This is a genomic window from Pseudomonas sp. GW456-L12, from assembly GCF_059424045.1.
In genome coordinates, this window is record NZ_JBWKZA010000031.1 from 1 (window position 1) to 55,292 (window position 55,292).

A 55,292-nucleotide genomic window follows, 5' to 3' on the forward strand; every position below is an offset into this window, starting at 1 on the left:
GGATTGGTATTAAGCCGCCGACATTGCCGGGGTTGGTGGACAAGGACAAGGCGGGGAGTTTGATGGATGAGGCGTTGGCCAACCCGGCGAAAGAAACCGTACCGGGTCAGCTGTGCATTCGTATTTCCCCGTTGCCCAACATGCCGGGGTATCCGGATGAGCCCTATCAGCTCTACGCCGATGGCGCACTTATCGACAAAGGCTTCAGCGACGAGAAGGGCAATGTGCTTTTCCAGCATATTCCCGGTACCCGCAACTATTCGGTGGAAACGGTGAACGGACACCGTTTCAACCTGGACATGAGCGAAACCTCGACCGAACAGACGCGCCAACGCAGTGAGCGCCTGGGGCGTGAGGGATATCGCGACTTCCCGGGTGCGGCTGCCTCTCTGGAGGCGTTGAGCAGCAGTGAGGCGTTCCGCCAATTGTGGGCGGATCAAAGCGAGCAGAAAGAGTAAAGGAAGCACTCCATGACATACCTCGATCAGAAACTGTCGATCTCGCTTGAAGAAAGCGCCGCAACCCTGACTTCGGATTGGTTCGCCCACAAGAACAATCCGCTAAGCCCGCCACGTCCGGCAGGCAACGTGGTGACGCCGCTGGTGTGTGGCGAGGAAGCCTTCAAGAAGGTCTATGAATGCATCCAGGCAGCTACGAAAAGCATTGACCTTATCAGTTGGGGCTTCGACCCGGGATTGCGTCTCGACCGGGCCTCGACCGACAGCCCCAGTCTGGGAAAACTGCTCAGGCAGAAGGCCGAAAGTGGTGTCGAGGTACGGGTACTGATCTGGAACAACCGACTGGCCCAGCTCGGTGAAAACTCGGTGATCGGCGAGGGCTGGAGCGGCGCCGGCGGAACATCGATGGGTTCCGGAATGACCGCGGGCAAGCCGGCTGACACCAGCGCCCTGGGTGAAAAACGGAAAAAGCTCCTGGAAAAACAGCAGCAGGAGCAGGCACGCCTGGAAAAACTTCCGGCAAACGACGAGGCCGGCCGACGAGCCACGCGCGACCGTCTGATCGACATCCAGCAAAGCCTGGATGCCCTGGACAGCGGCTACACCAAGGGCCGTGATTCGGGAGGGACGGTTCAAGCCCCGAACGAACAGGTCGAGACCCGAGATTGGTATCGCTGGGTACACAGCCGCGAAGCCCGCAATATCGAGTTTCGTACGCGGGACTTCAAACTCGTAGGAGAGTTGACCTACGACGATCAAAATGGCCTGCGCATGCATTGGGGGCGCCTTGCCATCCTGTGGCGACTGCTCAAGGACGAGTCTCACGATGTGCCCTTCATGCAGATGCTGGCCCTGAGCCTATTTCCCAGCCATCACCAGAAAACCCTGGTGGTCGACTACATGGACCCGCAAAAAGCGAAAGGTCTTGTGATGGGCCACAACCTGCAGCGCAACTACTGGGACACCATCGCCCACGCCTACGACGATGCAGCCGGCAAGCGCGATCTGGGCTTCGGCCCCTGGCAGGACCTTTCCCTATTTGTACGCGGCCCGGTGCTGTTCGATCTCAATCACAATTTCTGCAATGCCTGGGACAAGAGCAGCAGTTGGATACGCCGTGTCTTCAAGGGGACCCTGAATCACGAGCGGTCGTCGGTCAAACCACTGAGCCTGATTTGTGACGGTGGAGAGCCCGCGCAGATTTGCCGGACCCAACCGGAGGAAGGCCCGGAAAAAACCATTCTCGAGGTATATGAAAAGGCCCTGGGTAATGTGCATCAGTACGCCTATATCGAGAACCAGTACTTCCGCTACAAGCCGCTGGCCGAACGCCTGAAGAAAGTTGCCGCCGACTATGTTGCCGCCGGCAAACAACAGGACCTGCACCTGTTCGTGGTCACCAACAACCCGGAGAGTGGGCACTTCTCCAGTTCCACCTACGAGATGCTCGACACCCTTGGCCAGGGTGAGCTGATGCCTTTGGCCCACCGTGACCTGCTCTACGATCAACGCCAGCTTGCCTACCGCCAGCGCGAACTGAAGGCCCGTGACGAATCGCCGACACGCGATCAGGAGCTGGCCAAGGTACAGACGCAAATGCATGAGCAGGGTATCGATCCGAGTCGCGCCGATGAACTCCTGGCCATGGACCCCAACAAACACTACAACCAGGCCGCGGCTCGCGAACTGGAGCCGGAGATGCTGCCGCCCAAGGGGTTGAAAATCATTGTCGCGACTCTGGTCAGTTGCAAGGACGGCGGCGAAACCGCTACTCCCAAGACGCGCGAGCAGCGCCAGACCGAACGCGATATCACCGAACATCTCGGCCCGGAACAAGGAATGGCGCAGTACAAGTCCATCTATGTACACAGCAAGCTGCTGCTGGTGGACGACCTCTTCTTCACCCTGGGCTCCGCCAACATCAACGAACGCAGCCTGAACTCCGACTCCGAACTGAATATCGCCATGCCAAGCCCGCAAACCACCCGGACCTGGCGGGAGCGGTTGTGGGGGATGCATTCGGGGAATGAAGTAAGCTCAGAAAAGCCTACGCTAATTAAAAACATTGAAAAAGATTATAGAAACTGGGAACAGGTGATAGATGACAACTGGAAAAACCAGAAAGGAAATCTACCACTAAATGGAAATCTAGTTCGATTCTGGGATTTGGTGACGCCTTATGCAACGGCCGTTGATTAATTTAATATTTTTATTACTCGCCCTACTCTTCGGAAACACTGCCATGGCTTACGAATTTAAGTGCGCACATGAAAAAGATACTGCCCCGCCTCTGGATCAGCAAGCAGATCAATGGTTCAAGCAAGCTCGTTCTATAAGTAAAGAGCGCTTACCTGACTGGGCGAAAATAGCACAACTCTACCAGCAGGCTGTAGAGAGAAACCACTGGAAGGCGATGCACAATCTTGCAGAGCTGTATTTGCGTGGTGACGGGGTAAAAAAAGACACCAACAAGGCCATCGACCTATATATGCAGATGGTTAAACTGGAAGTGCCGCTGGGATACTACGACATGAGTGTGATGACACAGCGGGGCATAGGCGTAGTTCAATCTGACAAAGATGCCATGATGTTCCTGCTTAGGTCAGGAGATTTAGGTAGCCCTCTTGCTCAGACTAGGCTAGGAAACATATATATATATGAGATCAAGAAAACCAAGCTTGGAGTAGATTATTTGCGCTGCGCCGCCCACCAAGATGATGCAAAAGCAAACTACGAACTAGCTGCTTATTACAAAATAGTAGACAAGAACTTCCCTGTCGCCATGCACTACTACCAGCGATCGGCAGCCCTTGGCGATATCAAAGGAGCATTGTTTGTCGAAAACACTTTCACAAAAGGTGATCTTGGCTACCCTAAAAACATGAAGATCGCAGCTGACTATAGCCATATATATGATCAGCTTTCTGAAAATCCAGAACTCCGCTTTCCAAAAATAGTTAAAGACTACCCGCTTCCACCCCACCCCATTCAGGGTTATCACGCCGACAAAGACATTAATTGGAAACCTACCGGACGTGATGATGACTATTAAAGCACTGCTGGCTGTTGTGCTATTGGGCAGCAGTGGTTTTTCCATGGCATATGATTTCAAGTGTGTTCATGAAAAAGACACTGCTCCGCCCTTGGACCAGCAAGCAGATGAATGGTTTAAACAAGCTCGGGTGCTTAGTAAAGAACGTCCGGCCGACTGGAGCAAAGTGGCCAGCCTGTATCAGCAGGCTGTAGAAAAGAACCATTGGAAAGCGATGCACAATTTTGCAGAGCTATATTTACGTGGTGATGGGGTTGCTAAGGATACGAACAAGGCGATTGATTTATACCTAAAAATGATACAGCTGCAAGCTCCTCTGGGTTACTACGATATGAGTGTAATGACACAAAGAGGGGTTGGTATTGTGCAATCAGACAGGAGCGCTGTGCAGTTCTTGATTAGGGCTGCAGATTTGGGAAGTCCTCAAGCTCAAACCAGAATCGGATATATCTATATATACGATAGAAGGAAGGATGCTGTAGGGCTTGGGTACTTGAAGTGCGCGGAGAGACAGGGTTATGCGGACGCAGCTTATAAGTTGGGGTCTTATTATGAGGTTGTGGATGAGAACTATCCTGTCTCCATGCATTATTATCAGAGAACTGCAGCTCTAGGTGAGCGGAAAGGTGCCATGGAAATAGAAGATGTATTTCAAAATGGTAAGTTTTCTTATAATAAAGACAAGAAGACTGAAGATGCATACTACAAAGTGTCCAGGGAGCTAGCCAACAATCCAGACTTGCGCTTCCCCAATCTGGCCAAAGACCACCCACTGCCACCGAACCCTGTGCAGGGCTATCACGCCGATAAAGACATCAACTGGAGACCAACCGGACGCGATGACGATTATTAAGAGAAACCCACAACGAGCCTATGCGAAGCATCAAAACGCGACTTATGGGCTGTCCCGATAAAGGAGCCGCACAATGCATAGGATATTCACGGTACTGGCGATTTTGCTGCTTGCCATCTCGATACTCAGCGCGTTGCTCGGCCTGGGTGGTATTGCTGGTGGGGCAAGTGGTAGTGGGAGCATTTCCGACTCCGTTGACGTTGCGTTCCTGATTGCCAAAGTGCTGCTCGCCTTGAGCCTGTTGTCTGGAGTGCTGGCTATTGCCTGGCCGAGGAGTGGATGAGGATCAGGTCTCAGGATTCACAGGGCTATAAGCGGACCGCTTCTCGCCCGATTTGTAAGGTTGCTGGTAAATGAGTGTGACTTGGTAGTCATAATCACCAATAACGCACTCATCTTCCCTTAACGTTGCATAACGGTGGCGTTCCCCCCTGAAGCCGCTACACTGCGCCAGCCGTTCATTTTTCCTTTGGGGCTTTGCGCATGAAATTTCGTTTTCTTCTGTGGATGCTGGGGCTGTTGATGGGCAAGGCCAGTCGGACCAATCCGGCGTTCCAGCAGCAGTTGGGTGACAAGGAACTGGTGTTCCAGCTGCAGACGCTGGATGGCAAGGTGGCGCGGCATTTCCGGGTGAAGGATCAGCGGATTACCAGCAAGGCGGGTGTGTATCCCGAGCCAGCATTCGCCATTGCCTTCAAGGATGCGGCCTATGGTTTTGCCACGATGCAGGCGAAGAACAAGCAATTGGCCTTTATGACCGGGATTCAGGACAAGTCGATCCAGATCAAGGGCAACCCGGCGCTGGTGATCTGGTTCCAGGGGCTGACCAAGTACCTGAAGCCGAAGAAGGCCAAGCCGAAGGCTTGAGGGCGGGCTGTATACCAGCCGGAAGATGATCGCGGGCAAGCCTCGCTCCTACGGGAGCGGGGCTTTTTTCTGGGCTCAGTGCTGGCTGAACTGCGAGGCCAGTTCGCGCAGCAGCACTTCGGCTTCCAGGACTTTGCTGACCACGTCTTCGGCTTTGTCGCGGGACAGGCCGAGGCGTTCGAGCAGGGCGTCAGGGATGTCTTCGACGGGGCCGGAGCCGATGCCGCGGCTGCGCAGCAGGCGCACGGCCAGGCACACCAGGTTCGGGTATTCGGCGTAGGCGCCGTCGTAGCTCGGGTCGTGCTGGAAGCGCAGGGCGGTGGACAACTCGTCCGGCATGTCCCAGTAGCGCATCAGCCAGGCGCCGATCTGCTCGCGGCTGATGCCCAGCAGGTGCTGTTCGACGTAGCTGTGGCACAGGTGCGGGTTGACCTCCAGGTGGCGGCAGATCAGCGAGAAGTGCGGCGGGAAGACGTGGGCCAGCAGCAGGTAGCCGAAGTTGTGCAGCAGGCCGGCGAGGTAGGTCAGGCCGGCTTCCGGGCGCTGGGCGCGTGGCATGGCGCGGGTCAGGCCTTCGATGACGGCGGCGGTATAGATCGACTGCTGCCAGTACGGTGTGCTGTGTTGCGGGTGGTCCTTGGGCAGGCTCAGGGTCTTGCCCAGGGCCAGGCCCAGCGCCAGGTTGATCACCAGGTCGAAGCCCAGCACGCGGACGATGGCGTCTTCCACCGAGCGGATCTTGCCCGGCGAGGCGTAGTAGGGCGAAGCGGCCCAGCTCACCACTTGCGCGGCCAGGGCCGGGTCGGTTTCCACCACGCCGGTGATGTCGTCGATGGTGGCGTTGGGGTCGACCCGCAGCTTGATGATCTTCTGCGCGGTTTCGGCCAGCGGCGGAATCTCGATGGTCGCTTCCAGGCGTTGCTGGATGCGCCGGGCGGTGAAGGCCTGCATCGCCTGGGTGATTTCCTCGCGGTCGTCGTCCGGGCGGTCGAGGTTCGGGCGGATGCTGCTCAGGGCCTCGCCGAAGTTGCCGGCGCTGGCCTTGCTCAGCATGCTCTTGAAGGCGTCGCTGGTGATTTCCAGCAGCAGGCCAGGCTCACCAGAGTTGATCAGCAGGGTCGGCTCGCGCAGCAGGCTTTCGTCATACAGGCAGGGCGAGCTGGTGAGCGCCGGCAGGCCGGGCAGCAGGCTCAGGTTGTGTTTGCCGAGCATGCGCTCCAGGCGTTCCGTGGAGACGGCGGTCAGGCGGCGGCCGGTCAGTTCGGCGAGGCGATTGAGGTCCAGCAACTGGCTCTGGGGGAACAGCACCATCAGCGCGCCGACGGCGTCGTCCAGCAGGACCGCCTGTACCTTGCGCGCGGCCGGCAGGCCAGGATGGTCGAGGACTTCCGTGAAACCGATGTCCAGCTTGCCGAGCAGCAGCCGGATTACAGACGGAGCGTGCGGGGCTGCGGTGGCGAGGGCAACTTCTGTCATGGTCTGTATCCGTTTTCAAACAATTTCAGGAGTATAACCAGCTTGATCGGGGCATTCGCCCCTTAACTGAGACGCTGCTCACACTTGGCCGTATTGCTGCCCGTGGCGCAGCCAGCGTTCCAGCAGCGGGCTGACGTGGTGCGGCCAGCGCTCGAGCAAGGCCTGGGCGGCATCGCGCACGGCCGGCAGCAGGTCGGCATCGCGCATCAGGTCGGCGACCTTGAATTGCAGCAGGCCGGTCTGGCGGGTGCCGAGCATCTCGCCGGGGCCGCGCAGTTCCAGATCCTTTTCGGCGATGACAAAACCGTCGTTGGTTTCGCGCATGATGCCCAGGCGCTGGCGGCCGATCTGCGACAAGGGAGGATGGTAGAGCATGACGCAATGGCTGGCGGCGCTGCCCCGACCAACGCGACCGCGCAACTGGTGCAGCTGGGCCAGGCCCAGGCGCTCGGGGTTCTCGATGATCATCAGGCTGGCGTTGGGCACATCGACGCCGACTTCGATCACGGTGGTGGCCACCAGCAGCTGCAATTCACCGGCTTTGAACTGGCCCATGACCTCGGCCTTTTCCGTCGGCTTCATGCGCCCGTGGATCAGGCCGACCCGCAGTTCGCCCAGGGCGCTGCTCAGGTCTTCGTAAGTGGTTTGCGCGGCCTGGCAGGTCAGCTCTTCGGATTCCTCGATCAGCGTGCACACCCAATAGGCCTGGCGCCCTTCGGCGCAGGCGGCGCGCACCCGCTCGATGACTTCGACCCGCCGCGAGTCGGTGACCAGCACGGTGTTTACCGGCGTACGGCCAGGGGGCAGCTCGTCGAGGATCGAGGTGTCCAGGTCGGCGTAGGCACTCATCGCCAGGGTCCGTGGGATCGGCGTGGCGGTCATGATCAGTTGGTGCGGGCACAGGCGTCCGCCCACGCCTTTCTGGCGCAGGGCCAGGCGCTGCTGCACGCCGAAGCGGTGTTGTTCGTCGATGATCACCAGCGCCAGGTTCTTGAACTGCACTTCGTCCTGGAACAGCGCGTGGGTGCCGACCACCATCGGCGCGCCGGCGGCGATCTGTTCCAGGGCGGCTGTGCGGTTCTTGCCCTTGAGCTTGCCGGCCAGCCAGGCGACTTCCAGCCCCAGCGGCTCGAGCCAGCGCTTGAAGGTGATGAAGTGCTGCTCGGCGAGGATCTCGGTCGGTGCCATCAGCGCCACCTGATAGCCAGCTTCCAACGCCTGGAGGGCGGCGAGGGCGGCGACCACGGTCTTGCCGGCCCCCACGTCGCCCTGGATCAGCCGCAGCATCGGCTCGGGCTGGCTGAGGTCGTAGGCGATCTCGTTGCCGACCCGTTGCTGCGCGCCGGTGGGTGGAAAGCCTAGGTTCTTCAGGTACAGCGCTGGCAGCCGGGTGGCCTTGGGCAGCGCCGGGGCGAGTTGCGAGCGCAGGCTTTCGCGCAGGCGCTGCTGGGACAGCTGATGGGTCAGCAGCTCTTCGAACGCCAGGCGATGCTGGGCCCAATGGTGACCCAGGGCCAGTTCGTCGACATCGGCATCGGCCGGCGGGTGGTGCAGGTAACGAATCGCATCGTCCAGCGGCGCCAGCTGGTAATCCCGCGCCAGCTCTTGCGGCAGCCAGTCCGGCAGGCTGCGCGGGCCGAGCAGGGCCAGGCTCTGCTGGCACAGCATGCGCAGGCGCTGCTGGGTCAGGCCTTCGGTGAGCGGGTAGATGGGGGTCAGGGTCTGGTCCACGGGCGGCGGTTCATCGCCGCTGATGGCGCGGTATTCCGGGTGGTAGATTTCCAGCCCCGACGCGCCTGGGCGGGCTTCGCCATAACAGCGCACGCGGGTGCCGCGCTTGAGGCCTTCTTTCTGCGCGTTGCTGAAATGGTAGAAGCGCAGGCTGAGCCCGCCGGTGCCGTCCTGCAGGCGCACCAGCAGGCTGCGGCGCTTGCCCATCACCACGTCGGCGCCGCTGACGGTGCCTTCGATCACCGCGTCCTGCCCGGGGCGCAGCGCGCCGATCGGTACTACGCGGGTGCGGTCCTGATAGCGCAGGGGCAGGTGGAACAATACGTCCTGCAGGTTCTCCAGGCCGACCTTGGCCAGCTTCTCGGCCATGGCTTCGCCGACGCCCTTGAGTGCCGTGACCGGCACATTCGACAGCTCAGTCATCGCGACGGCTTAGCTCGCGGCAGGCGGCTTGGCCACCGAACACAGGCGGATCGAGTCGGCGAGAATCTCGATGGCTTTCGGCCGCGGGAAGCTGGCGCGCCAGGCGATCGCCACGGTGCGGAACGGCACGGGCGCGGTCAGCGGCCGCACTTCGATCACGCCCGGAGCGTAGTGATGGCTGTCCACCGCCGAGAGCGGCAGGATCGAGACGCCAAGGCCGGAAGCGACCATATGGCGGATGGTTTCCAGGGAGCTGGATTCCACCGTGGTGTGCTTGGCGCCGTCGTTGCCCTTGGTCAGGGTCGGGCAGGCTTCCAGGACCTGATCGCGGAAGCAGTGGCCTTCGCCCAGCAGCAACAGGCTCTTGTCGTTGAGCAGGTTGGCGTCGATGCTCTCTTTCTGGGTCCAGGGGTGGGTGCTGGGCATCAGCACGTAGAAGGGTTCGTCGTACAGCGGCAGGGTCAGCACGTCGGCTTCGTTGAACGGCAGGGCGATGATGATCGCATCCAGTTCGCCGTTGCGCAGCTTGTCGCGCAGCACGTGGGTGAAGTTCTCTTCGATATACAACGGCATCTGCGGGGCGACCCGGTGCAGTTGCGGGATCAGGTGCGGGAACAGGTACGGGCCGACGGTGTAGATCGCGCCGACCTTCAGCGGGGCGGTCAGCTGGTTCTTGCCGGCCTGGGCCAGTTCGCGAATGCCCTGGGCCTGTTCGAGGACCTTTTGCGCCTGGGCGACAATGCCTTCGCCGACCGGCGTCAGACGTACCGCACTCTTGCTGCGCTCGAAAATCAGCACACCGAGTTCGTCTTCAAGCTTCTTCACGCCCACCGACAGGGTCGGCTGGCTGACATGGCAACGCTCGGCCGCGTGGCCGAAGTGCTGCTCTTGGGCGAGGGTAACGATGTAGCGTAATTCAGTAAGAGTCATAGCGGACGTCCATGAGGTTGCGGGCCAAGCATACCGGCTGCAATCGATAGACGCACGTTATCAGACTCAATGCTCGCTGTGACACCGGGCAATGCATGCCGGTCATGCCTGGAAAAGCAAAAAGGCACCTTTGGGTGCCTTTTTGCTGGGGATTGCCTGGGCATCATGCTTAGCGGCGACGTTTCTCCAGGGAGTAAACGAAGGGCGCGACAATCTCGATCGAGCCGTTGTTGAGCATGTCCGCCGGTGGCTTGGGCAGCGGCTGGGCGCGGCGGATCATTTCCAGGGTGGCCCGGTCCAGATCGGCGTTGCCCGAACGTCCTACCAGTTCATAGGACAGCACGTTGCCTTGGGCGTCGACCACGAAGCGCAGCCGGTTCAGGCCTTCCTTGCCGCGTGCCTGGGCACCCGGCGGGTACTTCTTGTACTTGGCCAGGTGCGCCAGCAGCGTGCCTTGCCAGCTTTCCTTGGCGGCGATCTGCGCCGGCGACGGGCCCGGAGCAGGTGCCGAGGACGGTGCCGCGGTGGGCGTCGGCGGAGCGTCGCTAGGCTTCTCTTCGCTCGGCTTTTCCTTCGGCGGTTCCGGCTTTTTCTCCACCGGCTTGGGCGGTTGCGGCTTGGGCTTGGGTTTGACCGGCTTGGGCACGGAAATCGTCGGCTTCGGCGCTTCCGCGAGTTTGGGCAGCGGCAGCTCTTCGACCGGAGCCGGCGGCTGCGGTGGCGTCACGACCTTGGGCGGCGCGGGAGGAGGCGGTGCCGGAAGCGGCGCCAGCTCGACCATCATCGCCTGGGGTGGCAGCTCGACCGGCATGGGGGAGCTCCAGTTGAGCGCGAGCAGGATCGCGACCGCATGGACCCCCAGTACGATGGCCAGGCTACCGCTGTAACGCGTCAGTTTTTGGCGCGTCGTGATCATTTCTTGGTAGCCGTCTCAAGTCCGACCAGGCCGACCTTCAGGTATCCGGCGGCCCGCAGGGCATCCATTACGCTCATCAGGTCGCCGTAATCCACGCCTTTGTCGGCCTGGAAGAAGATCGTCGTGTCTTTCTTGCCCTGGGTCTTGGCGTCGAGGGTGGCGCCGAGGGCTTCGGCCTTCACTTCGTCGTCGCCGAGGTACAGGCGTTGGTCGGCCTTGACGCTGAGAAACACCGGTTTCTCGGGGCGTGGTGCCGGTTTGGCCGTTGAGGCCGGGAGGTCGACCTTGATGTCCACGGTAGCCAGCGGCGCCGCGACCATGAAGATGATCAACAGCACCAGCATCACGTCGATGAACGGCGTGACGTTGATTTCGTGGTTTTCGGCGAGATCGTCTTCTGCGCCTTCTTTCAAATGCAGGCCCATGGCGGATTACCCTACTTTGGCCACATGAGGTTGCGCAGAGCGCTCGGCGGTCGGCAGGTGATCGAGATCACGGCTGACCAGCAGCAGGACTTCTGCGGAAGCGTCGGAGACCTGGGCCTTGTAGCCGGCGATGGAGCGGGCGAAGACGTTGTAGATGACCACCGCCGGAATGGCCGCGACCAGACCCAGGGCGGTTGCCAGCAGGGCCTCGGCGATGCCGGGGGCGACGACGGCGAGGTTGGTGGTCTGGGTTTTGGCGATGCCGATGAAGCTGTTCATGATGCCCCACACGGTACCGAACAGACCGACGAAGGGCGCGGTGGAACCGATGGTGGCGAGCACGCCGGTGCCGCTGCTCATGTTGCGGCCGCAGGCGGCTACCAGGCGCTCGAGGCGGAAGCTGACGCGCTCCTTGATGCCTTCTTTCTCGCGGCTGTTGGCCGACAGGCGCATTTCTTCCAGGGCGTCGTGGACCAGCAGGTTGGCCAGGGTGCCTTCTTTGGCGGCGGTGACGCTGGCTTCCTTGAGGGTGGTGGCCTTTTTCAGGTTGAGGATTTCACCGCGCAGGCGACGCTTAGCGCCCATCAGCTCGAAGCCTTTGGCGATCCAGATGGTCCAGGTGATGATCGAGGCGATGGCCAGGCCGATCATCACCAGCTTCACGATGATGTCGGCGTTCTGGTACATGCCCCACGGGGACAGGTCGTGGGCCATGCCCAGGGAGTTGTCCGCTTCGAGGACTTCAGGTGCATCGCCGGCTGGTTCGCCTTCGGCAGGTGCCGGCGCTGCAGCGACCGGAGTGGCTACCGGCGCCGTGGCGTCGGCCGGCGCGTGGGCTGCCGCAGGTGTCGCGGCGCCAGCCGGGGCCTGCTCATCGGCGAAGGCCGCGGTCGGTGCCAGCAGCAGGCTGAACAGCAACGCTGCGGCCGCGCTCATGGCGCGCAGCGGGCTTGGGCGTTGGGTTGGCGAAGCGGAGAATTGATTGCGTGTCATGCTGGCCGGACCTGAGAGGGAAAAGGGTAAGTGTCCTTCTAGGCCTCGCAGGGCCGAGAACAAATGGGCCGTCATTATTGCAACTAATTCTTGTTAACAGAAGTAATAGAGTATCTTTTTTTCTTTGATTGCTAGCCGCTCGTCCATTGCCGACGCTAGTCTGTGCCTTTCTGATAGGAGTTTTCTGATGTCCGCCCCTTCTGTTCTGATCGCTGGCTGCGGTGATGTCGGCAGCCGTCTGGCGAAGCAACTGCTGGCTGAAAACTGGCAGGTCTACGGCCTGCGGCGCACGGTTTCGCAATTGCCGGAAGGGGTGATCGGTGTGGCGGGCGATCTTTTCAGTGAGCAGTGTCCGTCAGCCTGGCCCACCACACCGCTGGATTACCTGGTGTACAGCGCGGCCGCCACCGAGCATGACGAGGCGGGCTATCGTGCGGCCTATGTCGAGGGGCTGACCCATGTCCTGGGTTGGCTCAAACAGAACGGACAGTCGCCGAAACGCCTGCTGTTTGTTTCCAGCAGCAGCGTATACGGGCAGAAAAATGGCGAGTGGATCGACGAGACCTCGCCGGCCCAGGCCGACGGCTATTCCGGGCGACTGATGCTCGAGGCCGAGCAAGTGGCCTTGCAGAGTGGCATTCCAGCCAGCCTGGTGCGGTTGACCGGGATTTACGGCCCGGGGCGGGAATGGCTGTTGAATCAGGTGCGTCAGGGGTATCGCGTCGCCATCGATCCACCGCTGTATGGCAACCGCATTCATGCCGACGATGCCGCGGGGTTGCTGGCCTTCCTGTTGCAGGCCGATCGGCGCGGCGTGGTGCTTGAGAATTGCTATATCGGTGTCGACGATGCACCGGTGCCTTTGGCCGAGGTGGTGGGCTGGCTGCGGGAGTACCTGGGCGTGACCGAGTGGGCGGACAGCTCGAGCGTGCGGCGTTCCGGCAGCAAGCGCTGCAGCAATGCCCGCGCCAGGGCCCTGGGCTGGGCGCCGCGTTATCCGAGTTTTCGCGAGGGGTATGCGCAGATTATCGAAGGGTAGGGCTGAGCCGCATCATGGATAAAGAAAAAGGAGCCTTGCGGCTCCTTTTTGCTGGATCACTGTTTTTCCAGTAGCCACTGGCGCGTACCCGGGGTGAGGGAAGGTACCTCGTTCGCCTGGGAGGCGTTGATGGGCTGGAAGATCTCCAGTTGCTTGCCATTGCGCGCAAAGATCCACGGGTTGCCCTGGCCGTTGAGCTGCAGCCACAGGTTGTCGTAGCCGCCGCTCATCGAGGCGCAGTCGCCGGCGAGGCACAGTGCGTAGCGATCGGCGCCCGGCAGGCCCATGACCTGGCCGTTGGACTGGAACAGCACGGTGCCGCCTTCGCCCGGGCCGTTGACGATTTTCCATTCGCCGCCCAGGTAAGCCGAGTACAGGGCGCGCTCGAAGTTGGCGCCCAGTGGCGCGCCTTCCGGGGCCGGGTCCTTGGGACGATCGAAGACCTGCTCCGGCTCGTTGTCGTTGGCTTCTTGCAGCAGCTGTTTGCCGTCGCGTTTCAATTCGCTGGCGGAGCTGCCGTAGAAATCGATTTTCCAGGCGCCGGACTCTTCAGCCAGCACCTTGCCTTCGACGTTTTCGAAGCCGTTGGTGTAGCGCGCCTGGCTGGCCTTGGTGTTGACGTCCCATTCCAGGTTCGGGCCGTAGCCTTGCAGGGCTTCGCGCAGCGGTCCGCCTTTGGCGGCGGCGTCGATGGCGACCTGATTGATCCAGGTACCACTGATGTCACGGTCGGCGGGATCGCTGGCGCAGCCACCGAGGAACAGGGCGCACAACGAGAGGGCTAGCGCTTTGCGCATGAGAAAATCCTTTCAGAACGGAGACGGCGCGGCCTGGGTAGCCGCGCCGGACGTGTTACTCGATGACCAGGATGGCATCCATTTCAACCTGCGCGCCTTTTGGCAGGGCGGCAACGCCGATGGCGGCGCGGGCAGGGTAAGGCTGCTGGAAGTACTTGCCCATGATCTCGTTGACCTTGGCGAAGTGGCTCAGGTCGGTGAGGAAGATGTTCAGTTTGACGATGTCCTTGAACGAACCACCGGCGGCCTCGGCCACGGACTTGAGGTTCTCGAATACCTGGACGGTCTGGGCTTCGAAGCCTTCCACCAGTTCCATGGTCTTTGGATCGAGCGGGATCTGGCCAGACATGTAGACGGTGTTGCCTGCCTTGATCGCCTGGGAGTAGGTACCGATCGCGGCGGGTGCCTTGTCGCTGGTGATAACGGTCTTGGTCATGAATGACTCCTTGTAATGGGCGGGCTATATAGCGAGCTATGCACGCATGCGAGTGATGCGAATGACGCCGGTCAGGGCGCGCAGTTTCTTGATCACGCGGGCCAGGTGCACGCGGTCGTGCACGCTGACCACCAGTTGGACCACGCTGATGCGACCATCCCGTTCGTCCATGCTGATTTTCTCGATATTGCCGTCGGCCGCGTTGACGCTGCTGGCCAGCAGGGCGATCAGGCCGCGCTGGTGCTCCAGCTCGACGCGCAACTCGACGTTGAATTCGCCGGTGACATCCTTGGCCCACGAAAGCTGGATGCATTTTTCCGGGTTGTGGCGGATTTCGCTGATGTTGCGGCAGTTGTCCAGGTGCACCACCATCCCTTTGCCCGCGGACAGGTGGCCGACAATCGGGTCGCCCGGGATCGGCGTGCAGCACTTGGCGTAGCTCAGGACCAGGCCTTCGGTGCCGCGAATGGCCAGCGGACCTTCCGGGCTTGGCAGCTGTTCGCCTTCGCCGAGCAGGCGGCGGGCGACCACATAAGCCATGCGATTGCCCAGGCCGATGTCTTCCAGCAGGTCTTCGATCAGTTCCAGGCGATACTCGGTGAGCATCGCTTGCACGCGTTCGGCGGGGATCTTTTCCAGGGCGCTGTCAAAACCGTTGAGCACCTTGTTCAGCAGGCGTTCGCCCAGGCTGATGGACTCGGAGCGGCGTTGCAGTTTCAGTGCGTGGCGGATGTGGGTGCGAGCCTTGCCGGTGACCACGAAGTTGAGCCAGGCCGGGTTGGGGCGTGCGCCCGGGGCGCTGACGATTTCCACGGTGGAGCCGCTTTGCAGCGGTTCGGACAGCGGCGCCAGGCGGCGATTGATCCGACAGGCGATGCAACTGTTGCCGACGTCGGTGTGTACCGCATAGGCGAAGTCCACCGCCGTGGAGCCTTTGGGCAGCTCCATGATCCGGCCTTTCGGCGTGAACACGTAGACCTCGTCCGGGAACAGGTCGATCTTCACGCTTTCGATGAATTCCAGGGAGTTACCGGCGCGTTGCTGCATCTCCAGCACGCCCTTGACCCACTGCCGAGCCCGGGCGTGGGTGCCCTTGGGCTGCTCGTCGCCGCTGGATTTGTACAGCCAGTGGGCGGCAATGCCGTTGTTGGCCATCTCTTCCATTTCGCGGGTGCGGATCTGGATCTCGATCGGCACGCCGTGCATGCCGAACAGCGTGGTGTGCAGCGACTGGTAGCCGTTGGCCTTGGGAATCGCGATGTAATCCTTGAAGCGACCCGGCAGCGGCTTGTACAGGTTGTGCACGGCGCCGAGCACGCGGTAGCAGGTGTCGACCTTGTCGACGATGATCCGGAACGCGTAGACGTCCATGATCTCGTTGAAGGCCCGGCGTTTGCCGCGCATCTTTTTATAGATGCCATACAAGTGCTTCTGGCGGCCGCTGACCTCGCCCTGGATGCCGTCGATGGCCAGGCAGTGGCTCAGGGATTCTTCGATCTTGTTGACGATTTCCTTGCGGTTGCCCCGGGCGCGCTTGACCGCCTGGTAGATCCGCGCGGAACGCATCGGATGCATGGCCTTGAAACCGAGGTCTTCAAATTCGATGCGGATGCTGTGCATGCCCAGGCGGTTGGCGATGGGTGCATAGATCTCCAGGGTTTCCTTGGCGATCCGCCGGCGTTTTTCGCCGGACAGCACTTCCAGGGTGCGCATGTTGTGCAGGCGGTCGGCCAGCTTGACCAGGATCACGCGAATATCGCGCGCCATGGCCATGGCCATCTTCTGGAAGTTTTCCGCTTGGGCTTCGGCCTTGGTCTCGAAATTCATCTGGGTCAGTTTGCTGACCCCGTCGACCAGTTCGGCCACGGTTTCACCAAACTGCGCTTGCAGCGCTTCCTTGGCGATACCGGTGTCTTCGATCACGTCATGCAGCATGGCCGCCATCAGGCTCTGATGGTCCATATGCATGTCGGCGAGAATGTTTGCGACCGCTAACGGGTGCGTGACGTACGCCTCGCCGCTGCGACGGCGCTGACCGTCATGGGCCTGTTCGGCGTAGAAGTACGCTCGGCGGACCAGATTGACCTGGTCCGTGCCGAGATAGGTCGATAAGCGATCGGCGAGGGCGTCTATGCTCGGCATGATGACTCCTGCCGTAAGCTGTGATCCCGCGCCGTGCTACGTCGACCAGGCATAGGCTTAGACGGCCTCGTTGGACTCGTCCTCGAATGCAGCAAAAAGCGGTTCATCTTCAACGATTTCGGCTTCGGCGATAGCTGCGTAGTCGATCAGGCCTTCAGCGATTTCGCGCAGGGCGACGACGGTAGGCTTGTCGTTTTCCCATGCTACTTTCGGCTCTTTGCCGCCGGTTGCCAGTTGACGGGCACGCTTGGTAGAGAGCATGACCAGCTCAAAGCGGTTATCCACGTGTTCTAGACAGTCTTCAACGGTTACGCGGGCCATGGTCTTCCTCGTAGCAAATGCAATATGCGCGCTGCCCGGATGGGCGAGCGGACTCAACAGTTTAAAAAATCACCAGCGATTAGGGAAGCGCTGATTTTTTAACCAAGCTTTCCGGCCCGCTACAAGTGCCAATGTAAAGCCCTTGCAGCGGTTTTGGGAAGTGCTATTCAGCCCAGCAATTCGGCGAGCAATTTACCGAAACGCTGTTGCTGGCGCTTCTGCTGCAGCTGGTTGGTGCGGAAAATCGCCTTCAGATCGTCCAGCGCGTGGGCGAAATCGTCGTTGATGATCAGGTAGTCGTAGTCGACGTAGTGGCTCATCTCGCTGACCGCTTCGCGCATCCGGCCTTCGATGATCTCGTCGCTGTCCTGGCCACGGTTGGTCAGGCGCTGGCGCAAGGCCTGCTGGGAAGGCGGCAGGATGAAGATCGAACGAGCCTGGGGCATCAGCTTGCGCACCTGCTCGGCGCCTTGCCAGTCGATCTCCAGGATCAGGTCGTGACCTTCGTCCAGGGTCTGCTGCAAGTGGCTTTGGGAGGTGCCATAGAGATTGCCGAAGACTTCGGCGCGCTCGAGGAAGTCGCCGTGTTCACCCATCTTCACGAACGCTTCGCGCGAGACGAAGTGGTAGTTCACGCCGTCCACTTCGCCCGGGCGCATGGCGCGGGTGGTGTGGGACACGGAAACGCGGATCGACGGATCGGCGTCGATCAGGGCCTTGACCAGGCTGGTCTTGCCCGCGCCCGAAGGGGCGGAAATGATGTAGAGGGTGCCGGTGCTGTGGTTCATGTCGGGGTAGCCTTACTCAATATTCTGTACTTGTTCGCGCATCTGCTCGATCAACACCTTGAGGTTGACCGCAGCCTGGGTGCTACGCGGGTCGAAGGCCTTGGAGCCCAGTGTGTTGGCTTCGCGGTTGAGTTCCTGCATCAGGAAGTCCAGGCGCCGGCCGGCGGCGCCGCCGGACTTGAGCACGCGGCGAACTTCGATGATGTGGGTGCTCAGGCGGTCCAGTTCTTCGGCGACGTCGCTCTTCTGGGCGAGCAGCACCATTTCCTGTTCCAGGCGTGTTGGGTCCAGCTCGGCCTGCATGTCGGCGAAGCGGTCGAGAACCTTCTGGCGCTGGGTGGCGAGCATCTGCGGGACCAGTTCGCGCAGGGTCACGACGTCTTCCTCGATGGAGGTCAGGCGTTCGTTGATCAGGCGGGCCAGCTCCGCGCCTTCGCGCTCGCGGCCGCTCTTCAGCTCTTTCAGCCCTTGGTTGAACAGGCTCAGGGCTTCGTTGTTCAGCGCCTGCGGGTCGCTGGCATCGGCCACCAGGACGCCGGGCCAGGCCAGCACTTCCAGTGGGTTCAGCGCCGCTGGCTGCTTGATCAGGCTGGCAACGGACTCGGCTGCCGCCACCAGTTGCGCGGCGCGCTCCCGGTCGACCTGCAGTGGTTTGCCGGTGGTTTCTTCGGTGAAGCGCAAGGTGCATTCGAGCTTGCCGCGCGACAGTCCCTGGCGCAGCGCCTCACGGACCGCGCCTTCCAGGTCGCGAAAGGATTCCGGCAAGCGCAGGTGCGGTTCCAGGTAACGGCTGTTGACCGAGCGCAGTTCCCAGCTCAGGGTGCCCTGAGTGCCGGCCCGTTCTACCCGGGCGAAGGCGGTCATGCTGTGCACCATGGAGGTACCTCCGATACAGGTCCGCCGCCAACCGCGGAGGGTTGCACGGGCCCGATATGAATGAATTGAAGCCGACAGGCTGCGAAGGCGCAGGATTGTAGCGCAGTGCGGTGGATGCTCCCAAACTGCGGGTGTGACAAAGCGCTGCGGGGCGACCGGAGGGCCGTTCCAGAGGCGTCGCCGACGGGCCGGGGTTTTTAGAACTGCCCAGGCAGGGCCGCGGGCTCTATAATGATCGGCAGTTTTCCGTCCCCGTACAGGTATTTCCCTATGAAACGTCCAAGTGGTCGCGCTGCCGATCAGCTCCGCTCGATCCGCATCACCCGCAACTACACCAAACACGCCGAGGGATCTGTACTGGTCGAGTTCGGTGATACCAAAGTGATCTGCACGGTCAGCGTCGAGAACGGCGTGCCCCGCTTCCTCAAGGGCCAGGGCCAGGGTTGGTTGACCGCCGAATACGGCATGCTGCCGCGCGCCACCGGTGAGCGTAACCAGCGTGAAGCCAGTCGTGGCAAGCAAGGCGGCCGCACTCTGGAGATCCAGCGTCTGATCGGCCGTTCCCTGCGCGCTGCGCTGGACATGACCAAGCTGGGCGACGTCACCCTGTATGTCGACTGCGATGTGATCCAGGCCGATGGCGGTACCCGTACCGCGTCGATCACCGGTGCCATGGTGGCCCTGGTGGATGCGCTGAAAGTGATCAAGAAGCGGGGCGGCCTGAAGGGCGGCGACCCGATCAAGCAAATGATCGCGGCGGTGTCCGTGGGCATGTACCAGGGCGAGCCGGTGCTGGATCTGGATTACCTGGAAGACTCGGCGGCCGAGACCGACCTCAACGTGGTCATGACCAGCACTGGCGGTTTCATCGAAGTCCAGGGCACTGCCGAAGGCGCGCCGTTCCAGCCGGAAGAACTGAACGCCATGCTGGCCTTGGCCAAGAAAGGCATGAGCGAGATCTTTGAATTGCAACAGGCAGCCCTGGCTGACTGATTGCCCGGTAGCTTTCAGCAAGGAGAGCCGCATGAACGACGACCAGCTTCCGCAACCTGTCCCGAGCCATGAGGTGCGTCAGTGGGCGATGTTCTGTCACCTGTCGGCCTTGCTGGGCATCTGGATTCCGTTCGGCACCCTGATCGGTCCGTTGGTGCTCTGGCAGATGAAGCGCGAGACCGATCCGTTCATCGATGCCCAGGGCAAGGAAGCGCTGAACTTTCAGATCACCGTGGCCCTTGCCTCGCTGGTCTGCTTCCTGCTGATGGTTGTGCTGGTGGGTTTCCTGCTTTTCGGTCTGCTGGCGATCGGCGCCCTGGTGCTGACCATCATCGCCGGGGTCAAGGCCAATGAAGGGGTGGCGTACCGTTACCCGTTCACCTGGCGATTGATCAAATAGGCCGAGCGCCCACAAAAAAGCCGACACTGATGTCGGCTTTTTTGTGGCTGCGAAAAGACGCTTAGATGGTCAGCGTCCAGTCGTAGTCCACGATCAGCGGCGCGTGCTGCGAGAAGCGCGGCTGGCGTGGCAGGCGTGCGCTGCGCACGAAACGACGCAGGCCTGGGGTCAGCAGCTGATAGTCGAAGCGCCAGCCCAGGTTGAGCATCTCGGCCTGTTCGTTGTCCGGCCACCAGCTGTATTGATCGCCTTCGCGGCTGACTTCGCGCAGGGCGTCGACATAACCCATGTTGCCGACAATCTCGTCCATCCAGGCACGCTCAGGCGCCAGGAAACCCGGAGATTGTTGGCTGTCGCGCCAGTTCTTGATATCCAGCTTCTGTTGCGCCACGTACAGCGAGCCACAATAAATGTACTCGCGACGTTTGCGCCGCTGTTTATCCAGGTAACGGGCGAAGTCGTCCATAAGCTTGAACTTCTGGTTCAAGTCTTCATCGCCGTTCTGCCCGGAAGGAAGCAGCAAGGTCGCGATGCTGACCTTGTCGAAATCGGCTTGCAGGTAGCGCCCGTAGCGGTCGGCCGTCTCGAAGCCGAGACCGCTGATGACAGCCTTCGGTTGCAACCGCGAATACAAAGCCACACCGCCTTGGGCGGGAACTTCGGCATCGCAGGCATAAAGGAAGTAGCCATCCAGTTGGAAGGCTGGATCGTCCAGTTCAAAGGCGGAGGCGCGGGTGTCCTGCAGGCAGATGACGTCGGCATTCTGTGCTTGCAGCCAACTGAGCAAACCTCGCTCCACTGCAGCCTGAATACCATTGACGTTCACACTGATGATCCGCATAAATGGCCCCAAAAATCACGTGCGTGTATGATACCCGAGGTCTACCTAATTAGCTAAATCCGTGGTATTTGGGGCTTTTTCATGCAGGCGTATCAGCGCGATTTCATTCGTTTTGCCATCGATCGCGGGGTTTTGCGCTTCGGTGAGTTCACCCTGAAGTCCGGGCGTACCAGTCCTTACTTCTTCAATGCCGGCCTGTTCAACAGCGGCTCGGCCCTGGCGCAGCTGGGGCGTTTTTATGCCGCGGCGATCGTCGACAGCGGCATTTCTTTCGATGTGCTTTTCGGTCCTGCGTACAAAGGCATTCCTTTGGCGGCGGCGACGGCCGTGGCCCTGGCCGAGCATCATCAGCGCGATCTGCCATGGTGCTTCAACCGCAAGGAAGCCAAGGCTCACGGCGAAGGCGGCAGCCTGGTCGGCGCGCCATTGACTGGCGACGTGCTGATCATCGACGACGTGATCACCGCGGGCACGGCGATCCGCGAAGTGATGCAGATCATCGAATCCCAGGAGGGCGCCAAGGCCGCGGGTGTGCTGATCGCCCTGAACCGCCAGGAGCGTGGCAATGGTGAGTTGTCGGCGATCCAGGAAGTCGAGCGCGACTTCGGCATTCCGGTGGTGAGCATTGTTTCCCTGACCCAGGTCCTGCAGTTCCTGGCGGACGATCCGGCGCTCAAGCAGCATCTGCCGGCGGTGGAAGCCTACCGCGCGCAATTCGGCGTCTGAGTATTGTGGGAGCGAGGCTTGCCCGCGATAGCGGTCTGACCTGATACACCGCTATCGCGGGCAAGCTCCGCTCCTACGGAAGGCGCAATAAAAAGCCCCCGCCTGGCTTGCCCAGGCGGAGGCTTTTTATTTGCAGCGCTTAAGGACGCTTGCGATTGCTGATCAGGGTGCCGACACCGGTATCGGTGAAGATCTCCAGCAGAATCGCATTGGGTACCCGACCGTCGATGATCAGCGAGCTGCCCACGCCACCCTGTACCGCTTCCAGCGCGCAGCGGATCTTCGGCAGCATGCCGCCGTAGATGGTGCCGTCTTCGATCAGGGCATCGACCTGCTGGGTGGTCAAGCCGGTCAGCACCTTGCCCGACTTGTCCATCAGGCCGGCGATGTTGGTCAGCAGCATCAGCTTCTCGGCTTTCAGCGCCTCGGCCACCTTGCCGGCCACCAGGTCGGCGTTGATGTTGTACGACTCGCCGTTGGCGCCGACGCCGATCGGGGCGATCACCGGGATGAAATCACCTTTGACCAGCAGATTCAGTAGGTCGGTGTTGATGCCGACCACTTCGCCTACGTGGCCGATGTCGATGATTTCCGGGGTGGTCATTTCCGGCGTCTTGCGGGTGACGGTGAGCTTCTTCGCGCGAATCAGCTCCGCGTCCTTGCCGGTCAGGCCGATGGCGCTGCCGCCATGGCGGTTGATCAGGTTGACGATGTCCTTGTTCACCTGGCCGCCGAGGACCATCTCCACCACGTCCATGGTCGCCGCGTCGGTGACGCGCATGCCATCGATGAAGTGGCTTTCGATGGACAGGCGCTTGAGCAGGTCACCGATTTGCGGGCCGCCGCCATGCACGACCACCGGGTTGATCCCGACAGCCTTCATCAGCACGATGTCGCGGGCGAAGCCGGTCTTCAGCTCCTCGCTTTCCATCGCGTTGCCGCCGTATTTGATCACCAGGGTCTTGCCGACATAGCGGCGAATATAAGGCAGCGCTTCGGACAGGACCTTGGCGGTATTGGCGGCGGCATCGCGTTCGAGGGTCATTCAGGGCTCCGGCACTTCAATAAAGGCGCTTGAAGAAAATCAAAACGGTAGTTGGAGGTCAGGTGCAACACGTTTCAGCTGGGTGTGGAACACATCCTTGATGCGCTGCAGTTCGGCTTCGTCATCGGCTTCGAAGCGCAGTACCAGCACCGGTGTGGTGTTGGAGGCGCGAACCAGGCCCCAGCCTTTGGGGTAGTCGACTCGTACGCCGTCGATGGTGGTCAGGTCGGCGCCTTCGCCCCATTGCGCGTCGTGCAGCGCATCAATGATGCTGAATTTGCTCTCTTCGGTCACATGGATATTGATTTCCGGCGTAGAAATATCGTTCGGGAAGGTGGCGAACAGCTCTTCCGCGTTGGATTTTTCCTTGCTGAGGATCTCCAGCAGCCGCGCGGCGCTGTAGATACCGTCGTCGAAACCGAACCAGCGTTCCTTGAAGAACACATGCCCGCTCATTTCACCGGCCAGCAACGCACCGGTCTGCTTCATTTTCTTTTTGATCAGCGAGTGACCGGTCTTCCACATGAGTGGGCGACCGCCGTATTCCTTGATCAGCGGGATCAGGCGGCGGGTGCATTTGACGTCGAAGATGATCTCCGCGCCCGGGTTGCGCGCTACGACATCCTTGGCGAACAGCATCAACAGGCGATCGGGGAAGACGATGCTGCCGGTGTTGGTCACGACGCCAACGCGGTCGCCGTCGCCGTCGAAGGCCAGGCCGATATCGGCGTTGGTCTCGGCGACCTTGGCGATCAGGTCTTCCAGGTTCTCGGGCTTGCCCGGGTCCGGGTGGTGGTTGGGGAAGTTGCCGTCCACTTCGCAGAACAGCGGGATGACTTCGCAATTCAGCGCTTCGATCAGCTGAGGCGCGATGACGCCGGCCGCGCCGTTGCCGCAATCGACCACCACTTTCAGGCGACGGGCGAGTTTGACGTCGGCAGTGATTTCCTTGCCGTAGCGATCGAGGATGTCGACCTTGGTGATGCTGCCCTGGCCGCTGCTCAGGTTGTTGGTCTTGAGGCGATCGTGCAGGGCCTGGATCTGTTCGTTGGCCAGGGTGTCGCCGGCAATGACGATCTTGAAGCCGTTGTAGTTCGACGGGTTGTGGCTACCGGTCAGCATCACCCCGGATTTGCCAGCCAGCACATTGGCCGCGTAATACAGCGCCGGTGTCGGTACCAGGCCGACATCGCTGACGTGGCAACCACTGTCGTGCAGGCCCTGGATCAGTTGCGCCACCAGCTCGGGGCCGGACAGGCGACCGTCACGGCCTACGCAAACGTTGGGTTCGCCCTGGGCCAGGCTCTCGGAGCCAATGGCGCGACCGATCCAGTAGGCGGTCTCAGCGTTCAGGGTTTCCGGAACGGTTCCGCGAATGTCGTAAGCGCGAAAGATGCTTTCAGGGAACTTGGGTACGACTTGGGCTGCATTGCTCATCACTGGGGTGCTCCGTCTAAAAGGGGGCAGGACAGGCCGGAATACTGACCGGAAGGCTCAAACTGAAGGGTATGACGGCGTTTTTGCCCTTGGGTTCATGGTGCAAAAATGCCATCTGATGAGCGTCAGCTCTTTTTCGACCACCTTCAGCCTTGATTCCGGGCGGCTCAGTCTCTGAGTAAAGCAGCAGAATTTTAGTGTTGAAACACAGCCCGCCAATCTAGGGCCGAGTTTTTGGCTCGGCCCGTTTTTTTTCTTAATGGCTGCCGGAGTGACCGAAACCGCCCGCGCCGCGCTGGCTTTCGTCGAAGGCTTCGACCACTTCGAAGTGCGCCTGGACCACGGGTACCAGTACCAACTGGGCAATGCGTTCACCCACCGCGATGTTGAAGGCGGTCTGGCCACGGTTCCAGCAGGAGACCATGAGTTCGCCCTGGTAATCGGAGTCGATCAGGCCGACCAGGTTGCCCAGGACGATGCCGTGCTTGTGACCCAGGCCGGAGCGCGGCAGGATCAGCGCGGCGAGGCCTGGGTCGCCGATGTAGACGGACAGGCCGGTAGGAATCAGCAGGGTCTGGCCCGGTTCCAGGAGGGTGTCCTGCTTGAGCATGGCGCGCAGGTCGAGGCCGGCGGAGCCTGGCGTTGCGTACTGCGGCAGGGGGAATTCGTTGCCGATGCGTGGGTCGAGGATCTTGGCTTGTAAAGCGTGCATGCGAGTTAAACCTGGTTCAGCCGTTCGGCGATGAAAGAGATCAGTTGGCGGGCAATCTTGCCCTTGCTGGTCTGGGCGAAGAGAGTTGCGTGCAACTCCCGGTCAATCACGCTGCAGGCGTTTTCCTCGCTGTTGAAGCCAATGCTCGGGTTGGCCACGTCGTTGGCGACGATCAGGTCGAGGTTCTTGTCTTTGAGTTTGCGTGCAGCGTAGTCGAGCAAGTGTTCGGTTTCAGCGGCGAAGCCGACGCTGAACGGACGGTCGGGGCGGGTGGCGATGGTGGCCAGGATGTCCGGGTTGCGCACCATCTGCAGCAACAGGCCGTCGCCGTTCGTAGGGTCTTTCTTCAATTTCTGTGGGGCGACGACTTCCGGGCGGTAGTCCGCGACCGCCGCCGAGGCGATGAACAGGTCGCATGGGATGGCGGCCTCGCAGGCGGCGAGCATGTCGCGGGCACTGACCACGTCGATCCGGGTCACGCGATCCGGGGTCGGCAGGTGCACGGGACCGGTGATCAGGGTGACCCGGGCACCGGCTTCGACCGCGGCTTCGGCCAGGGCAAAGCCCATTTTTCCGGAGCTGTGGTTGGTGATGTAGCGCACCGGGTCGATGTTTTCCTGGGTCGGGCCGGCGGTAATCAGCACGTGTTTGCCGGTCAGCGCCAGGTGCTGGAAGCAGTCGGCGGCGCACAGCGCCAGATCGTTGGCTTCGAGCATGCGGCCCAGGCCGACGTCGCCACAGGCCTGGCTGCCGGAAGCCGGGCCGAAGACCTTCAGGCCACGGCTTTGCAGCAGCTGGGTGTTGGCCTGGGTGGCAGGGTCGCGCCACATGGCCTGGTTCATGGCCGGGGCGATGGCGACGGTGGCGTCGGTGGCCAGGACCAGGGTGGTCAGCAGGTCGTCGGCGATGCCTTGGGCCAGGCGGGCGATCAGGTCGGCGGTGGCCGGGGCGATCAGCACCAGGTCGGCCCATTTGGCCAGTTCGATATGGCCCATGGCGGCTTCGGCCGCGGGGTCGAGCAGGTCCAGGTGGACCGGGTGCCCGGACAGGGCCTGCATGGTCAGCGGGGTGATGAATTCACTGCCGCCACGGGTCATGACCACACGTACTTCCGCGCCGTGGTCGAGGAGTCGGCGAACCAGCTCGGCGCTCTTATAGGCAGCGATGCCGCCGCCGACGCCGAGAACGATGCGTTTCCGATACAGCCGCTGCATAGGCCTGCCTTTCAGTTCAATGATTGCTGCGTGTAACACCCCCTCCCCAGGGGAAATTCCACGCAAAAAGATGGGCTAAGATAGCACAGCGACCGCTATGGAACAGCGGCGCCCACACACATGGAGGTGCTATGAGCATTCGCGACTGGCCTGCGGCGGAGCGCCCGCGGGAGAAGCTTCTCGAGCAGGGCGCGCTGGCCCTTTCCGACGCTGAATTGCTGGCGATTTTCCTGCGCACCGGGGTCGCCGGAAAAAGCGCGGTCGACCTGGCGCGACACCTGTTGCATCAGTTTGGCAGCCTGCGTGGTCTGCTCGAGGCGGACCAATTGACCTTCAGTCGGCAGCTTGGCCTGGGCCCGGCCAAGTTCGCGCAATTGCAGGCGGTGCTGGAAATGGCGCGCCGGCATCTGGCGGAAAAACTCAGTCGCAATTCGGTGCTGGAAAGCCCGGTGGCGGTCCGCGACTACCTCAAGGCGATGTTGCGCCATGAACCGCATGAGGTCTTCGGTTGCCTGTTTCTCGACTCCAAGCACCGGGTGCTGGCGTTCGAGGCGTTGTTCCAGGGTTCCATCAACACCACCAGCGTCTATCCGCGGCAAGTGGTCAAGCGTGCCCTGGCGCACAACGCGGCCGCGCTAATCCTGTGCCACAACCATCCTTCGGGCGTTTCCGAGCCGAGCCAGGCGGATCGGGTGCTGACCCGCAGGCTCACGGAGGCGCTGGACCTGGTGGATGTGCGCGTACTCGACCATTTCATCGTCGGCGAGGGCGAGCCGCTGTCGATGGCCGAGTACGGCTGGATGTAGAGAAGCAGCGACAAGCTTCAAGCGGCAAGCTGCAAGTTAAAGCGGTACGAGGACTGCTCTGAACTTGCAGCTTGTAGCTCGCCGCTTGCCGCTGCTTATCTGAAGCTGACCTTCGAGTAGTCCTGGCGACCGAACGGGCTGACCTGATACCCATGGACATCCTTGCGCGTCAGGGCGAAGGCGGTCGGGTGGGCAAGCGGTAGCCACAGGGCCTGCTGCTGGATCTGGGTTTGCGCCTGCTGGTAAAGCTTGCTGCGCACGCCCTGCTCGGTGGTGGTCTTGCCGGCGGTGATCAGCTTGTCCAGGCCGGGGTCGCAATAGCGGGCGAAGTTGGTCCCGGACTTCACCGCCGCGCAGGTGAACTGCGGGGTGAGGAAGTTATCCGGATCGCCGTTGTCGCCGGCCCAGCCCATGAACAGCAGGTCGTGCTCGCCGGCCTTGGCCCGACGGATCAGTTCGCCCCATTCGATCACGCGGATCTCCGCCTGGATCCCGACTTCCGCCAAATCTGCTTGCAGCTGTTGCGCGCCCAGGCTCGGGTTGGGGTTCAGCAAGCTACCGGAGGGGCGGGTCCAGATCGTGGTCTGGAAGCCGTCTTTCAGGCCGGCCTTGGCCAGCAATTGGCGGGCCTTCGCCGGATCATGGGCGTAACCCGGCAACTCCTTGGCGTAGCTCCAGGTGTTGGGCGGGAAGGGGCCATTGGCGGGTTCGGCGGTATTTTCGAAGACCGCTTTCAGGTAGTTGGCCTTGTCGAAGGCGAGGTTGATGGCTTGGCGCACTTCAGGTTTGTCCAGCGGTGGGTGCTGGCTGTTGATGGCGACGAACGCGGTCATGAAGGCCGCGGTTTTCTCGACCTTGAGCGCAGGCTCCTCAAGTGCGGCGGTCACGTCCAGCGGCTTGGGCGACAGGGCGATCTGGCATTCGTTGCGGCGCAGCTTCTGCAGGCGCACGTTGGCGTCCGGGGTGATGGCGAAGATCAGCGAGTCCACCGCCGGCTTGCCGGCAAAATAGTCGGGGTTGGCCTTGTAGCGGATCGATGCGTCCTTCTGGAAACGGCCGAACACGAAGGGGCCGGTGCCGATCGGTTGGCTGTTGAGCTTGTCCTGGGTGCCGGCCTTGAGCAACTGGTCGGCGTATTCGGCGGAGTAGATCGACGCAAACCCCATGCTCAGGGTGGCGAGGAAGGTCGAGTCGGCGTGGTCGAGGGTGAAGCGCAGGGTCAGCGGATCCAGGGCGTCGATCTTCTTGATCAGCGCCGGCAGCTGTAGCGACTGGGCATGGGGATAGCCGCTCTGCGCCACTTTATGCCAGGGGTTGGCCGGGTCGAGCATGCGGTCGAAGCTGAACTTCACGTCTTCGGCGGTCAGCTCGCGGCTCGGATTGAAATACGCGGTGCGATGAAACTTCACTTTCGGGTGCAGCTTGAACACATAGGTCAGGCCGTCGGCCGAGACTTCCCAGCTGTCGGCCAGGCTCGGTACCACCTTGCCGCTGCTGGCGTCGAACTCCACCAGGCGATTCATCAGCACGTCGGCCGAGGCGTTGGTGGTGGTCAGCGAGTTGTACTGCACTACGTCGAAACCTTCCGGGCTGGCCTCGGTGCACACGCTTAATGCGGCGGCGTGGGCCAGCGGGCTCAGAAGAAGAGGGGCGAACAGGAGCGGGAGGGCAGCGAGGCGCATGTTTGGCTTCCTTTGCAGATCGAAGGCCCATCTGCGAGTGCAGTCTGGAAAAAGGCTTACCCTAGTGGCCCCGTTGAAAAATGACTATCCCCTTTTTTCGCTCGTGGGCCGGATACCTTGGCATTTATTGCAGCGTCGAGCCTGTTGGCGGCCGGCAGTCATGGCCACATTAGGCATAAATTGACAGAGGTTTTTTCCATATATTGACGTGGAACGAGCGGTGCGGCGGCTGTGCATGGTGATTTTGCCGCTTGTTTCACCCACGCAGAATTTATTCTGCGACGAGCGGTCAGCCATGGCGCCAGCCTTTGGTGCAGGCATCCGGAGCAAGAAAACAGGGACTTTTCGAAATCCAAAGCACACCGGCTGTTGTTGCTACGGGGTCTTTCTGGTATAAAGCAGCGCTCTTTTCTAGGGGCCCGGTTCCTTCGCTTGTAGGTGTAGCCGGTAAGACCCTAAAGAAACGCGGCGCCTGGCGCCAAATGACTGAGAGATTAAGCGGCCAACCCATGCCGGGTTGGGCATGTGGTTTTAGAGGGCTGAGGCATGTCGAGAGTCTGTCAAGTTACCGGTAAGGGTCCGGTGACTGGGAATAACATTTCCCACGCAAACAACAAAACCCGTCGTCGTTTCCTGCCGAACCTGCAGCATCACCGCTTCTGGGTTGAGTCCGAGAAACGTTTTGTGCGTCTGCGCGTATCTGCCAAAGGCATGCGTATCATCGACAAGCGTGGCATTGATGTCGTGCTGGCCGAACTTCGTCGCGATGGCAAGGTTTAAGGGAGCTAATCATGCGTGAATTGATTCGTTTGATTTCGAGCGCCGGTACTGGTCACTTCTACACTACCGACAAGAACAAGCGCACTACTCCGGACAAAATCGAGATCAAGAAATATGATCCGGTTGTTCGTAAGCACGTGATCTACAAGGAAGGCAAAATCAAGTAATTGATTTTTCTTCTGACAAAAAAACCCGCCTTCAAGCGGGTTTTTTTGTGCCTGCGATTCAGGCTTTCGGTTCGAAGATCACATAGATCTTGCGGCACGGTTCCAGCACCTCCCAGGTGCCGCGAAAGCCTGCGGGAATGACGAAGCGATCACCGGCGCGCAAGGTCTTGGCATTGCCTTCGCCGTCACGCAGGACCGAAACCCCCTGCACGATCTCGCAGTACTCGTGCTCGGTGTAGTTCACCGTCCACTGGCCGATCGCGCCTTCCCATACCCCGGCGTTCATCTGGCCGCACGGACTGTTGTAGTGGTTGAACACGGTTTGCTCAGGGTCGCCCTTGAGGACTTTTTCCTGGGCGGGGCGATACCGCTCGGGCGCAGTGTTGGCCTGATTGAAGTCGACGATGTCCTGGATGCTCATGCTGGTATTCCCCCCTGATTGCGCTGCGAATGGCTGGAAAGCCCGAAGTCTATGTTTATTAAAATGAACATAGCAATGGCGTTTGCCTGGCCTCTGTCAAATATATTGAAACTTCGGGTGCCGCTGGTTTAGGGTGGCGAATGCCATGGGCCGAAGCAGGCTGACCGGGCAGAATTCCTGAAGGTGCCGGCATCGATCGCGTGGCGCCTGTATCCAACAAGAGGAGGACACTCGCATGACCACCCTGACTCGAGCCGATTGGGAACAACGCGCCCGCGAGCTGAAAATCGAAGGCCGCGCCTACATCAATGGCGAATACACCGCCGCCGTTTCCAACGAAACCTTCGAATGCATCAGCCCGGTCGATGGCCGTCTGCTGGCCAGTATTGCCAGCTGTGACGCCGCCGACGCACAACGCGCGGTGGAAAACGCCCGCTCCACTTTCAATTCCGGTGTCTGGTCGCGCCTGGCGCCGGCCAAGCGCAAAGCCACCATGATTCGTTTTGCCGGCCTGCTGAAGCAGCATGCCGAAGAACTGGCCCTGCTCGAAACCCTGGACATGGGCAAGCCGATCAGCGACTCGCTGGGTATCGACGTTCCTGGCGCGGCGCAAGCGCTGAGCTGGAGCGGCGAAGCCATCGACAAGATCTACGACGAAGTCGCCGCCACGCCCCACGACCAACTGGGCCTGGTGACTCGCGAGCCGGTGGGTGTGGTCGGCGCCATCGTGCCGTGGAACTTCCCGTTGATGATGGCCTGCTGGAAACTCGGTCCGGCGCTGTCCACCGGTAACTCGGTGATCCTCAAACCGTCGGAAAAATCGCCGCTGACCGCTATCCGCATCGCCGCGCTGGCCGTCGAAGCCGGGATCCCGGCCGGCGTGCTCAATGTGCTGCCAGGTTATGGCCACACCGTGGGCAAGGCCCTGGCCCTGCACATGGACGTCGATACCCTGGTGTTCACCGGTTCGACCAAGATCGCCAAGCAGTTGATGGTCTACTCCGGCGAGTCGAACATGAAGCGCGTCTGGCTGGAGGCGGGCGGCAAGAGCCCGAACATCGTGTTCGCCGATGCCCCGGACCTGCAGGCCGCGGCCGAGTCCGCGGCCAGCGCCATTGCCTTCAACCAGGGCGAAGTCTGCACCGCCGGTTCGCGCCTGCTGGTGGAGCGTTCGATCAAGGATAAATTCCTGCCGCTGGTGATCGAGGCCCTCAAGGCCTGGAAACCGGGCAACCCGCTGGACCCGGCCACCAACGTCGGCGCGCTGGTGGATACCCAGCAGATGAATACCGTGCTGTCGTACATCGAGTCCGGTCATGCCGACGGCGCGAAGCTGGTGGTGGGCGGCAAGCGCACCTTGCAGGAAACCGGCGGGACCTACGTTGAGCCGACCATCTTCGATGGCGTCAGCAACGCAATGAAAATCGCCCAGGAAGAGATCTTTGGCCCGGTGCTCTCGGTCATCGCCTTCGACACCGTGGAAGAAGCCATCCAGATTGCCAACGACACGCCTTATGGCCTGGCCGCGGCGGTATGGACGGCCAATATCTCCAAGGCTCACCTGACCGCCAAGGCGCTGCGGGCCGGCAGTGTCTGGGTCAATCAGTATGACGGCGGCGACATGACCGCGCCGTTCGGCGGCTTCAAGCAATCGGGCAACGGTCGCGACAAGTCGCTGCATGCGTTCGACAAGTACACCGAACTGAAGGCGACCTGGATCAAGCTGTAATTCAAGGGACGCGGATGCCGGGCGTCTGAACAGACGCCATCCCGCGCACCGTTAGCCGATCCATATCGCAGCCGGACTTTCCGCAAGGGAGGTCCGGCTGCGTTGTCTCTGTATTAAAAAAATCCACAGGAGCGTGGAAATGCGCTGGGCAACTTATTTCGCCGTTTTGGCGGCTGTCCTGAGTGTGGGGCTGGCCTTGGGCGTGAGCATGCCGCTGGTGTCGTTCCGCCTGGAGAGCTGGGGGTATGGGCCCTTTGCAATCGGCGTGATGGCCTCGATGCCGGCGATTGGCGTCTTGCTCGGGGCGAAGGTTTCCAGCCGCCTGGCGGCGCGCTTTGGCACGGCGGGGCTGATGCGCCTGTGCCTGTGGGGCGGGGCGATCTCCATCGGCCTGCTGGCGCTGTTGCCGAGTTATCCCCTGTGGCTGGTGCTGCGGCTGATGATCGGCGTGGTGCTGACCATCGTCTTCATCCTCGGCGAAAGCTGGATCAACCAGTTGGTGGTGGAGCAATGGCGCGGTCGCCTGGTGGCGCTGTATGGCAGTAGCTATGCCTTGAGCCAATTGGCTGGCCCGCTGCTGCTGGGCGCCTTGGGCACCGGGCATGACTACGGTTTCTGGGTGGGCGTCGTGCTGCTGGTGGTGTCGCCTCTGTTGCTGATGGGCCGCAGCGGCGCGCCGAGCAGCGAGTCCTGCAGCGTGACTTTCGGTGACCTATGGCGGTTCTGTCGTGGCCTGCCGGCCATTGGCTGGGCGGTGGCGCTGTTCGCCGCGTTCGAGGCGATGATCCTGACCCTGTTGCCGGTCTATTGCCTGCGCCAGGGGTTTACCGAGGACATCGCCCTGGCGATGGTCAGCACCGTGGTGGTGGGCGATGCCTTGTTGCAACTGCCCATCGGCGCCCTGGCCGATCGCGTATCGCGGCGCGCCTTGCTCGCCGGCTGCGCGGTAATCCTGCTGCTGTCGAGCCTGGCCATTCCGTTGCTGCTCGACACCCTGCTGATCTGGCCGCTGTGGGTGCTGTTCGGCGCCAGCGCCGGTGGCCTGTTCACCTTGTCGCTGATCCTGATCGGCGAGCGTTACCGCGACGATGCGCTGGTGCGCGCCAATGCCCACGTCGCCCAGCTGTGGGGCATCGGCTGCCTGATCGGGCCGCTGGTGGCGGGGGCGGGCAGCCAGTGGGTCAGCGGGCATGCCTTGCTGTTGCTGATGGCGGCCGGGGCCCTGGGGCTGATTGTGCTGTTGTTGCGCGAAGGCGCGTTTGGCGCGGCCCAGCCACAAACCCTGTAATCCCCATACCCGCTGTAGGAGCGAGCTTGCTCGCGATAGCGTTCGTTCAGGCACCACGATGTGTCAGGAAGGATGTCATCGCGAGCAAGCTCGCTCCTACAAAGGAAGGTCAGAGCATCCGTTCGAGGCCGATGGTATTGCTCATCCAGGCATTGAAGCGCCGCCACCAACTGCCCGGCTCGCGGGTCAGGGTGTGCAGTTGCTGGTTGTCTTCGGTGACCCAGACCAGCTTGCCGTCCTGCAGCTTCGCCTCGTAGCTCAGGGCCGGCGCCATGCCTTGCAGCGCCAGGCCGCGAACGCGTTCGGCCAGCTCAGGGCTGTCCACCAGCACCCCGACTTCGGTGTTCCACAGCACCGAGCGCGGGTCGAAATTGAAGGAGCCGATAAAGGATTTCTGGCGGTCGAAAATCATCGCCTTGCTGTGCAGGCTGGAGTCCGAGCCGGGATACGACGCGCTATGGAACAGATGAGGACCGCTGCCGCCGCCGTTACCGGGTTGGCGTCTCAGTTCATAGAGTTTCACGCCGTGTTGCAGCAGCGCCTTGCGATACGGCGCGTAGCCGCCGTGGACCGCCGGCACGTCGGTGGCTTCCAGGGAGTTGGTCAGCAGGCTCACCGCAACCCCGGCGTCGGCACGTCCGGTGAGGTAGACCAGGCCTGGCTGGCCGGGGACGAAATAGGCCGAAACCATCATCAACTCTTTACTGACGCTCTGTAGCTCCGGCGCCAGCTGGGTGGTCAACAGCAGGTGCGGGTCGGGCTCGCCGTTGGACAGGACCTTGCTCGGGGCATCCCACAGCGCCTGGTTCCAGGCCCAGATCAGCTCTTTGCGCCAGACGTTCATGCGTGGCTGGCTCCGATAGGCCTTGAGTTCCTGGAACAGGGCATGCTCCTGCTGCTGGGCGTCGTCCAGCGATTGCTGCAGGCGCAGCCGGGTGTTGGCCAGCTCCCTGGCCGATGGCAGGCGCGACAGAAACTCGCCGATGGGTTTGCTCAGGGCGCTGTTCCAGTACTGGTCGAAGCTGTGCCCGAGCTGTTCGGCCACCGGGCCGAAACCGAGGATGTCGATGTCGGTGAAGTTCAGGTTGGGTTCGGCGTCGAAGTACTCGTCCCCCAGGTTGCGCCCGCCAACGATGGCCGCGCTGTTGTCCGCCAGCCACAGCTTGTTGTGCATGCGTCGATGTTGCAGCGACAGGTTGAACAGACGACCCATGGTACGGGTCACGCCAGTGCTGCGCCCCAGGTGCAGGGGGTTGAACAGGCGGATCTGTATCCGCGGATGGGCGGCGAGGGTGGCCATGATCTGGTCCAGGCCGTCGCTGGTGGTGTCGTCCAGCAGAATGCGGATGCGCACGCCGCGGTCGGCGGCCTTGAGCAGTTCGTCCACCAGCATCCGGGTGCTGATGCCGTCATGGACGATGTAGTACTGCAGGTCGAGGCTGCTTTGGGCGTTGCGGATCAGCTCGGCGCGGGCCATGAAGGCTTCGCTGCTGTCGGACAGCAGGCGAAAGCCCGAGCGTCCCTGATAGGGGGCGGCCTGGGCCTGGATCGAGCGACCGAAGGCCGAGTCGGTGGCCGGCAGTGCCTGGCTGGGCTCGTGAGGCACATCGAGGCTGACGCAGCCGCTCAGGCACAGCGCGATCAGCATAAGGAAGGCCAGGGCCTGTCTGGATCTCAAGTCAGCTCATCTCGAATCGCTGCGATGGTCTAGCTGTGACGCCGGTTTCACAGGAAAAGGTCAGTCTGTTGCGCAATCTTCAGCCAGCAGCTTGATGGCGGCTGCGCCGACTTTGCGCACGGCTTCCTCGATCTGTGCCGTTGGCTTGGCAGCGTAGTTCATCCGCAGGCAGTTGCGGTACTTGCCCGAGGCCGAAAAGATGCTGCCCACGGCAATCTGCACGCCCTGGCCGAGCAGCGCGCGGTTCAGGCGCAGGGTATCGAAACCTTCCGGCAGTTCGACCCACAGCATGAACCCGCCCTGCGGCCGGCTGGCGCGGGTACCGGTGGGGAAATAGCGGCTGACCCAGTCGATCATCAGGTCGCGATTGCGCTGGTACTGGGTGCGCATGCGCCGCAGGTGCGGCTCGAAATTGCCGCTCTTGAGGAACTCGGCGATGGCGATCTGCGGCTGCGGCGCGGTGGAGCCGGTGCTGATGTATTTCATGTGCAGTACTCGTTCCAGATAGCGCCCGGGGGCGACCCAGCCGATGCGCAGGCCCGGCGCCAGGGTCTTGGAAAAGGAACTGCACAGCAGCACCCGGCCATCGTCGTCGAATGACTTGATGGTCCGCGGGCGCGGGTAGGTGTAGGACAGCTCGCCATACACATCGTCTTCGATGATCGCCACATCGAAGCGCTGGGCCAGGGTCAGCAGGGCCCGCTTGCGCGACTCCGGCATGATATAGCCCAGCGGGTTGTTGCAGTTGGGGGTCAACTGTATGGCCTTGATCGGCCATTGCTCCAGGGCCAGTTCCAGGGCGTCGAGGCTGATGCCGGTGAGTGGGTCGGTGGGGATTTCCAGGGCCTTCATGCCCAGGCCCTTGAGGGTCTGCATGGCGCCATGGAAGCTCGGCGAGTCGACGGCGACGATATCCCCGGGCTCGCAGGTGGCACGGATGCTGGTGGACAAGGCTTCATGGCAGCCGGTGGTGATCACCAGGTCGTTGGCGCCGAGCTGGCAACCGGAATCGAGCATCAGCCGTGCCAGCTGTTCACGCAGTTCGTGCACGCCGTAGATGGTGTCGTAATACAGACCGGGCATGTCCTGGCGCCGGCTGATGCGGGCGAGCCCGCGCAGCAGGGGCTTGAGGGTCGGGCTGGTGACGTCGGGCATGCCGCGACCCAGCTGGACGATATCCTTGCGCGGCACGCTGCGGATCAGTTCCAGCACCTGGTCCCACTGCGAAATCTCCACCGGCCGCTGCGCCGGGCGACCCACCGCGGGCAGTGCCGGCAGCTCACGGCTGACCGGCACGAAGTAGCCGGACTTGGGCTTGGGCGTCGCCAGGCCGCTGTCTTCCAGCACCCGATAAGCCTGCTGCACGGTACTCAGGCTGACCCCGTGTTCGACACTCAAGGCCCGTACCGACGGCAGTCGGTCGCCGGGGCGATAGAAGCCTTGTTCGATACGTGTGCCCAGCAGTTCGGCGAGATTGACATACAGGGTCATGGCGCAGCCTCGGGGTGATTGAATCGGGTAACCAGTACAGATGGCGCAAAATTACAGGATTCAGCCCGGATAGGGGAAATTCTGTATGGAGATAATAGCGGTACTTTGAATCTGTAATGGTTTTTGGCTCCCGCGCATGATGTCTGCTCATAGCGACCCAAGTAAACAGGAGCAGCAAAAATGAACGGCTTGAGCGATGTGCGTCTGTCGTTACACAGTCAGGAACTGGCGGCTGGGCAGGAGCGGGCAGCAGGGGCGACATCCGTCCACAATGCGCCGTCCGGCCTCGGTCTCTGGGGCCTGTACTGGCATCGACTGCGTACACGCAAGGCACTGCTTGAGCTGACCACCGAACAGTTGTGCGATATCGGCCTGAGTCGCGAACAGGCGCGGCAGGAAGGGCTCAAGCCATTCTGGCGGCTTTGAAGGCCCTCGCTGATCGGTAGCCGCTGGCGCAGCCTGCGATCGGTTGCGCAGCGACCGCAAAAGGCCGCATCCGATTTCCCCGGATGCGGCCTTTTTCATGCCTGTCGTGCGGTGGCTACAAATGCCTTCAGACCAGTTCTTTCAACCGATGCCAGAGCATCCCCAGTGCCAGCAGCGGCGAACGCAGGTGCTTGCCGCCCGGGAAGGTGATGTGCGGGACCTGGGCGAACAGGTCGAAACCACCGCCCTGCTGGCCGCTGATGGCTTCGGCCAGCAACTTGCCGGCCAGGTGCGTGGCATTCACGCCGTGGCCCGAGTAGGCCTGGGCGTAATACACATTGGGCTGGTCTTTTAGACGGCCGATCTGCGGCAGGCGGTTGGCGCCGATGCCGATCATGCCGCCCCATTGATAGTCGATCTTCACCGCCGCCAGTTGCGGGAACACCTGCAGCATCTTCGGCCGCATATAAGCGGTAATGTCCCGCGGGTCGCGGCCGGAATAGTGGCAGGCGCCGCCGAACAGCAAGCGCCGGTCGGCCGAAAGGCGGTAATAGTCCAGGGCCACCCGCTGGTCGCAGACCGCCATGTTCTGCGGCAACAGGGCGTGGGCCAGCTCTTCGCTCAAGGGTTCGGTGGCGATGATGTAACTGCCGGCGGGCAGCACCTTGCCACCCAGTTGCGGGTTGAGATCGTTGAGGTAGGCGTTGCAGCCCAACACCAGGGTGCTGGCGCGCACCGAGCCCTGGGCGGTATGGACCTTGACCTGCGGCCCGTAATCGATGCGGGTCACGGCCGAGTGTTCGAACAGGCGCACGCCCAGTTGCTGCGCGACCGCGGCTTCGCCCAGGGCCAGGTTCAGCGGGTGCAGGTGCCCCGAGCCCATGTCGATCAGGCCGCCGACGTAACGGTCGGAACCCACCACGCTGTGCATCTCGTTGGCTTGCAGCAGGCGGGTTGCATGGCGATAGCCCAGGTCGCGCAGCTCTTGGGCGTCTTCGGCGAAACCTTCGAGGTCGCGCGGTTTATTGGCCAGGTCGCAATAACCCCAGGTCAGGTCGCAGGGAATCTGGAAACGCTCGATACGCTGGCGGACGATTTCCACCGCTTCCAGGCCCATCAGTTTCATCTGGCGTACGCCGTCTTCGCCGATGACTGGGGCGAACTGCTCGAGGCCGTGACCCACTCCGCGAATCAGTTGCCCGCCGTTGCGCCCGCTGGCACCCCAGCCGATCTTGCGCGCTTCCAGCAGAATGACGCTGAGCCCGCGCTCGGCCAGCTCGATCGCGGTGTTGAGCCCGGAGAAGCCGCCGCCGACCACGCATACGTCCGCCTGATGCTCGCCGGCCAGCGCCGGATAATCGGGCTGGGGCAGGCTGCTGGCGGCGTAGTAGGAGGCGGGGTGCGAATGGCCTGGCCCCGACGGCTGAACACGGGTGTTCATGTGGATCATCCTGATTCGTGTGTTTGGAAAATTTGACGGAGCATAAGCCGGACCTTTCCGGCGCGGCAACATTGGTCGGCCAGTGCTGTCTGCCACAAGGCTTTTAGGGCAAAATCGCGGCCTCTCCAGACTCCCGGTAAACGCTTCGATGAGCTGCAACAGCCAGAAAATCCGCACGCTCCGACAGCAGATCCCCTCTTTCGAGTGCGTGCCCGGCTGTCACGACTGCTGTGGTCCGGTCACTACTTCGACCGAAGAGATGTCGCGCCTGCCGCGCAAGACCCGGGCCGAGCAGGACGCGGCGATGGAAGAGCTGAACTGTGTGCACCTGGGGCCCAATGGTTGCACGGTGTATGACGAGCGGCCGCTGATCTGTCGCCTGTTCGGCACCACGCCGAGCCTGCCATGCCCCAATGGCCGGCGCCCGGTGGAGCTGATCCACCCGCGGGTGGAGAAGCAGATCCATGAATACATGGCGAGCACCCGGCAGGTGCTGGTCTGATCCAAAGCCATCGCGGGCAAGCCTCGCTCCTACAGGTTGCACCGGTCCCGTAGGAGCGGCCGGTCGACGCTCGATTGCCCGCGATAGCGATTACCCTGACAACACTGGTCCCGGCTCGTTGCAATCAATCCGGAATCGGCAGGCTCAGGCTCTCTTTCACCTCTTCCATCACGATATAGCTCTTGGATTCGCGCACGTGGGGCAGCTTGAGCAGGATGTCGCCCAGCAGTTTGCGGTACGAGGCCATTTCGGAAATCCGCGCTTTCACCAGGTAGTCGAAGTCCCCCGACACCAGATGGCATTCCAGTACGTGCGGCAGTTTCAGCACGGCGCGGCGGAACTCCTCGAAGGTGTCGCCGGACTTGTAGTCCAGGCTGATTTCGACGAACACCAGCAGGCTACCCTTGAGGTGCTGCGGGTTGAGCCGGGCGTTGTAGCCCATGATGATGCCTTCGCGCTCCAGGCGGCGGACCCGCTCGGTGCACGGCGTGGTCGACAGCCCGACCTTTTCCCCCAGCTCGGTAAAGGAGATGCGCCCATCGGCCTGCAGGATGCGCAGGATATTGCGATCTATCTTGTCCAGCTCACGCTTTGTCTGGTGGTTGGTACGCATAGGGGATGCGCCTCCGTGAAAAGGGTTTTTGCCGAGAATTCTCGCCAAATATAGGCGTTTATATAGTGAAAAGCACTGGCCGTTGCTTTTTATACTGCGCGCATCTTCGCTCTGAATAACAAACGTCAGCGGTTATCCGCGATGAGGGATATGAAAATGCGCGTTCTGGTCTTGGGTAGCGGCGTGATCGGTACCACCAGTGCCTACTATCTGGCCCGTGCCGGTTTCGAAGTGACCGTCGTCGACCGTCAGCCGGCCGTTGCCATGGAAACCAGCTTCGCCAACGCCGGCCAGGTTTCGCCGGGTTACGCCTCGCCCTGGGCCGCGCCGGGCGTTCCGCTCAAGGCCATCAAGTGGTTGCTGCAGCGCCACGCGCCGCTGGCGATCAAGGCTACTGCCGACATCGATCAATACCTGTGGATGGCGCAGATGCTGCGCAACTGCACCGCTGCCCGCTACGCGGTGAACAAGGAGCGCATGGTCCGCCTGTCCGAGTACAGCCGCGACTGCCTCGACGAACTGCGCGCGGAAACCGGCATCGCCTATGAAGGCCGCAGCCTGGGGACCACCCAGCTGTTCCGCACCCAGGCGCAACTGGATGGCGCGGCCAAGGATATCGCCGTGCTCAAGGAATCCGGTGTGCCTTTCGAACTGCTGGACCGCGAGGGCATCGCCCGCGTCGAGCCGGCCCTGGCCAGCGTGACCGACATCCTGGCCGGCGCCCTGCGCCTGCCGAACGACCAGACTGGCGACTGCCAGATGTTCACCACGCGCCTGGCGCAAATGTGCACCAAGCTGGGTGTGGAGTTCCGCTTCGACCAGGACATCCAGCGCCTGGACTTCGCCGGCGATCGCATCAACGGCGTCTGGATCGACGGCAAGCTGGAAACCGCCGACCGCTACGTGCTGGCCCTGGGCAGCTACTCGCCGCAACTGCTCAAGCCGCTGGGCATCAAGGCCCCGGTGTATCCGCTCAAGGGTTACTCGCTGACCGTGCCGATCACCAACCCGGCCATGGCCCCGACTTCGACCATTCTCGACGAAACCTACAAGGTGGCGATCACCCGTTTCGACAACCGTATTCGCGTTGGCGGCATGGCTGAAATCGCCGGTTTTGACCTCTCGCTCAACCCTCGTCGGCGCGAAACGCTGGAGATGATCGTCAACGATCTTTATCCTCAGGGCGGTGATCTGTCCCAGGCCAGTTTCTGGACCGGCCTGCGTCCCACCACCCCGGACGGCACGCCGATCGTTGGCGCCACGCCCATGCGCAACCTGTTCTTGAACACCGGCCATGGCACGCTTGGCTGGACCATGGCCTGTGGTTCCGGTCGTCTGCTGGCCGATCTGATGGCGAAGAAAAAGCCGCAGATCAGCGCCGAAGGTCTCGATATTTCTCGTTACGGTAATCCTCAGGAGCCTGCAAAACATGTCAATCCAGCGCCAGCTCACCAATGAGCGCATGAGTCAGATCGTCGTCCACAGCGGTACCGTGTATCTGGCCGGGCAAGTCGGCGACGACCTGAACGCGGGGATTGAGCAGCAGACCCGTGAAACCCTCGCCAACATCGAGCGTTTGCTGGACCTGGCCGGCACCGACAAGTCGCGCCTGTTGTCGGTGACCATCTACCTGAAGGACATCGATGCGCACTTCGCCGGGATGAACAGCGTATGGGACCAGTGGCTGCCAAAAGGCGTCGCCCCGGCCCGCGCAACCGTCGAAGCCAAGCTCTGCGAACCGGAAATCCTGGTCGAGCTGTCCGTCGTGGCCGCTCTGCCTTAAGCAAGATCCCTCTCCCGGTGCTGTTAATGGATGGCTCACGCCATCCGCCAGCGCCGGTTTTTTCTTCCCACATGACCGCCTAGAAGTCTGCCGCCATGCGTCCTGCCCGTGCCCTGATCGATCTTCAAGCCCTGCGTCACAACTACCAACTGGCCCGCGAAGCCTCGCCGGGCGCCCGTGCGCTCGCGGTGATCAAGGCCGATGCCTATGGCCATGGCGCGGTGCGCTGTGCCCAGGCACTGGAAGCCGAGGCCGACGGCTTTGCCGTGGCCTGTATCGAAGAAGCCTTGGAGCTGCGTGCGGCGGGGATTCGCGCGCCGATATTGCTGCTTGAAGGTTTTTTCGAGGCCGATGAGCTGGACCTGATCGTCGAACATGATTTCTGGTGCGTGGTGCATTCGCTGTGGCAGTTGGAGGCCATCGAGCAGGCCACCGTCGCCAAGCCGCTGACGATATGGCTCAAGCTGGATTCGGGCATGCACCGCGTCGGCCTGCATCCCAAGGATTACCAGCCGGCCTATCAGCGACTGCTGGCCAGCGGCAAGGTGGCGAAGATCGTATTGATGAGCCATTTCGCCCGCGCCGACGAGCTCAGCTGCAGCAGCAGCGACGAGCAGGTCGCGGTGTTCGAGGCGGTGCGCCAGGGCTTGTCCGCCGAGATCAGCCTGCGTAACTCGCCAGCCGTGCTCGGCTGGCCGCACATCCCCAGCGACTGGGTGCGCCCCGGCATCATGCTGTATGGCTCGACCCCGTTCGAAGAACCGCATCCACTGGCCGCGCGCCTGCAACCGGTGATGACCCTGGAGTCGAAGGTGATCTGCGTGCGCGAACTGCCGGCCGGCGAGCCGGTGGGGTACGGCGCCAAATTCGTCACACCACGGCCGATGCGGATCGGTGTGGTGGCCATGGGGTACGCCGACGGTTATCCGCGACATGCGCCGACCGGTGCGCCGGTGCTGGTGGCGGGGCAGCGTACCCAGCTGCTCGGCCGGGTTTCCATGGACATGCTGTGCATCGACCTGACCGACGTGCCAGAAGCCGGGCTGGGTTCTACCGTCGAGCTGTGGGGCAAGAACATCCTTGCCAGCGAGCTGGCGGCCGCCGCCGATACCATTCCTTACCAGCTGTTCTGCAACCTGCGCCGGGTGCCACGCGTCTATTCCGGGGACTGAGCGGCACAGCGCATTGCCGAAAGTCGCCTTGCCCCCTGGGATTGGGGCCCAAGTGTTGTAAATACTGAACGCTATCGCCATGATAACGCTCAACTACAACAACGCCTGATCCCTAGGAGGCTGCCGCATTGGACGTCGGTGAACGACTGCAATCCATCCGTAAACTCAAAGGCCTTTCCCAGCGTGAACTCGCCAAGCGCGCGGGCGTCACCAACAGCACCATTTCGATGATCGAGAAGAACAGCGTCAGCCCCTCGATCAGTTCGCTGAGAAAGGTTCTTGGCGGCATTCCCATGTCGATGGTCGAGTTTTTCTCGGAAGAAATCCTTCAGGAAAAACCCACCCAGATCGTCTACAAAGCCAACGAGTTGATCGATATTTCCGATGGCGCGGTGACCATGAAGCTGGTGGGCCGGGCGCATCCGAGCCGGGCGATCGCTTTTCTCAACGAGATCTACCCGCCGGGCGCCGATACCGGTGAAGAGATGCTCACCCATGAAGGCGAAGAAACCGGGATTCTCGTGGAAGGACGCCTGGAGCTGGTGGTGGGTCTTGAGACATTCGTGCTCGAAGCCGGTGACAGCTACTATTTCGAAAGCACCAAGCCGCACCGTTTCCGTAATCCTTTCGATGCACCCGCGCGACTAATCAGCGCAGCCACGCCCGCGAACTTCTAATAGAAGAGGCGTCCTGCAAGGATTGCAGCGGTGCCCGAAGCCGCATTTCGCCTCTCTCTAATCCCCCTTTGAATCTAGGGTTGTTTCAGAGTGGCGGGCTAACCGCTATACTTGCGCCCGCCCGCGAAACCGTGGCCGTGGGCGTGACTAGCCACCATTGAGGGTGTACGCGTGAACCTAATTATGAAAATGCTGGCTGCACCAGCAACCGTATTGGCCCTCTGGGCTGTCAGCGCTCAAGCTGCGACCAACGACGACATTGCCAAGCGCCTCGAGCCGGTTGGCCAGGTCTGCGTCCAGGGTCAGGAATGCAAGGGTATGGAAGTCGCTGTTGCCGCCGGTGGCGGTGGTGCGAAGACTCCAGACGAAGTGATTGCCAAGCATTGCAATGCTTGCCACGGCTCCGGCCTGCTGGGCGCGCCGAAAATCGGCGACGCCGCTGCCTGGAAAGAGCGCGCGGATCACCAGGGTGGCCTCGACGGCATTCTGGCCAAGGCCATTACCGGTATCAACGCGATGCCGCCTAAAGGCACCTGCGCCGACTGCTCCGATGAAGAGCTCAAAGGTGCCATCCAGAAGATGTCCGGTTTGAAATAAGCACGGATCTTGCGCAAAAAAGCCGCTCACGAGCGGCTTTTTTCATGCCTGCGATTCGGCCGCTACTGTTCATTGCAGCAAAGACCCGGCAAGCTCGGTCCAACCTCAAATTCATGGAAGGTTCTGGAGGATCGGATGGTGCAGTCATGTTCTATCGAGCTGGCGGTCGATGAGGTCCTGGCACGCTTGCCGGCGCATATTCACCTGGGCATGCCCCTGGGGCTGGGCAAACCCAACCGCTTCGCCAATGCCCTGTATCGTCGCATCGCGCAACTGCCCGAGCGCCAACTGACCATTTACACCGCCCTGAGCCTGGGCCGCCCGCCGCTGGGCGACGGCCTGCAACGGCGCTTCCTCGAGCCTTTCATCGAGCAGGTCTTCGGCGACTACCCCGAGCTGGAATTCCTCGCCGACCTGCACCGCAACCAGGTGCCGGCCAATATCCATATCGAACAGTTCTTCATGCAGCCCGGCAGCCTGCTCAACAGCCCGGCGGCGCAGCAGGATTATGTCTGCAGCAACTACAGCCACGCCGCGCGCGACATCAATGCTGCTGGTCTGAACCTGGTCGCGCAACTGGTGGCCCGGGACCCGCAGCAAGCCGACCGCCTGAGCCTGAGTTGCAACCCGGACATCACCCTCGACCTGTTGCCAATGATCGCCGAGCGACGTGCCGCCGGTGAAACCATCCTGCTGCTGGGCCAGGTGCATCGCGACCTGCCTTACATGCCGGGCGACGCCGAAATCGACGCTGCGATCTTCGACCTGCTGATCGACGAAGAGGAGGGCAGCACGCTGTTTTCCACGCCGAACATGCCGGTGGGGTTCCAGGATCACTTTATCGGCCTGCACGCCAGCACCCTGGTGCGCGACGGCGGCACCCTGCAGATTGGCATCGGCTCCATGGGCGATGCATTGACGGCGGCGTTGCTGGCGCGCCAGGCGGATAACGACGGTTATCGGGCGCTGCTGGCGGACCTGGAGATCCAGGGCTGGAAGCCGCTGATCGAGCGCGAAGGCGGGGTGGAGCCTTTCGCCAAGGGCCTGTATGGCTGCAGCGAGATGTTCGTCAACGGCCTGCTGGCCCTGGCCGATGCCGGCATCGTACGGCGCAAGGTCTACCCTTCGGTGGCCCTGCAGCAACAGGCCAACGCCGGGACGCTGGATGAAAACCAGGCGCTGGGCGGAGTGTCGGTACATGGCGGCTTTTTCCTCGGGCCGCGCAGCTTCTACCAGCGCCTCAGGGATCTGCCCAAGAGCAAGCTCGGCGAGTTCAACATGACCGCCATCAGCTACATCAACGAGCTGTACGGCCACGAAGAACTCAAGCGCCTGCAGCGCCTGGACGCGCGCTTTATCAACAGTTCGATCATGGTCACCCTGCTGGGCGCCGGGGTGGCGGATCAGCTGGAAGACGGCCGGGTGCTCAGCGGCGTCGGCGGGCAATACAACTTCGTCGCCCAGGGCCATGCGCTGCGAGGCGCGCGCTCGATCCTGATCCTGCGCAGCTGGCGCGAATCCGCGGGCCTGGTCAGCTCCAACATCGTCTGGGAATACGGCCACTGCACCATCCCGCGGCACCTGCGGGACATTGTGGTCACCGAGTACGGCATCGCCGATCTGCGCGGCAAGACTGATGCGAAGGTCATCGAAGCGCTGCTCAATATCAGCGACTCGCGTTTCCAGCCGGGCCTGATCGAACAGGCGCAGAAGGCCGGCAAGCTGCCCAGGGATTTCCGCCTCGATCCGCGTTTTACCGACAACCACCCGCAACGCCTGCTGGCGATCCAGGCGCGGCACCGGCACCTGTTCCCGGAATATCCGTTGGGCAGCGACTTCAGCGCAGAGGAGCGGGATTTGCTGCGGGCGCTGAACTGGCTGAAGAGCAAGTTCAAGCTCAGCGAGATTCTCGAATTGGGCAAGGCGGCGCTGGATGCCCCACCGCCCGAGGCGTTTCCGGCGCATCTGCAGCGGATGCAGCTGGTGAAGCCCGATGGTTGGCGCGAGGAGATCTATCAGCGTTTGCTGCTGGCGGCGCTGCGGGAGACGGCGCAGGCATGAGGTAGACGCCTGGCGGCGTCATCGCGGGCAATCGAGCGTCGACCGGCTGCTCCTACAGAAGCGGGTGGTCTCTGTAGAAGGCTTGCCCGCGATCAAGAGGCGAAGCCTCTTAGATAAAGGTCACCACGCCATCGGCCAGGGACTTGACCCGGGCCAGGGATTCCACGCGATAGCCTTGCGCGTCCAGTTCGGCGCGACCGCCCTGGAACGACTTCTCGATCACGATGCCCAGGCCGGCCACAGTGGCGCCCGCCTGCTTGATGATCGAGATCAGCGCCTGGGACGCCTTACCGTTGGCCAGGAAGTCATCGATGATCAGTACGCGGTCGCTGCTGGTCAGGTGGCGCGGGGAAATCGCCACGGTGCTTTCGGTCTGCTTGGTGAACGAGTACACGGTCGCCGACAGCAGGTTCTCGGTCAGGGTCAGGGACTGGTGCTTGCGCGCGAAGATCACCGGTACGCCCAGGTTCAGGCCGGTCATGATCGCCGGCGCGATGCCCGAGGCTTCGATGGTGACGATCTTGGTGATGCCCGAGTCCTTGAACAGCGTGGCGAATTCGTCGCCGATCAGCTTCATCAAGGCCGGATCGATCTGGTGGTTCAGAAAGGCGTCGACTTTCAGGACCTGGTCGGAAAGCACGATGCCTTCTTCGCGGATTTTCTTGTGCAGTGCTTCCATGAAGCTTTCCTCTGTTGACGCCTTGTGCGCCTGAGCTCTGATAAAAGGTGTTCGGTTAAAAATGCTGCGGTTAAAAAATGGCCAATTCTAGCGCTTTAACATCGCCCGTATATCCGCCAGTGCGTTATTGCCGCGCACGGCTTTGACTTCGGTCGGGGTGTCGTCGTTGCCTTCCCACGCCAGGTCGTCCGGCGGCAGTTCGTCGAGGAAGCGGCTGGGCGCACAGTCGATGACTTCACCGTACTGCTTGCGCTTGGCGGCGAAGGTGAAGGCCAGGGTCTGGCGCGCGCGGGTGATGCCCACGTAGGCCAGGCGGCGTTCTTCCTCGATGGTGTCGGCTTCGATACTGGAGCGGTGGGGGAGGATTTCCTCCTCCATGCCCATGATGAACACATAGGGGAATTCCAGGCCCTTGGAGGCATGCAGGGTCATCATCTGCACGCCTTCGGCGCCGTCTTCCTCTTCCTGCTGACGCTCCAGCATGTCGCGCAACACCAGTTTGCCGATGGCGTCTTCGACAGTCATTTCGCCGTCTTCGTCTTTTTCCAGGGTGTTCTTCAGCGCTTCGATCAGAAACCACACGTTACCCATGCGGTAGTCGGCGGCCTTGTCGCTGGAGCTGTTGGTGCGCAGCCAGTTCTCGTAGTCGATGTCCATGACCATGCTGCGCAGGGCGGAAATCGGGTCTTCGCCGGCGCACTGCTCGCGCACCTTGTCCATGAAGCGCTTGAAGCGCGCCAGGCGGTCGGTGAAGCGGCTGTCCAGGTGCTCGCCCAGGCCGATTTCGTCGGTGGCGGCGTACATCGAGATCTTGCGTTCGGTGGCGTAGTTGCCGAGTTTTTCCAGGGTGGTGGAGCCGATTTCCCGGCGCGGCACGTTGATCACCCGCAGGAAGGCGTTGTCGTCGTCCGGGTTCACGATCAGGCGGAAGTAGGCCATCAGGTCCTTCACTTCCTGGCGTCCGAAGAAGCTGTTGCCGCCCGACAGGCGATAGGGGATCTGGTGATGCTGCAGCTTCAGCTCGATCAGCTTGGCCTGGTAGTTGCCGCGATAGAGGATCGCGAAATCGCTGTAGGGCCGGTCGGTGCGCAGGTGCAGGCTGAGGATTTCCATGGCCACGCGCTCGGCCTCGGCGTCCTCGTTGCGGCAGCGGATCACGCGGATCTCGTCGCCATGGCCCATCTCGCTCCACAGCTGTTTCTCGAACTCGTGGGGGTTGTTGGAGATCAGCACGTTGGCGCAGCGCAGGATGCGGCTGGTGGAGCGGTAGTTCTGCTCGAGCATCACCACCTTCAAGGACGGGTAGTCTTCCTTGAGCAGCATCAGGTTTTCCGGGCGGGCGCCGCGCCAGGCATAGATCGACTGGTCGTCGTCGCCCACCACGGTGAACTGGTTGCGCTTGCCGATGAGCATTTTCACCAGCAGGTACTGGCTGGCGTTGGTGTCCTGGTATTCGTCCACCAGCAGGTAGCGCACCTTGTTCTGCCACTTCTCCAGGATGTCGGCGTGTTCCTCGAACAGCTTCACCGGCAGCAGGATCAGGTCGTCGAAGTCCACCGCGTTGAACGCCTTGAGCGTGCGCTGGTAGTGGGTGTAGACGATGGCCGCGGTCTGCTCCTTGGGGTTGCGCGCGTTTTCCAGGGCCTGGGCCGGCAGGATCAGGTCGTTCTTCCAGGCCCCGATCATGTTCTTGATCTCGTCGACGCCGTCGTCGCCCGAGTATTCCTTTTGCATGATGTCGGTCATCAGGGCCTTGACGTCGGTCTCGTCGAAGATCGAGAAGCCCGGCTTGTAGCCCAGCCGCACATGCTCCTTGCGGATGATGTTCAGTCCCAGGTTGTGGAAGGTCGACACGGTCAGGCCGCGGCCCTCGCCACTGCGCAGCAGGGTGCCGACCCGTTCCTTCATCTCCCGCGCGGCCTTGTTGGTGAAGGTCATGGCGACGATGTACTGCGCGCGAATGCCGCAGTTCTGGATCAGGTGGGCGATCTTGCGCGTGATTACACTGGTCTTGCCGGAGCCAGCACCGGCGAGCACCAAAAGAGGGCCGCCGACGTAGTTCACGGCTTCTTGCTGCCGGGGATTGAGTCGGGACATGACGAAAAAAGGGGTCTGTAGCGAAATGGGCGGGCATTTTAACAGGATGGACGGATTCTGCTGCTCTCTCCGACTTGTGACGCAGCACGCTATCTAAATTTGCCGGTTTTGATACTTTCCCTCAGGATGCGCGCTGAATATGCGTCTAATGTTCGAGTTAGAGCGGTACAAGAAATTGCGTTTGATAATCAATATCATTTGTCATTGTTTATCTACGCGTCATAATGCCCGCCGCCAACTTCTATTACAGAGTCTAGGGAGCTAGCTTGTCCAAGCCTGTCGAACCCTTGCGCTTGCTGCTGCTGGCCGAAGAGCCGGCGTGGGCAGCGTTGTTGCGCGAGTGTCTCGCTCCGTTGGGAGACTCGGTGGTGCTGATCAGTGCGCCGACCTGGGAATCTGTCAGCCGTCTGTTCGATGAAGACCGCTCTGCGATTCTGTTAACCGTTCCCCAACTGCAACCGGCTCCCGGTCGTTGCAGCCTGCCCACGGTATTGCTGCTGGAGCAGGAGCCGTTGAACACGCCCGCCGGCGCCAGCGACTGGCTGGTGAATAAAAACCTCACTGCCGATACGGTGCGCCGTTGCCTGCGCCATGTGCGCGAGCGCGGGGTGTTGGAAAATACCCTGTTGCGCCTGGCCGAGCAGGACCCGCTGACCGGTATCGCCAACCGTCAGGGCTTCCAGACCCTGCTGGCGGCGCGCCTGGCGGAAAACGAAGGACGCGGGCTGGCGCTGGGGCACCTGGACCTGGACAACTTCCGCCATGCCAACGATGCGCTGGGCCACCAGGCCGGCGACCGGTTGATCCTGCAAGTGGTCTCGCGGCTCAAGAGCCAGCTTGAGGCCGGCGACCAGCTGGCGCGCCTGGGCAGCGACGAATTCGCCCTGCTGATCGATACCCGCCGGGCGCCGCAACGCGCCGAGTGGATGGCCGAACGCATCGCCGAAGTCATGGCCGAGCCGTACTGGATCGATGGCGAAAGCCTGCTGATCGGTTGCAGCCTGGGCATCGCCCACGCCAGGGCGAATGCCGGCGCCGACCCGCTGATGTGGCACGCGCACATCGCCATGCAGCAGGCCAAAAGCACCCAGGGCTGTACCTTTCATATCTTCAACGAACGCATCAATCGCAATGCCCGCAGCCTCGCCGACCTGGAAAGCGAACTGCGCAGGGCCTTGCGCCGCGACGAGCTGGAGTTGCACTACCAGCCGCGCCTGAACCTGCATGACGGGCAGATCGTCGGCCTGGAGGCCCTGGTGCGCTGGCGCCACGGCGAGCGCGGGCTGTTGCCGCCGAGCGAGTTCGTGCCCCTGGCCGAGCAGAGCGGCCTGATCGTGCCACTGGGCTACTGGGTGATTTCCCGGGCGCTGCGCGACATGCAGGCCCTGCGCGAACGCGGCCTGGCACCGCTGCACATGGCGGTCAACCTGTCGTTCCGCCAGTTCCAGGACAGCCAGCTGCTGTCGACCCTCAGCCGGCTGATTGCCGAGCGTGGTGTCGAGGCGCAATGGCTGGAATTCGAGTTGACCGAAACCGCGGTGATGCGCCGCAGCGACCTGGTCAAGCAGACCATGGACGCGCTGGGGCGGCTGGGGGTGCGGTTTTCCCTGGACGATTTCGGCACCGGGTTCTCGTCCTTCGTGCACCTCAACAGCCTGCCGATTGCCTTGTTGAAGATCGACAAGAGCTTCGTCGGCGGCATGGAGCAGCGCGAAGAGAACCGCAAGCTGGTGCACGCCATGATCAACCTGGCCCACAACCTCCATCTCGAGGTGGTGGCCGAAGGCGTGGAAACCCCCGAGCAACTGGCCTTGCTGCGCAGCTTCGGCTGCGACCAGGCGCAGGGCTACCTGATCAGCAAGCCGCTGCCGCTGACGGAACTGGTGGAGTACCTGACGTTCGGCAGGAGCCAGCAGGTCCTGGTCGGCGAGGTCATCTGACGGCACTCCGCCGTAGTGGCAGGAGAACCTGCCGCTACAGGGAATCCCGGGCGGTTTGGAAGTTATCCCGCGCGGCAGGCTCCGCGCTTTCCCGGCGAATCATCCGGCGCATCTTCCATTCGAAAGCCAGGGTCAGGCTGATGGCGGCGCACGCCAGCCCCGATGCCAGGCCCCACCACACACCAGTCGCGCCCCAGCCCAGGGTGAATGCCATCAGCCAGGCCGCCGGCGCACCGATCAGCCAATAGCAGCCCAGGCCCACGAGGAAGGTGGTCTTGGCGTCCTTGAGCCCGCGAATCGCGCCCATGGCGATGGTCTGCGTGCCATCGAACAGCTCGAACCAGGCCGCGACCGCCAGCAGGCTGACCGCGAGGTTGATCACGTCGCGAAAGGCTGGGTCGTCATGGTCGAGGAACAGCCCGATCAACTGGTTCGGCAGCAGCCAGAAGACCATGGCGAAACCCAGCATGGCCGCGCCGCCAAAGGCGATCCCGACCCGGCCGGCCATACGCGCGTGCAACAGCTGCCCGGCACCGTAGTGCTGGCCGATGCGCATGGTGATCGCGTAGGAGATCCCGGCCGGCACCATGAAGGCCACGGAAACGATCTGCAGGGCGATCTGGTGCGCCGCCAGCTGGGTGCTGCCCATGGTGCCCATGCACAGCGCTGCGAAGGCGAACAGCCCGACTTCCACCGCGTAGGTGCCGCCGATGGGCAGGCCCAGGCGCCAGAGTTCCCGCAGGTAGTGGCGATTGGGCCGCGCCAGGCCCTGGCGCAGCGGGTAGGCGGCATAGGCCGGGTGGCGCTTGATGTGCCAGGCCAGCGCCAGGGCCATGCAGTTGGCGACGATCGCGGTGACCAGGCCAATCCCCGCCAGGCCCAGCTTCGGCAGGCCGAACATGCCGGTGATCAAGGCGTAGTTGAGCAGGAAGTTGGCCACGGTGCCGGCCAGGCTGATGACCATCACCGGCGTGGCGCGGCCGATGGCGCTGGTGAAGCCGCGCAGGGCCATGAAGCTCAGGTAGCCCGGCAGGGCGAACGGCAGGATCAGCAGGAACTGGCCGGCGGACTGCACGTTGGTTTCGGTCTGGCCGAACAGCAGCAACACCGGCTTGAGGTTCCACAGCAGCAGGCCGGCGACCAGCGCCATCAGCCACGCCAGCCAGAGGCCGGCCTGGGTCAGGCGCGCGGCGCCTTCGATGTCGCCGGCGCCCTGGCGAATCGCGACCAGGGTGCCGACCGCTGCGATCACGCCGATGCAGAAGATCGACACGAACGAATAGGTGGCCGCGCCCAGGCCACCGCCGGCCAGGGCTTCCGGGCTGAGGCGGGCCATCATCAGGGTGTCGGTCAGCACCATCAGCATGTGCGCCAACTGTGAGGCGATCAGCGGCCCGGCCAGCCGCAGGATGGCCCAGAGTTCGGTGCGTGCTGGATGCTGCATGGTCATCGGTCTCGATAGGGGGGAGGGAGTCAAGAGGGTTGATTCTCGGCGCTCTGGGCGACTTTCACAAAGGGATAAAAACGATTGGTGGCATGATTAAAACTCATGCTTGCGGATTCTGGTAAGTTGGCGCCATTGCGCCTGTGGAGTGCTGCCATGCCCCGTCGTCTTCCGCCCCTGTATGCCTTGCGCGCCTTTGAAGCCGCGGCGCGATACAGCTCGTTCACCCGCGCGGCCGAGGAGCTGTCGATCACCCAGAGTGCGGTCAGCCGGCATATCCGTACCCTGGAAGACCACTTCGCCTGCCGGCTGTTCCAGCGCAGCGGGCGCAACCTGCAACTGACCGAAGCCGCGCGCCTGCTGCTGCCAGGCATTCGCGAGGGCTTCACTGCTCTCGAGCGCGCCTGCAATACCTTGCGCGCCGAAGACGGCATCCTGCGCATGAAGGCGCCCTCGACCCTGACCATGCGCTGGCTGCTGGCGCGCCTGAGCCGGTTCCGCCATCTGCAACCGGGCAACGAGGTGCAACTGACCAGTGCCTGGATGGACGTCGATTCGGTGGACTTCAACCAGGAGCCCTTCGACTGCGCGGTGCTGCTGAGCAACGGCCACTTTCCGCCGGACTGGGAGGCCAGCTACCTGTTTCCGGAACTGCTGATCCCGGTGGGCGCGCCGAACCTGCTTAACGACCAGCCGTGGGATGTAGCGCGGCTGGCGGCCACCGAGCTGCTGCACCCGACCCCGGATCGCCGCGACTGGCGCAACTGGCTGGAGCGCATGGGCCTGTCCGAGCAGGTCTCGCTCAAGGGCGGGCAGGTCTTCGACACCCTGGAGCTGGGTATGATCGCCGCGGCCCGCGGCTATGGGGTTTCCATGGGCGACCTGCTGATGGTGGCCGAGGATGTGGCCCAGGGACGCCTGAGCCTGCCCTGGCCGACGGCGGTGGCCAGTGGCGAGAATTACTACCTGGTCTGGCCCAAGACCCGGCCTGGAGGCGAACGTTTGCGCCGCCTCAGCGACTTTCTCCAGAACGAGGTCCGCGCCATGCAATTGCCCGACGTAGAGCGTCTCGGCTGAAACGATGAAGGCCCCGTGACAAGGGGCCTGCGCGATACCCGTCCAGCGCGCTCAAGTATTGATCGGCGCCGCCGAATCCTTGGAAGTGGAACCTTCGTTCTGAAAGGTTCCGACACCTCATTCTTATTAGAACCATTGCCGAGCGTGTGACGCGATCAGGACGATCCGGTCTCTCGGCCAGGAGCTGTCATGCCTCAACCTCGTGCCCGGATCGCCTCGCAGCTTGGTCTCGCACTCGCCGTGGTACTGGCGATCGTGATCAGCGGCAGTACTGTCTTCGCCCTGCGCTCGCTGGACGCCGCCAACCTCGCCACCCGGGAAGAACACCTGGCCAGTGAGGCACGTCTGCTGGCCGACCAGCTCAATACTTTCCACGGCACCCTGCGCGAAAGCACCCAGCGCCTGAGCGGGCTGTTCGAAAAGCGTTTCAGCGGCGGCCTGAGCCTGCACCCGGACCAGCCGGTGGCCGTGGCCGGTACCCAGACCCCGGGCCTGCACCTGGGTGATGTTGTGCTGAACAACAATTTCGAGGAGGTCGACGAGTTCAAGCAGATGACCGCCGGTGTGGCGACGGTGTTCGTGCGCAGCGGCGACGACTTCATCCGCGTCAGCACCTCGCTGAGCAAGCAGGACGGCAGCCGCGCCATCGGCACCCTGCTGGACCACGCGCACCCGGCTTACCAGAAACTCATGGCGGGGCAGAGCTACGTCGGCCGCGCGCTGCTCTTCGAGCGCCTGTACATGACCCAATACACGCCGGTGCGGGACAGCGCCGGCCAGGTGATTGCGGTGCTGTTCGTCGGCTTCGACTACACCGACGCGCAGAACGCCCAGTTCGACAACCTCAAGCGCTTCCGCATCGGCCAGACTGGTTCCCTGGCGTTGCTCGACGAACAGCAAAAGTGGCTGGTGCCGCCGGCCGGCGTGCAGGCCCTGGAACCGGCGGGGGCGACCATCGCTGAACTGGCCAGGCAGCCGGGCAAGGGCAACTTCTGGAGCGACAAGAACGAGGACTTCTACAGTGTCGCCGTCCCTTTCGAAGGTGGGCCCTGGTCGGTGGTGGCGAGCATGCCGAAGGCCGAGATTCGCGCGGTGACCTGGAGCGTCGGCCTGCGGCTGGTCATCGGCAGCCTGTTGGCAATGCTGCTGGCGGTGGGCGCCACGGTCTGGCTACTGCGCAGCAAGCTTGCGCCGCTGGGCGACCTGGTGCGCCAGGCCGATGCCTTGGGTAAAGGCGACCTGAGTGCGCGCCTGAATGTCTCCAGCCAGGATGAGATCGGCCAGTTGGCAGGCAGCTTCAACCAGATGGGCCAGGCCCTGTCGACCATGGTCGAGCACATCCGCAAGGCCGCCGCGGAGGTCAATGGCCGGGCCCAGGCGTTGTCCGGGTTGTCGGGCGGGGCGTACGAGGGCATGGAACAGCAGTCGGGCGAGATCAGCAGCATGGCCGGGGCGGTGGAGGAGTTCAGCGCCACCTCGCTGAACATCGCCGACAACATGGGCAACACCGAACGCCTGGCCCAGGAAAATGCCCAGCAGACCCGGATCGGCCGCACCTCGATGGAGGAAGCCTCGGCGTCGCTGGAGCAGATCGCCGGCGCCTTGAACAGCGCGGCCATGGTGATCAATACCCTGGGCCAGCGCTCCGAGGAAATCGGCGGCATCGTCGGGGTGATCACCGCGATTGCCGACCAGACCAACCTGCTGGCGCTCAACGCCGCCATCGAGGCCGCGCGCGCCGGCGAGCAAGGCCGCGGCTTTGCCGTGGTCGCCGACGAGGTACGCAACCTGGCCTCGCGCACCCGCGAAGCCACCGACGAAATCTCGGGGATGATCAACAGCATCCAGCAGGAAACCGGCAACGCCATCGCCACCATGGAGCAGGGCAATGTGTTGATGCAGGAAGGCCTGTCGCGCAACGCCAATGTCGCCTCGGCCCTGGCGCGCATCGACGAACAGAGCCGCTCGGCCGGCCAGCAGTTCGCCGCGATCACCACCGCGACCCAGGAGCAGAGCAGCACGGCGACCCTGCTCAGCAGCAACCTGCAGAGCATTGCCCTGGCCAACAGCGAACAGCGCGAAGTGGTGTCGAACCTGGCGATCACCGCCAAGGAACTGGAGAAGCTGGCGGCGGACTTGCGCCAGGAGGTCGACCGGTTCCGTTGATAGCGGTTGCGTGGCCGTTGGCCACGGCTGGGGAGGCCGATTGCAAATGCGCGGGGCTGGGCTAAACCATAGGGGCGATTTCCCTACAGGATGCCTTCCCGGCAGGAGCTGACATGTCCCGTCTCACTGGTTTTGCCCTCCGTACCGCCGTGCTGCCCCTGGCGCTGGCCAGCCAGATGGCGTCCAGCCAGGAGGCCGTGGGATTCATCTCCCCGGCTTCCTGGTACACCGCCTTCAACGCTATCGCCCAGGTGGCATGCCATAACTGCTACGAAAAACAGTACGCCGGCACCTTTACCAGCGTGCTCGACAGCGTGCGCACCCTGGAGCTGGACTTCTGGGACCAACGCGATGCGGTCACCGGAGGTTCGCCCCGCCACTGGTTCGTGCGGCACAACCCCGGCAGCCTGTTCCAGTCCGGCAATGACAACAATTGCACCGGCGACGGCAACGGCACCAACGACCTCGAGGCCTGCCTCAACGACATCAAGCTCTGGAGCGACAGCCATCCCGGGCACTTCCCGATTACCCTGATCCTCGACAAGAAGCAGGGCTGGTCGAAGGAAAGCTCCGGGCGTACGCCGAAAGACTTCGATGACCTGGTCAGCCGGATTTTCCAGGGCAAGCTCTACACCCCGGGCGACCTGGCCCAGCACCTGGGTGTCAGCAGCAGTGCCTTGCAGG

At 62.2% G+C, this 55,292-nt stretch carries 51 protein-coding genes and 2 pseudogenes (1 of these 53 running past the window's edge); 27 read left to right on the forward strand and 26 right to left on the reverse strand.

The annotated features are described in order from the left end of the window. The 6 genes and pseudogenes from AC07Y9_RS26785 to AC07Y9_RS26810 form a co-directional block, all read left to right on the forward strand. Positions 1 to 458, forward strand: a pseudogene (locus AC07Y9_RS26785) (type VI secretion system tip protein VgrG); the annotation flags it as partial. Between the two features lie 12 nt (positions 459 to 470). Beyond that, positions 471 to 2,657: a phospholipase D-like domain-containing protein gene (locus AC07Y9_RS26790; protein WP_102678950.1), complete on the forward strand. Its 2,187-nt coding sequence runs from the start codon at positions 471 to 473 to the stop codon at positions 2,655 to 2,657. A gap of 43 nt (positions 2,658 to 2,700) precedes the next feature. Further along, positions 2,701 to 3,510, forward strand: a complete 810-nt coding sequence (locus AC07Y9_RS26795) for a tetratricopeptide repeat protein (protein ID WP_085533185.1) — start codon at positions 2,701 to 2,703, stop codon at positions 3,508 to 3,510. Further along, positions 3,500 to 4,363, forward strand: coding sequence for a tetratricopeptide repeat protein (locus AC07Y9_RS26800; RefSeq protein WP_223816100.1), 864 nt, complete (start codon positions 3,500 to 3,502; stop codon positions 4,361 to 4,363). Before AC07Y9_RS26795 ends, AC07Y9_RS26800 begins: the two co-directional genes overlap by 11 nt. A 73-nt stretch (positions 4,364 to 4,436) precedes the next feature. Then, the gene (locus tag AC07Y9_RS26805) at positions 4,437 to 4,646 is read left to right on the forward strand and encodes a hypothetical protein (protein WP_102678948.1); all 210 of its coding nucleotides are present in this window, start codon (positions 4,437 to 4,439) and stop codon (positions 4,644 to 4,646) included. A 200-nt stretch (positions 4,647 to 4,846) separates the two neighbouring features. Beyond that, on the forward strand, positions 4,847 to 5,230 hold the full coding sequence (locus AC07Y9_RS26810; protein ID WP_007921172.1) for a hypothetical protein: 384 nt from the start codon (positions 4,847 to 4,849) through the stop codon (positions 5,228 to 5,230). Positions 5,231 to 5,305: 75 nt separating this feature from the next. On the opposite strand, the gene AC07Y9_RS26815 is transcribed toward AC07Y9_RS26810, so the two are convergent. From AC07Y9_RS26815 to exbB, 6 genes are all read right to left on the reverse strand, one after another. After that, positions 5,306 to 6,706: an aminoacyl-tRNA deacylase and HDOD domain-containing protein gene (locus AC07Y9_RS26815; protein ID WP_102678947.1), complete on the reverse strand. Its 1,401-nt coding sequence runs from the start codon at positions 6,704 to 6,706 to the stop codon at positions 5,306 to 5,308. Positions 6,707 to 6,784: 78 nt separating this feature from the next. Beyond that, entirely contained in the window at positions 6,785 to 8,860 is a 2,076-nt protein-coding gene (recG, locus tag AC07Y9_RS26820; RefSeq protein WP_007921149.1) for an ATP-dependent DNA helicase RecG, read from the reverse strand. A gap of 9 nt (positions 8,861 to 8,869) precedes the next feature. Next, complete coding sequence (locus tag AC07Y9_RS26825) at positions 8,870 to 9,790, reverse strand: hydrogen peroxide-inducible genes activator (protein ID WP_009046190.1); 921 nt, start codon at positions 9,788 to 9,790, stop codon at positions 8,870 to 8,872. A gap of 169 nt (positions 9,791 to 9,959) precedes the next feature. Beyond that, the gene (locus tag AC07Y9_RS26830) at positions 9,960 to 10,706 is read right to left on the reverse strand and encodes an energy transducer TonB family protein (protein ID WP_007921144.1); all 747 of its coding nucleotides are present in this window, start codon (positions 10,704 to 10,706) and stop codon (positions 9,960 to 9,962) included. After that, positions 10,703 to 11,131, reverse strand: a complete 429-nt coding sequence (exbD, locus tag AC07Y9_RS26835; protein WP_007921142.1) for a TonB system transport protein ExbD — start codon at positions 11,129 to 11,131, stop codon at positions 10,703 to 10,705. The genes AC07Y9_RS26830 and exbD overlap by 4 nt, the downstream gene beginning before the upstream one ends. 6 nt (positions 11,132 to 11,137) lie before the next feature. After that, complete coding sequence (gene exbB, locus AC07Y9_RS26840; RefSeq protein ID WP_062824235.1) at positions 11,138 to 12,124, reverse strand: tonB-system energizer ExbB; 987 nt, start codon at positions 12,122 to 12,124, stop codon at positions 11,138 to 11,140. Positions 12,125 to 12,311: 187 nt separating this feature from the next. Here exbB and AC07Y9_RS26845 point away from each other — a divergent pair, with 187 nt between their 5' ends. Then, positions 12,312 to 13,163, forward strand: a complete 852-nt coding sequence (locus AC07Y9_RS26845; protein ID WP_102678946.1) for an SDR family oxidoreductase — start codon at positions 12,312 to 12,314, stop codon at positions 13,161 to 13,163. A gap of 56 nt (positions 13,164 to 13,219) precedes the next feature. On the opposite strand, the gene AC07Y9_RS26850 is transcribed toward AC07Y9_RS26845, so the two are convergent. From AC07Y9_RS26850 to AC07Y9_RS26875, 6 genes are all read right to left on the reverse strand, one after another. Then, a complete protein-coding gene (locus AC07Y9_RS26850) occupies positions 13,220 to 13,960 on the reverse strand; it encodes a putative periplasmic lipoprotein (protein WP_007921135.1) in 741 nt (246 codons plus the stop codon). A gap of 55 nt (positions 13,961 to 14,015) precedes the next feature. Further along, complete coding sequence (locus AC07Y9_RS26855) at positions 14,016 to 14,396, reverse strand: RidA family protein (RefSeq protein WP_007921133.1); 381 nt, start codon at positions 14,394 to 14,396, stop codon at positions 14,016 to 14,018. A gap of 36 nt (positions 14,397 to 14,432) precedes the next feature. Beyond that, the gene (spoT, locus tag AC07Y9_RS26860; protein WP_007921131.1) at positions 14,433 to 16,538 is read right to left on the reverse strand and encodes a bifunctional GTP diphosphokinase/guanosine-3',5'-bis pyrophosphate 3'-pyrophosphohydrolase; all 2,106 of its coding nucleotides are present in this window, start codon (positions 16,536 to 16,538) and stop codon (positions 14,433 to 14,435) included. 57 nt (positions 16,539 to 16,595) lie between these two features. Further along, the gene (gene rpoZ / locus AC07Y9_RS26865; protein ID WP_007921129.1) at positions 16,596 to 16,859 is read right to left on the reverse strand and encodes a DNA-directed RNA polymerase subunit omega; all 264 of its coding nucleotides are present in this window, start codon (positions 16,857 to 16,859) and stop codon (positions 16,596 to 16,598) included. Between the two features lie 167 nt (positions 16,860 to 17,026). Beyond that, on the reverse strand, positions 17,027 to 17,647 hold the full coding sequence (gene gmk / locus AC07Y9_RS26870) for a guanylate kinase (RefSeq protein ID WP_053263107.1): 621 nt from the start codon (positions 17,645 to 17,647) through the stop codon (positions 17,027 to 17,029). A gap of 12 nt (positions 17,648 to 17,659) precedes the next feature. Beyond that, entirely contained in the window at positions 17,660 to 18,523 is an 864-nt protein-coding gene (locus AC07Y9_RS26875; protein ID WP_007921125.1) for a YicC/YloC family endoribonuclease, read from the reverse strand. Positions 18,524 to 18,793: 270 nt separating this feature from the next. Between AC07Y9_RS26875 and rph the strand changes: the two genes are divergently transcribed. Together rph and AC07Y9_RS26885 are read left to right on the forward strand one after the other, a co-directional pair. Next, positions 18,794 to 19,516, forward strand: a complete 723-nt coding sequence (gene rph, locus AC07Y9_RS26880) for a ribonuclease PH (RefSeq protein WP_007921124.1) — start codon at positions 18,794 to 18,796, stop codon at positions 19,514 to 19,516. Positions 19,517 to 19,547: 31 nt separating this feature from the next. Next, positions 19,548 to 19,916: a DUF4870 domain-containing protein gene (locus AC07Y9_RS26885; protein ID WP_007921123.1), complete on the forward strand. Its 369-nt coding sequence runs from the start codon at positions 19,548 to 19,550 to the stop codon at positions 19,914 to 19,916. Between the two features lie 61 nt (positions 19,917 to 19,977). Here the strand turns inward: AC07Y9_RS26885 and crc are convergent, their stop codons facing one another. Continuing rightward, positions 19,978 to 20,757, reverse strand: a complete 780-nt coding sequence (crc, locus tag AC07Y9_RS26890; protein ID WP_003176915.1) for a catabolite repression control protein Crc — start codon at positions 20,755 to 20,757, stop codon at positions 19,978 to 19,980. A gap of 81 nt (positions 20,758 to 20,838) precedes the next feature. Here crc and pyrE point away from each other — a divergent pair, with 81 nt between their 5' ends. Next, the gene (gene pyrE / locus AC07Y9_RS26895; RefSeq protein WP_007921122.1) at positions 20,839 to 21,483 is read left to right on the forward strand and encodes an orotate phosphoribosyltransferase; all 645 of its coding nucleotides are present in this window, start codon (positions 20,839 to 20,841) and stop codon (positions 21,481 to 21,483) included. Positions 21,484 to 21,622: 139 nt separating this feature from the next. On the opposite strand, the gene argB is transcribed toward pyrE, so the two are convergent. The 4 genes and pseudogenes from argB to coaBC all read right to left on the reverse strand — a co-directional run bounded on the left by argB (position 21,623) and on the right by coaBC (position 25,891). Further along, on the reverse strand, positions 21,623 to 22,528 hold the full coding sequence (gene argB, locus AC07Y9_RS26900; RefSeq protein ID WP_007921120.1) for an acetylglutamate kinase: 906 nt from the start codon (positions 22,526 to 22,528) through the stop codon (positions 21,623 to 21,625). Between the two features lie 39 nt (positions 22,529 to 22,567). Continuing rightward, positions 22,568 to 23,974 (reverse strand): annotated as a pseudogene (locus AC07Y9_RS26905) (phosphomannomutase/phosphoglucomutase); the annotation flags it as partial. 247 nt (positions 23,975 to 24,221) lie between these two features. Further along, a complete protein-coding gene (gene dut / locus AC07Y9_RS26910) occupies positions 24,222 to 24,677 on the reverse strand; it encodes a dUTP diphosphatase (protein WP_009046184.1) in 456 nt (151 codons plus the stop codon). A 5-nt stretch (positions 24,678 to 24,682) separates the two neighbouring features. After that, positions 24,683 to 25,891 (reverse strand): bifunctional phosphopantothenoylcysteine decarboxylase/phosphopantothenate--cysteine ligase CoaBC, encoded by a 1,209-nt coding sequence (gene coaBC / locus AC07Y9_RS26915; protein ID WP_007921117.1) that lies wholly within the window; start codon positions 25,889 to 25,891, stop codon positions 24,683 to 24,685. 131 nt (positions 25,892 to 26,022) lie between these two features. Here coaBC and radC point away from each other — a divergent pair, with 131 nt between their 5' ends. After that, complete coding sequence (radC, locus tag AC07Y9_RS26920) at positions 26,023 to 26,697, forward strand: RadC family protein (protein ID WP_007921116.1); 675 nt, start codon at positions 26,023 to 26,025, stop codon at positions 26,695 to 26,697. Between the two features lie 95 nt (positions 26,698 to 26,792). On the opposite strand, the gene AC07Y9_RS26925 is transcribed toward radC, so the two are convergent. Further along, positions 26,793 to 28,379 carry an ABC transporter substrate-binding protein gene (locus AC07Y9_RS26925; protein ID WP_102678945.1) on the reverse strand — a complete coding sequence of 529 codons (1,587 nt, stop codon included), beginning with the start codon at positions 28,377 to 28,379 and terminating at the stop codon, positions 26,793 to 26,795. A 546-nt stretch (positions 28,380 to 28,925) separates the two neighbouring features. Here AC07Y9_RS26925 and rpmB point away from each other — a divergent pair. Together rpmB and rpmG are read left to right on the forward strand one after the other, a co-directional pair. After that, the gene (rpmB, locus tag AC07Y9_RS26930) at positions 28,926 to 29,159 is read left to right on the forward strand and encodes a 50S ribosomal protein L28 (RefSeq protein WP_007921114.1); all 234 of its coding nucleotides are present in this window, start codon (positions 28,926 to 28,928) and stop codon (positions 29,157 to 29,159) included. A gap of 11 nt (positions 29,160 to 29,170) precedes the next feature. Continuing rightward, on the forward strand, positions 29,171 to 29,326 hold the full coding sequence (rpmG, locus tag AC07Y9_RS26935) for a 50S ribosomal protein L33 (RefSeq protein ID WP_003177274.1): 156 nt from the start codon (positions 29,171 to 29,173) through the stop codon (positions 29,324 to 29,326). A gap of 58 nt (positions 29,327 to 29,384) precedes the next feature. On the opposite strand, the gene AC07Y9_RS26940 is transcribed toward rpmG, so the two are convergent. Further along, positions 29,385 to 29,747, reverse strand: coding sequence for a cupin domain-containing protein (locus AC07Y9_RS26940; protein ID WP_038574716.1), 363 nt, complete (start codon positions 29,745 to 29,747; stop codon positions 29,385 to 29,387). A 235-nt stretch (positions 29,748 to 29,982) separates the two neighbouring features. Here AC07Y9_RS26940 and AC07Y9_RS26945 point away from each other — a divergent pair, with 235 nt between their 5' ends. Next, positions 29,983 to 31,476: an aldehyde dehydrogenase gene (locus AC07Y9_RS26945; protein WP_102678944.1), complete on the forward strand. Its 1,494-nt coding sequence runs from the start codon at positions 29,983 to 29,985 to the stop codon at positions 31,474 to 31,476. 139 nt (positions 31,477 to 31,615) lie between these two features. Further along, positions 31,616 to 32,764 (forward strand): MFS transporter, encoded by a 1,149-nt coding sequence (locus AC07Y9_RS26950; RefSeq protein ID WP_102678943.1) that lies wholly within the window; start codon positions 31,616 to 31,618, stop codon positions 32,762 to 32,764. A 109-nt stretch (positions 32,765 to 32,873) separates the two neighbouring features. Here the strand turns inward: AC07Y9_RS26950 and AC07Y9_RS26955 are convergent, their stop codons facing one another. Beyond that, entirely contained in the window at positions 32,874 to 34,412 is a 1,539-nt protein-coding gene (locus tag AC07Y9_RS26955; protein WP_371858182.1) for a phospholipase D family protein, read from the reverse strand. 90 nt (positions 34,413 to 34,502) lie between these two features. Further along, positions 34,503 to 35,933 carry an aminotransferase-like domain-containing protein gene (locus AC07Y9_RS26960; protein ID WP_007921095.1) on the reverse strand — a complete coding sequence of 477 codons (1,431 nt, stop codon included), beginning with the start codon at positions 35,931 to 35,933 and terminating at the stop codon, positions 34,503 to 34,505. 180 nt (positions 35,934 to 36,113) lie between these two features. Between AC07Y9_RS26960 and AC07Y9_RS26965 the strand changes: the two genes are divergently transcribed. Then, a complete protein-coding gene (locus AC07Y9_RS26965) occupies positions 36,114 to 36,359 on the forward strand; it encodes a DUF1127 domain-containing protein (protein WP_102678941.1) in 246 nt (81 codons plus the stop codon). 127 nt (positions 36,360 to 36,486) lie between these two features. Here AC07Y9_RS26965 and AC07Y9_RS26970 read toward each other — a convergent pair whose 3' ends face one another. Further along, entirely contained in the window at positions 36,487 to 37,800 is a 1,314-nt protein-coding gene (locus AC07Y9_RS26970; protein WP_102678940.1) for an NAD(P)/FAD-dependent oxidoreductase, read from the reverse strand. A 148-nt stretch (positions 37,801 to 37,948) separates the two neighbouring features. Between AC07Y9_RS26970 and AC07Y9_RS26975 the strand changes: the two genes are divergently transcribed. Beyond that, the gene (locus tag AC07Y9_RS26975) at positions 37,949 to 38,302 is read left to right on the forward strand and encodes a YkgJ family cysteine cluster protein (protein WP_007932445.1); all 354 of its coding nucleotides are present in this window, start codon (positions 37,949 to 37,951) and stop codon (positions 38,300 to 38,302) included. A gap of 124 nt (positions 38,303 to 38,426) precedes the next feature. On the opposite strand, the gene AC07Y9_RS26980 is transcribed toward AC07Y9_RS26975, so the two are convergent. Continuing rightward, positions 38,427 to 38,915, reverse strand: coding sequence for an Lrp/AsnC ligand binding domain-containing protein (locus tag AC07Y9_RS26980; protein ID WP_007932443.1), 489 nt, complete (start codon positions 38,913 to 38,915; stop codon positions 38,427 to 38,429). Positions 38,916 to 39,071: 156 nt separating this feature from the next. On the opposite strand from AC07Y9_RS26980, the gene dadA reads away from it, so the two are divergent. The 6 genes from dadA to AC07Y9_RS27010 all read left to right on the forward strand — a co-directional run bounded on the left by dadA (position 39,072) and on the right by AC07Y9_RS27010 (position 45,205). Next, positions 39,072 to 40,373 carry a D-amino acid dehydrogenase gene (gene dadA / locus AC07Y9_RS26985; RefSeq protein WP_053263273.1) on the forward strand — a complete coding sequence of 434 codons (1,302 nt, stop codon included), beginning with the start codon at positions 39,072 to 39,074 and terminating at the stop codon, positions 40,371 to 40,373. Continuing rightward, positions 40,345 to 40,698 (forward strand): RidA family protein, encoded by a 354-nt coding sequence (locus AC07Y9_RS26990; RefSeq protein WP_009046176.1) that lies wholly within the window; start codon positions 40,345 to 40,347, stop codon positions 40,696 to 40,698. Before dadA ends, AC07Y9_RS26990 begins: the two co-directional genes overlap by 29 nt. Before the next feature lie 95 nt (positions 40,699 to 40,793). Further along, positions 40,794 to 41,870: an alanine racemase gene (gene alr / locus AC07Y9_RS26995; protein ID WP_102678939.1), complete on the forward strand. Its 1,077-nt coding sequence runs from the start codon at positions 40,794 to 40,796 to the stop codon at positions 41,868 to 41,870. Positions 41,871 to 41,998: 128 nt separating this feature from the next. Next, positions 41,999 to 42,547 carry a cupin domain-containing protein gene (locus AC07Y9_RS27000; protein WP_007932420.1) on the forward strand — a complete coding sequence of 183 codons (549 nt, stop codon included), beginning with the start codon at positions 41,999 to 42,001 and terminating at the stop codon, positions 42,545 to 42,547. A gap of 183 nt (positions 42,548 to 42,730) precedes the next feature. Continuing rightward, positions 42,731 to 43,144, forward strand: coding sequence for a c-type cytochrome (locus tag AC07Y9_RS27005; protein ID WP_009046174.1), 414 nt, complete (start codon positions 42,731 to 42,733; stop codon positions 43,142 to 43,144). Between the two features lie 135 nt (positions 43,145 to 43,279). Next, a complete protein-coding gene (locus tag AC07Y9_RS27010; protein WP_102678938.1) occupies positions 43,280 to 45,205 on the forward strand; it encodes an acetyl-CoA hydrolase/transferase C-terminal domain-containing protein in 1,926 nt (641 codons plus the stop codon). Positions 45,206 to 45,314: 109 nt separating this feature from the next. Here the strand turns inward: AC07Y9_RS27010 and AC07Y9_RS27015 are convergent, their stop codons facing one another. Both AC07Y9_RS27015 and rep read right to left on the reverse strand, forming a co-directional pair. Continuing rightward, complete coding sequence (locus tag AC07Y9_RS27015; RefSeq protein ID WP_007932417.1) at positions 45,315 to 45,884, reverse strand: xanthine phosphoribosyltransferase; 570 nt, start codon at positions 45,882 to 45,884, stop codon at positions 45,315 to 45,317. Between the two features lie 87 nt (positions 45,885 to 45,971). Beyond that, positions 45,972 to 47,981 carry a DNA helicase Rep gene (rep, locus tag AC07Y9_RS27020; RefSeq protein WP_007932416.1) on the reverse strand — a complete coding sequence of 670 codons (2,010 nt, stop codon included), beginning with the start codon at positions 47,979 to 47,981 and terminating at the stop codon, positions 45,972 to 45,974. 266 nt (positions 47,982 to 48,247) lie between these two features. On the opposite strand from rep, the gene AC07Y9_RS27025 reads away from it, so the two are divergent. Further along, positions 48,248 to 49,921 (forward strand): putative bifunctional diguanylate cyclase/phosphodiesterase, encoded by a 1,674-nt coding sequence (locus AC07Y9_RS27025; RefSeq protein WP_007932415.1) that lies wholly within the window; start codon positions 48,248 to 48,250, stop codon positions 49,919 to 49,921. A gap of 34 nt (positions 49,922 to 49,955) precedes the next feature. Here the strand turns inward: AC07Y9_RS27025 and AC07Y9_RS27030 are convergent, their stop codons facing one another. Continuing rightward, positions 49,956 to 51,365, reverse strand: coding sequence for a NorM family multidrug efflux MATE transporter (locus AC07Y9_RS27030; RefSeq protein WP_173679761.1), 1,410 nt, complete (start codon positions 51,363 to 51,365; stop codon positions 49,956 to 49,958). 156 nt (positions 51,366 to 51,521) lie between these two features. On the opposite strand from AC07Y9_RS27030, the gene AC07Y9_RS27035 reads away from it, so the two are divergent. The 3 genes from AC07Y9_RS27035 to AC07Y9_RS27045 all read left to right on the forward strand — a co-directional run. Next, the gene (locus AC07Y9_RS27035; RefSeq protein ID WP_053263096.1) at positions 51,522 to 52,442 is read left to right on the forward strand and encodes a LysR substrate-binding domain-containing protein; all 921 of its coding nucleotides are present in this window, start codon (positions 51,522 to 51,524) and stop codon (positions 52,440 to 52,442) included. 189 nt (positions 52,443 to 52,631) lie between these two features. After that, complete coding sequence (locus AC07Y9_RS27040) at positions 52,632 to 54,608, forward strand: methyl-accepting chemotaxis protein (protein ID WP_102678936.1); 1,977 nt, start codon at positions 52,632 to 52,634, stop codon at positions 54,606 to 54,608. Between the two features lie 113 nt (positions 54,609 to 54,721). Beyond that, positions 54,722 to 55,292, forward strand: the 5' portion of a protein-coding gene (locus tag AC07Y9_RS27045; RefSeq protein ID WP_053263094.1) for a Ca2+-dependent phosphoinositide-specific phospholipase C. The gene runs 401 nt beyond the window's last position; the window shows 571 of its 972 coding nt (coding positions 1–571); it begins with the start codon at positions 54,722 to 54,724; its stop codon lies off the right edge, out of view.

What these genes read in the sequence shown, in the direction of transcription:
- AC07Y9_RS26790 (WP_102678950.1), top strand. Translation starts at nt 471, where the DNA reads ATGACATACCTCGATCAGAAACTGTCGATCTCGCTTGAAGAAAGCGCC.
- AC07Y9_RS26795 (WP_085533185.1), top strand. Translation starts at nt 2,701, where the DNA reads ATGGCTTACGAATTTAAGTGCGCACATGAAAAAGATACTGCCCCGCCT.
- AC07Y9_RS26800 (WP_223816100.1), top strand. Translation starts at nt 3,500, where the DNA reads ATGACTATTAAAGCACTGCTGGCTGTTGTGCTATTGGGCAGCAGTGGT.
- AC07Y9_RS26805 (WP_102678948.1), top strand. Translation starts at nt 4,437, where the DNA reads ATGCATAGGATATTCACGGTACTGGCGATTTTGCTGCTTGCCATCTCG.
- AC07Y9_RS26810 (WP_007921172.1), top strand. Translation starts at nt 4,847, where the DNA reads ATGAAATTTCGTTTTCTTCTGTGGATGCTGGGGCTGTTGATGGGCAAG.
- AC07Y9_RS26815 (WP_102678947.1), bottom strand. Translation starts at nt 6,706, where the DNA reads ATGACAGAAGTTGCCCTCGCCACCGCAGCCCCGCACGCTCCGTCTGTA.
- recG (WP_007921149.1), bottom strand. Translation starts at nt 8,860, where the DNA reads ATGACTGAGCTGTCGAATGTGCCGGTCACGGCACTCAAGGGCGTCGGC.
- AC07Y9_RS26825 (WP_009046190.1), bottom strand. Translation starts at nt 9,790, where the DNA reads ATGACTCTTACTGAATTACGCTACATCGTTACCCTCGCCCAAGAGCAG.
- AC07Y9_RS26830 (WP_007921144.1), bottom strand. Translation starts at nt 10,706, where the DNA reads ATGATCACGACGCGCCAAAAACTGACGCGTTACAGCGGTAGCCTGGCC.
- exbD (WP_007921142.1), bottom strand. Translation starts at nt 11,131, where the DNA reads ATGGGCCTGCATTTGAAAGAAGGCGCAGAAGACGATCTCGCCGAAAAC.
- exbB (WP_062824235.1), bottom strand. Translation starts at nt 12,124, where the DNA reads ATGACACGCAATCAATTCTCCGCTTCGCCAACCCAACGCCCAAGCCCG.
- AC07Y9_RS26845 (WP_102678946.1), top strand. Translation starts at nt 12,312, where the DNA reads ATGTCCGCCCCTTCTGTTCTGATCGCTGGCTGCGGTGATGTCGGCAGC.
- AC07Y9_RS26850 (WP_007921135.1), bottom strand. Translation starts at nt 13,960, where the DNA reads ATGCGCAAAGCGCTAGCCCTCTCGTTGTGCGCCCTGTTCCTCGGTGGC.
- AC07Y9_RS26855 (WP_007921133.1), bottom strand. Translation starts at nt 14,396, where the DNA reads ATGACCAAGACCGTTATCACCAGCGACAAGGCACCCGCCGCGATCGGT.
- spoT (WP_007921131.1), bottom strand. Translation starts at nt 16,538, where the DNA reads ATGCCGAGCATAGACGCCCTCGCCGATCGCTTATCGACCTATCTCGGC.
- rpoZ (WP_007921129.1), bottom strand. Translation starts at nt 16,859, where the DNA reads ATGGCCCGCGTAACCGTTGAAGACTGTCTAGAACACGTGGATAACCGC.
- gmk (WP_053263107.1), bottom strand. Translation starts at nt 17,647, where the DNA reads ATGAACCACAGCACCGGCACCCTCTACATCATTTCCGCCCCTTCGGGC.
- AC07Y9_RS26875 (WP_007921125.1), bottom strand. Translation starts at nt 18,523, where the DNA reads ATGGTGCACAGCATGACCGCCTTCGCCCGGGTAGAACGGGCCGGCACT.
- rph (WP_007921124.1), top strand. Translation starts at nt 18,794, where the DNA reads ATGAAACGTCCAAGTGGTCGCGCTGCCGATCAGCTCCGCTCGATCCGC.
- AC07Y9_RS26885 (WP_007921123.1), top strand. Translation starts at nt 19,548, where the DNA reads ATGAACGACGACCAGCTTCCGCAACCTGTCCCGAGCCATGAGGTGCGT.
- crc (WP_003176915.1), bottom strand. Translation starts at nt 20,757, where the DNA reads ATGCGGATCATCAGTGTGAACGTCAATGGTATTCAGGCTGCAGTGGAG.
- pyrE (WP_007921122.1), top strand. Translation starts at nt 20,839, where the DNA reads ATGCAGGCGTATCAGCGCGATTTCATTCGTTTTGCCATCGATCGCGGG.
- argB (WP_007921120.1), bottom strand. Translation starts at nt 22,528, where the DNA reads ATGACCCTCGAACGCGATGCCGCCGCCAATACCGCCAAGGTCCTGTCC.
- dut (WP_009046184.1), bottom strand. Translation starts at nt 24,677, where the DNA reads ATGCACGCTTTACAAGCCAAGATCCTCGACCCACGCATCGGCAACGAA.
- coaBC (WP_007921117.1), bottom strand. Translation starts at nt 25,891, where the DNA reads ATGCAGCGGCTGTATCGGAAACGCATCGTTCTCGGCGTCGGCGGCGGC.
- radC (WP_007921116.1), top strand. Translation starts at nt 26,023, where the DNA reads ATGAGCATTCGCGACTGGCCTGCGGCGGAGCGCCCGCGGGAGAAGCTT.
- AC07Y9_RS26925 (WP_102678945.1), bottom strand. Translation starts at nt 28,379, where the DNA reads ATGCGCCTCGCTGCCCTCCCGCTCCTGTTCGCCCCTCTTCTTCTGAGC.
- rpmB (WP_007921114.1), top strand. Translation starts at nt 28,926, where the DNA reads ATGTCGAGAGTCTGTCAAGTTACCGGTAAGGGTCCGGTGACTGGGAAT.
- rpmG (WP_003177274.1), top strand. Translation starts at nt 29,171, where the DNA reads ATGCGTGAATTGATTCGTTTGATTTCGAGCGCCGGTACTGGTCACTTC.
- AC07Y9_RS26940 (WP_038574716.1), bottom strand. Translation starts at nt 29,747, where the DNA reads ATGAGCATCCAGGACATCGTCGACTTCAATCAGGCCAACACTGCGCCC.
- AC07Y9_RS26945 (WP_102678944.1), top strand. Translation starts at nt 29,983, where the DNA reads ATGACCACCCTGACTCGAGCCGATTGGGAACAACGCGCCCGCGAGCTG.
- AC07Y9_RS26950 (WP_102678943.1), top strand. Translation starts at nt 31,616, where the DNA reads ATGCGCTGGGCAACTTATTTCGCCGTTTTGGCGGCTGTCCTGAGTGTG.
- AC07Y9_RS26955 (WP_371858182.1), bottom strand. Translation starts at nt 34,412, where the DNA reads ATGCTGATCGCGCTGTGCCTGAGCGGCTGCGTCAGCCTCGATGTGCCT.
- AC07Y9_RS26960 (WP_007921095.1), bottom strand. Translation starts at nt 35,933, where the DNA reads ATGACCCTGTATGTCAATCTCGCCGAACTGCTGGGCACACGTATCGAA.
- AC07Y9_RS26965 (WP_102678941.1), top strand. Translation starts at nt 36,114, where the DNA reads ATGAACGGCTTGAGCGATGTGCGTCTGTCGTTACACAGTCAGGAACTG.
- AC07Y9_RS26970 (WP_102678940.1), bottom strand. Translation starts at nt 37,800, where the DNA reads ATGAACACCCGTGTTCAGCCGTCGGGGCCAGGCCATTCGCACCCCGCC.
- AC07Y9_RS26975 (WP_007932445.1), top strand. Translation starts at nt 37,949, where the DNA reads ATGAGCTGCAACAGCCAGAAAATCCGCACGCTCCGACAGCAGATCCCC.
- AC07Y9_RS26980 (WP_007932443.1), bottom strand. Translation starts at nt 38,915, where the DNA reads ATGCGTACCAACCACCAGACAAAGCGTGAGCTGGACAAGATAGATCGC.
- dadA (WP_053263273.1), top strand. Translation starts at nt 39,072, where the DNA reads ATGCGCGTTCTGGTCTTGGGTAGCGGCGTGATCGGTACCACCAGTGCC.
- AC07Y9_RS26990 (WP_009046176.1), top strand. Translation starts at nt 40,345, where the DNA reads ATGTCAATCCAGCGCCAGCTCACCAATGAGCGCATGAGTCAGATCGTC.
- alr (WP_102678939.1), top strand. Translation starts at nt 40,794, where the DNA reads ATGCGTCCTGCCCGTGCCCTGATCGATCTTCAAGCCCTGCGTCACAAC.
- AC07Y9_RS27005 (WP_009046174.1), top strand. Translation starts at nt 42,731, where the DNA reads ATGAAAATGCTGGCTGCACCAGCAACCGTATTGGCCCTCTGGGCTGTC.
- AC07Y9_RS27010 (WP_102678938.1), top strand. Translation starts at nt 43,280, where the DNA reads ATGGTGCAGTCATGTTCTATCGAGCTGGCGGTCGATGAGGTCCTGGCA.
- AC07Y9_RS27015 (WP_007932417.1), bottom strand. Translation starts at nt 45,884, where the DNA reads ATGGAAGCACTGCACAAGAAAATCCGCGAAGAAGGCATCGTGCTTTCC.
- rep (WP_007932416.1), bottom strand. Translation starts at nt 47,981, where the DNA reads ATGTCCCGACTCAATCCCCGGCAGCAAGAAGCCGTGAACTACGTCGGC.
- AC07Y9_RS27030 (WP_173679761.1), bottom strand. Translation starts at nt 51,365, where the DNA reads ATGCAGCATCCAGCACGCACCGAACTCTGGGCCATCCTGCGGCTGGCC.
- AC07Y9_RS27035 (WP_053263096.1), top strand. Translation starts at nt 51,522, where the DNA reads ATGCCCCGTCGTCTTCCGCCCCTGTATGCCTTGCGCGCCTTTGAAGCC.
- AC07Y9_RS27040 (WP_102678936.1), top strand. Translation starts at nt 52,632, where the DNA reads ATGCCTCAACCTCGTGCCCGGATCGCCTCGCAGCTTGGTCTCGCACTC.